Below are 56623 nucleotides of genomic sequence, written 5' to 3' on the forward strand. Positions count from 1 at the left end.
CTTGCATGTGTTAAGCCTGCCGCCAGCGTTCGTTCTGAGCCAGGATCAAACTCTCAAGTTGAAAATCTAGTCTGGCTTTAATGGTCACGTCTGAATCGACGAGAACTTCACATATTCTCACTCAAACAATCCGTCGCCATCCGGCGCCGAACTGCCCACACCACTAAAGATGCTAAAGCAAGAACGATGTAACTTCTCATAGAAACGTGACCGCCATTGTCGACTTAAAACCGGAACTTAATCCAGTTGCGAACATCCGCCGCCCACGTTTCTCTTTCTCTCTATGCAATTGTCAAAAAACAGACGAACCAAAATCCGTCGAAACCTTAACCCCGAGAGCCTCAGCGTTCCCGCCTGAAACCCACAATCCGCACCAAACTTTCGTAAGAAACTTCAGAGCGAGTTCGTCGGTCGCCAGCAGCGCCGCCGCCCTCGTTGGTGAGCGGTTTATAGTCCCAGGCGTCGTTCATAGTCAACAGGAATTTTGAAAAAAATGACAGTTTTTTGACAAAGGCTTGCGCCGTAAGGCTTTGCTGCATTGCGACAATCCGGATAACCCCTTGTATGGAACCGAAAACACAATGCCGCCCTCACTTCTTCACAATTGGCGCTCTAAACAGCGTCTCGCAACTGCGTTTTGATAGCTCTCCCTCTCTATAGGAGAGCCCCTTATAGAGTGATGGCCGTTCTGTTTGACTTGAAGGCATGAAAGATGCACATCTTCGCACAACATTACCCGGACCATAATAAGAAACGGCGCGTAACCAGGGACCCTGCTCGATTGGCATGATCACGGACAAGACCATGATACGGTCGCTCGGCAACGAGCCGCCGATCCTTGCGGATGGACGCAAGGCTCCCGACCGGCGCGAGATTTCCCTGCGCTGGCTTTCGGGTACGTTTCTGACCGGCATTACCTCCAGTCTGCTGATGGGCGTTGCTTTGTTTGCAGCGCTGGACGGGCGCCAGCAACTGGCCATTCCCGCCGAAGCCTATGCCGCGATGGACCCGTCCGTCCGCGGTTCGCAGCCGACAGCCGCTGCCAAGCGCGGCGACCGTATCTTAAGCCCCAGCATTGTCGCCAAGCCCTCCGACCGCACCATTATGGAAGTCTCGACCATGACCCATGATGGCGAGAAGGAGGTGGTTCGCCGCCAGCCTTTCGCGCATGTGAAGATGACGCTGGCCGCCAACCATCAGCCGGCGGAAAAATATCCCGCCTTCGATCCGCTGGCGATCTTTTCCAGCGATGAGGCGGATGCGGCCCCGCCGGTCAGCCGGACCGGGACGCTCTACGGCTCCGACGTCGAATCCGAAGTGGCGCTGAAGACGGTGGATTTCCCGCTGAAGGGCTCGACGCTCAAATTCGCACCCTCGATGTCGATGGACGAAGTCGAGGAGAATGTCCGTACCAATGGCTCGGTTCTGACCGACGGCAATACCCAGCTGGCCTCGCTGTTCTATATCGATCCGCGCCGCTTCGCCTCCGACGCCTCCGATCTCGACCTGATCCAGGGCCTGTCGGCCCGGGTGGTCGAGGAGAACATGACGGTCTCCGCCTTCGAGACGATCACCAACCAGACAACCGAATATGCCGACGACGTCATTCCGGTGCGCCGGGCAACGCCGATCGCCACCGTCCTGATCAATGCCGGTTATGGGAAAGCCCAGGCCGAGGATATCGCCGGCTATCTGCGGCCGGCCCTCGACGCCACCGATCTGCAGGAGGGCGACGTGCTGCGCATCGGCATCATCCAGAAGGGCGAAAACGAAGAGGCCAAGGTCGTACGGGCCACCGTCTATACGCGCGGTGCCCATGTCTTCACCATGGCGCTGGACGACAAGGGCAATTTCGTCAAGGCTTACGAGCCGCCGCAACTGGCAGCCGTTGCCAGCGCATTCGACGACAATGGAACCCCGGTGATCAATGCCGGGCGCGACCTGCCGCGCGTCTATGACGGCGTCTACCGCGCCGCCCTCTCCTACGGCATGAACTCGACGATGATCGCCCAGATCATCAAGCTGCTCGCCAGCAATGTCGATTTCCAGGCGCAATTGAAACCGACCGACCGTCTCGAGGCATTCTTCTCGGTCGCCGACAGCAGCGGCAAGGCAACCGACGATTCAGAACTGCTCTACGTCAATGCCAAGTTCGGCGATGCGGAGACGCGTTTCTACCGGTTCCAGGATCCCGACGACAATTCGATCGACTATTACAACGAGCAGGGCAAGAGCATCCGCCAGTTCCTGCTGCGCAATCCGGTTCCGAACGGCACGTTCCGCTCCGGCTTCGGCATGCGCCGCCATCCGATCCTCGGCTTTTCGCGCATGCATACCGGTGTCGATTGGGCCGCACCCCGCGGCACGCCGATCATCGCGGCGGGCAACGGCATCGTCGAAAAGGCCGGCTGGGATTCCGGCGGTTATGGCAATCAGACGCTGATCCGCCATGCCAATGGCTATGTCTCGTCCTACAATCACCAGAGCGCGATTGCCAAAAATGTCAGCGCCGGCTCGAAAGTCGTGCAGGGCCAGGTTATCGGCTGGGTCGGCACCACCGGCCTGTCGACCGGACCGCACCTGCATTACGAGCTGATCGTCAACGGCAACCGCGTCGATCCCTTGCGCATCCGCCTGCCCGGCGGCAAGTCGCTCGACGGCCAGGCTTTGGCCCAGTTCGACAAGGAACGCGGCCGCATCGACGAATTGCTGGCCAAGGACAATGGCAGCGCCGAAGTGGCTGCCGCACAGTAGAATCTAGGCATCCGCGTTTGGCATGTCGATCAGAACATCTATGCCATAGCGCAAGCCGACAACTCTACAAGCTTCTCGAATAATGCGTGTTTTCTCACGATTTGCGATGTTCAGTCCTACGAGCCATCCGGGTGCAATCTCAGATGCCCGCGCAAGGTCAGGCCTTGCAGGATAAATTTCTTCGGCAGAGCGTGCTATGTGATTTCTGCTTCGCCCGCGAGCGGCAATCGCGATTGCTTCCATTTGGTCGGGATATCGCTCTGCAATAGCCGACAGAACTTGAATCAGAGCTGTTGCCGCGTTGTGAGCGGTTCGCCGCGAGCCAAACAGCGTATATTCTAATGCTCTGCCACTAGAACTTACGGGAGTCGTGGGATGTGCGGGCGCTTCCTCCACAACAACGCTCGTTGGTACGCTGCCATTTAACGCCGGTTGCCTCGTGGCACGCTGAGCAATGGTAGAATCTGAGGATACTTTCAAAGATCGCAAGAAGTGAGTAACCTCCGCGCTCGAAGGTCGAAAACCTGAGATGGCTTCCGTCTGCTCGCTGAGCAATTCGACGAGAAGATCCTCTGGTTGCTCTGCTAGCTGTTTCCATGCTATTGGCAAGCTTCTTGCGGCTTCGCGGCGAGAAGCAATATCGCGATAGTCGCGCATTGCATCCTCAAATGCATCCCCTGACTTTACCCGCGCCCGTTCCATATAGCGTTTCAATACGCGTGCACATTCAGATGTTGGCCGCTCGTTGAGTTGCAACCGGTAAACACGGCGATCGTCATAAGTGCCTTGTCCTCCTGGTAGGTAAAAACTCCAATCGCGCCCATCGGTCAGCAGACATAAGGGAATACCTTCGTGGAAGGCATACTCAAAGAGTTGCCGATCGCCATCCAACGCACGCCCAACACCTTTTACTTCGATAAAAAGACTGGGCCGCTTTCCGGCTATGCAAAGAGCGAAATCGACGCGTCGCCCACCACTTGCGTACTCCGGCATTACCTGTTCAGGATCACTATCATCCCAACCGAGCAACCGAAGAATCGGCATGATCACACTAATTGAAACAGCAGCTTCGTTGGAATAGGCTCCATCTCGAAGCCGTCCCTGAATTTTTTCAATAAGATTTTCTAACACAAATACCGGTCCCCACGCGTCGTCGGCAAGAGCTTACCAGCACGGGGAACAAGTTGTCGACTTAAAGCCGATACTCGCGAAAATGGCCTAACCGCAAGCCATACTGCTCGTTGATACCCCCGTATTATCCAAACGACAAAGGCCGCCCCGAAGGACGGCCTTTTTCTTGAGGTCTTGGCTCAGGCGGCGGCCTTTTCGCCGCCCTCGCGAAGCTTGAAGTTCAGGCGATCCGAGCCGGCAAAAGCCTTGATCGTCGAACCATCCGGGAAATTGCCCTGGAGGATCTGCTCGGCGAGCGGGTCCTGGACGTATTTCTGGATGGCCCGCTTCAGCGGACGCGCACCATAGGCCGGATCGTAGCCCCGGTCGGCGAGGAAGGCGCGCGCCTCATCGTCGAGTTCGAGCGTGATCTTGCGATCGGTCAGCAGCTGGCGCAGGCGCGTCAGCTGGATATCGACGATCGCCCCCATCTCGCCGCGCTTCAGGCGGTGGAACAGGATGATCTCGTCGACCCGGTTGAGGAACTCCGGCCGGAAATGACCGCGCACGACGTCCATCACCTGATCGCGCACCATGTCGCTGTCATCGTTTTCGCCAAGCCCGACGAGGTATTCCGCCCCGAGATTGGAGGTCATGATGATCATCGTGTTGCGGAAATCGACGGTGCGGCCCTGACCATCGGTCAGGCGGCCGTCATCGAGAACCTGCAACAGCACGTTGAACACGTCCGGATGCGCCTTTTCGATCTCGTCGAACAGCACGACCTGGTAGGGCTTGCGCCGCACCGCTTCGGTCAAGGCGCCGCCTTCCTCGTAGCCGACATAGCCCGGAGGTGCACCGATCAGCCGGGAGACGGAGTGTTTCTCCATATATTCCGACATGTCCATGCGCACCAGCGCCGTATCGTCGTCAAACAGGAAGCGCGCCAAAGCCTTGGTCAGCTCCGTCTTGCCGACGCCTGTGGGCCCAAGAAAGATAAACGAACCGATCGGACGGTTTGGATCCTGCAGACCGGCACGCGAACGGCGAACCGCGCGCGACACGGCCTGAACCGCATCACCCTGGCCAACCACCCATTGCGACAGCTCGTCTTCCATGCGCAACAGCTTGTCGCGCTGGCCTTCGAGCATCTTTTCCACCGGGATACCGGTCCAGCGGGAGACGACATGGGCGATGTTGTCCGGCGTCACGACTTCCTGCACCATCGGGTCGAGCGCCGACGAATCCTGGCTTTCGGAAACCTCCAGCTCCTTTTCGAGCTTCGGGATCACTCCATAGGCCAGCTCGCCAGCGCGCTGGAATTCACCCTTGCGCTGTGCAGCCGCCAGCTCGTTGCGGGCCTCTTCCAACTGCTTCTTGAGGTCAGCAGCCAGACCAAGCTTCGATTTTTCCGCCTGCCAGCGCGCCGTCAGCGCATCGGCCTGCTCCTCGAGCCCGGTCAGGTCAAGTTCCAGCTTGTCCAGCCGGTCCTTCGAGGCGCGGTCGGTTTCCTTTTTCAACGCCTCGCGCTCGATCTTCAGCTGCATGATGCGGCGGTCGAGTTCGTCCAGCTCTTCCGGCTTTGAATCCACCTGCATGCGCAGCCGCGATGCGGCTTCGTCCATCAGGTCGATCGCCTTGTCGGGCAGGAACCGGTCGGTGATGTAGCGGTTCGACAGGGTCGCCGCCGCCACCAGCGCCGAATCCGAGATCCGCACCTTATGATGCTGTTCGTACTTTTCCTTCAGTCCGCGCAGGATCGAGATCGTGTCTTCGACATTCGGCTCGTTGACCATGACAGGCTGGAACCGGCGGGCAAGCGCTGCGTCCTTTTCCACATGCTTGCGGTATTCGTCGAGCGTGGTGGCGCCGACGCAATGCAGTTCGCCGCGCGCCAGCGCAGGCTTCAGGAGGTTGGACGCATCCATTGCCCCATCCGCCTTGCCGGCCCCGACCAGCGTGTGCATCTCGTCGATGAACAGGATGATGTCACCCGCTTCCGCCTGGACTTCGGAGAGAATGGCCTTCAGCCGCTCTTCGAATTCACCGCGGAACTTTGCGCCGGCGATCAGCGAGCCCATGTCGAGCGCCATCAGCTTCTTGTCTTTGAGGCTTTCCGGCACGTCGCCGTTGATGATGCGCAAGGCGAGGCCTTCGGCGATCGCCGTCTTGCCGACGCCGGGCTCGCCGATCAGCACCGGGTTGTTCTTGGTGCGGCGCGAGAGGACCTGGATCGTGCGGCGAATTTCATCGTCGCGGCCGATCACCGGGTCGAGCTTGCCGTCGCGGGCGTCCGCCGTAAGATCGCGGGCATATTTCTTCAGCGCGTCGAAACCCGCTTCGGCATTGGCGCCATCGGCGGTGCGGCCCTTGCGGATCTCGTTGATCACCTGATTGAGCTTGGACGCCGTCAGCCCTGCCTTCGACAGGATGCCGGACGTGGCAGCGGAGGTCTCGATGATCAGCGCCTGCAGCAGCCGTTCGACGGTGACGAAGCTGTCGCCTGCCTTCTTGGCAGCCTCTTCGGCCGTGGTGAAGACCTTGGCCAGCGGCTGCGACAGCGAGATCGAGCCATTGCCGCCCGAAACCTTCGGCAGCTTGGCAATCGCAATGTCATTGGCGAGCTTTGCGTCCTTGGCGCTGGCGCCGGCCCGCTCGATCAGCGATGCCGCCATGCCCTGATCGTCATCGAGCAGGACTTTCAGCACATGTTCGGGAACGAATTGCGGATGGCCCTCTGCCAGCGCATAGGTCTGAGCCGATTGCAGAAAACCGCGCACGCGCTCGGAGTATTTTTCGATATTCATACGTCAACCTCCGGTAATCGGTCAGCCCACACGTGGCACTGCCGACAGTTGGAATGGAGCTCCCTAAAAAGGCAAGCCCGTATTGACCGGACCCTGCATTGCACAGGACCGGCCGCTTGCAGTGAATATGGGGCCGGGATTTTCGAAATTAAAGAGCGCTTGACGCCTTGGCCGCCGATTTCGCCGGGAGGCTCACAAAGCCGTCGACCCCGCCCAGTTTTCGACGCTGTCGATCATGATGTCCACATGCTCGGGATTGTCCGTGAGCTCCGCCAGTTCGGACAGACGGTGAGCCGCAGTCAGAATATCCACCCGCTGCCGGTCGATCGCCCGGCCCGTCCGTGTTTCATAGGACGCGATGATCCGTTCGGTCAGATCGGCTGAAACGAAGCGCGCATAGATGAACTCCTGATGCACGGGCGCAAAGCCGGAATTGGCAAAATCGTACATGCCGGTCAATCTCTGGTTCGCGTGGTCGAACGCCATGTTCCAGCCGTGGCCATCGAAGAAGCCGTAGGTAGTGCCATAGGGATCCGGCGGCAATTGCTCGAAGGCGTCGATCGCGGCCTCGGCCTTCTGCCGGGTGTCCGCCGTCAACATGGGCAGTGCCCGTTCCCGCATCGCCGCCACCGGCTGCCACGGCGCAACCGGCCCCGCCCCGGCCGCCAGCATCTTTGCCTCGTCCAGCCCGTGAAGCTCGGCATAAAACCGCCCCAGCATCTCGCCCAGCCGCTGCCGCGCGGCCTCCGGCAGGCGATCATAATCGGCAGTGAGCAGATGCACGCCCTTCAGCTTCTCATGCACGGAAAACAGCGGCGGGCCACTGATGATGCGCAGATTGGGAACCGGCATCGAAATCTGCGGCCGGATCACGGTCAAAAGCTGCGCCTCGCGCTGCAGCGCCTTTTCGGCCACCGCGTGGCGGGGAAACTTGAAGATCAGCCGGTCGTCGACATCGACGGCCACCGAATCCCATCCCGCCGTCGCCAGCTCGAAGCGCGACGGGGCAAGCTCCGGAAATATGGTGGTAATGATGCTGCGAAAATGGTCTTCGTCACATGTTTTCATGGACTTGATTATAATGGTAACAGCGTTTCAGAAAACCCACCTGGTGAAGATGGCTTGCAGAATCATCGCCCCTGCCCGGCCAATCCGTCCTCCAGCCCCGCGGCCAGCACGGTCTCCGCCGGCACATTCACCCACATGGCGGCATCGATATCCCCGGCTGCGGCCAGCCAATGTCCGGCAATCTGGTATCCCAGCGTGTAACCGGCCCAGCGCGGACGCGCACCCGTGCCGAAGAACCAGCCAGCGTGGTCGTAGTGAAACGCTGCAAGCTCCTCCGCGCCGGGCAGATCGGCCTGCAGTACCTCCGGCGTCACGGCGCATTCCCATGGCTCCGGTTCGCTGCCCAGCAGATGGCGCACGAACTGGCCGGCCAGTCCCTCGCTGACCAGCGCTTCACCCAATGTATAGCCATATCCGGGTCCCGCCATGCGCATGCAATGATGCACCTCGTGCACGATCTGCCGGTGAAGGGCGCCGTCGCTGAGGCTGCGGAGGAAGTTCGGGTTTTCCATATCGACCGTCATCGAGAACATCGTGCTGCGATAGGCGCGCCCGACGAGGCCCATTTCGGGGATGGTTTCGCCGGCAAGCCGCTGGACGATTATATCGAGGCGCGGCGGCGGCATCATCGTCGAAACAGTCCGGTAAGCCTGTTCGAATGCGGCGGTTATCTCAGTGCGGTGGCCGGACAGATAGCCCGAGGCCTCCAGCCAGTGCAAAGTCCAGCCATCCATTCAAACATCCCCTTATCGATTCCGTAATGCCTGTGTCTACGTCAGATCGCTGAAACAAAAAACCCGGCCGCAAAAGGCGAACCGGGTCCTTCAACATGGGCAAAAACCGCCTTGCGGCAGCTGTTCGCGGCTTATTCCGTCGTAACGGGTTCCAGCGACGGCGCATCGCCGGCAGGCTCGGCACCGCCTTCGCCGGCTGCTGCAGCATCGTCACCACCGGCATCGCCGCGGCGCGGCTGGCGGCGTGGACGGGGAGCAGTGCGGCGGCGTGTCGGAGCGCGGCCTGTTGGTGCCTCCTCCTCCAGAGCGACCTCAACCGGCGTGCCTTCGATGATCGGCTGCGGGCCGGAGCCGTCGATGATCGGCTGCGGAGCAAGGTCCGGACGCGGCTGGGCCTGCTCCGATCGGGGCTGCTCGGTACGTTCGGGACGCGGCTGGCGCGGACGGTCCTGCTGGCGCTGGCGATCCTGGCGCGGACGCTCCTGGTCGGGCTGGCGATCCTGATCCGCCTGGCGCGGCTGATCGGCTTGACGCGGTTGGTCGGCTTGACGCGACTGGTCGGCTTGACGCGACTGGTCGGATTGGCGCGACTGGCGCTCCTGCTGATCGGGCTGGCGCTGCTGACGCTCACCTTCCGACTGGCGCCGCTGCTGGCGCTCGGCCTGCTGGTGATGACGCTCCTGCTCGAGCTGCTGGTCCTGGCCGACGGAATTCTCGTCGTTGTCGCTCTGGTCCATATCGTCGTCGCGGTCGTTGCCGTCGCGATCCTGGAACTCGTTGCGATCGTTGAATTCGCCGCGGTCATCACGCTGGAAGCGTTCCTGCATCTGCGCCTGTGCGGCTGCAATGATGCGGTTGTAATGCTCGGCGTGCTGCAGATAGTTTTCAGCCACGACACGGTCACCGGAGCTCTGCGCGTCGCGCGCGAGCGTCGAGTATTTCTCGGCGATGTGCTGGGCAGTACCGCGGATCTTCACGTCCGGGCCGGAGCTGTCATAGGTCCGGGTCAGCGGGTTGGAACCCTTCCGGTTATGATTGTTGTTATTGTTGTTACCGCCGCCACTGTTGTTGCTGCTGGTATTGTTGTTGTTACGCCCACGGCCGCGCTTGTTCTGCTGTCCTGGCCTCATCGTTCACTCACCTGGATTCTCTTTGATATTGATGATCTTGTGGCTTCGCGGCTTGCCAGGAATTCCGTCTCGACGGATTCCGTATCAAGCAGACACGCGCCGCGACCCAACCGCCTTTTGACGGTACCGTCGCTGGTTAAAGTCAAATTAACAGGTACCCGCACCAGGCACTGTCGAACCTTAGCAACTCTTTTTTGAGAGTAATCCCTGCGGCAAGGTTTGACCGGAACGAATCTCTGATCTTTGACCTTCTGCCCAGTGCGTGAGAGGAACCTAGCCCGCTTCCCGTGCGATTCCAAGCTTTTTCTTCGCGGTTTCGAAAAAGAACGTTGTGATATCCGCCGGTTTACAGGGGTTACCGCCCGAAAGCGAAAAGGATGGCGCGGTCGTTTCCGCCAAGGTCCTTCACCCGGTCGATCACCCGGAAGCCCTCGCCCTCGAAAAGCCCACCTACCACCTGTAGCTGGTCGTAGCCGATTTCGACACCGACAATGCCGTCCTCTGCCAGATGGCGCGCTGCATGGGCAGCGATGGTGCGATAGGCATCCAGACCATCAGCACCGCCATCAAGCGCAAGCGCCGGATCATGATCGCGCACTTCGGGCGCCAGCGATGCCACCACGTCCGTGCGAATATAGGGCGGATTTGACACGATGATGTCGAACTTGCCGACGATGCCGGAAAACCAGTCGCTTTCCACGCCGGCAAAACGCCCGCTCAAACCGTTGCGTTCGGCATTGGCCTTCGCCATTTCGACGGCACCGGCCGACAGGTCGGATCCAATCCCTGTTGCTTGCGGAACGGCGCTCAACAGCGCCAGGCAGATCGCCCCGGTTCCGGTACCAAGATCGATCAGGTGGCAGCTGCCCTTCTCAGTCACGAATTTCTGCGCGAAGGGAATGAGCCCCTCGACGATCATCTCCGAATCCGGCCGCGGCTCCAGCGTGTCCTCCGACATGCCAAGCGTCAGGCCATAGAATTCGCGGCTCCCGAGAATGCGGTGAACCGGCTCGTGCGCCGCGCGCCGCGCAATCGCATCGCGAATGCGCTGGGCGTCCTTGTCCGAAACGATCTCGGCGCCGCGCGTCATGAACGCCACTGCCGGCAGATCGAGCAGGCCGGATATCAACACCCGGGCATCGAGTGCCGCCTCGCCGATATGGGCCTGTAGAAAGCGGGCCCTGGCCTCGGCGAACAGGCTGTCGAGCGTATCGGTCATCCCTTGACCTCGCCCAGCTGTGCCAGCTGATCGGCCTGGTAGTCGGCAAGCAGCGCATCGACTACCTCGTCGATCTCGCCCATCATCATCCGGTCGATCTTGTAGAGCGTCAGGTTGATGCGGTGATCGGTGACGCGCCCCTGCGGAAAATTATAGGTGCGGATGCGTTCCGAGCGATCGCCCGAACCGACCTGGCTCTTGCGCGAAGCCGATCTCTCGCTGTCGGCCTTCTGCCGCTCCATGTCGTAGAGCCGCGAGCGCAGCACCTGCATCGCCTTGGCGCGGTTCTGGTGCTGCGATTTTTCTGATGAGGTGACGACGATGCCGGACGGCATATGGGTGATGCGAACAGCCGAGTCCGTCGTGTTGACGTGCTGGCCGCCGGCACCCGACGAGCGCATCGTGTCGATGCGGATGTCTTCCTGGCGGATTTCGATATCGATATCCTCGGCTTCCGGCAGAACCGCGACGGTCGCCGCCGACGTGTGGATGCGCCCCTGCGTTTCCGTGTCAGGCACACGCTGCACCCGGTGCACGCCGGATTCGAATTTGAGCTTGGAAAACACCCCGCGCCCGGTCACCGTGGCGATGATTTCCTTAAAACCGCCGGCATCGCCGTCGCTGGCCGAGAGCACCTCGACCTTCCAGCCCTTGCCCGCCGCATAGCGCTCGTACATCCGGAAGAGATCGCCGGCAAAAAGCGCTGCCTCCGAACCGCCGGTACCCGCGCGGATTTCAAGGATGGCGCTCTTTTCGTCGGCCGCATCCTTCGGCAGAAGCAGGATCTGCATTTCCTGCTCGATCTTTTCGATGCGCTCCTCGATCTCCGGCTTTTCCATATCGGCGAGATCGCGCATCTCGCGGTCGGTATCCTTGGCGGTCAAAAGCATGTTGACGTCGGCAAGCTCGGCCTGCGCCTTCTCATACAGCCTGATCTTCGTCACCACCGGCTGCAGCTCGGAATATTCCGACGCCAGCTTCACATAGACATCCGCCGCCGGCCCCTCGGCCATGCGCGCCTCGATCTCGGAAAACCGGCGCTCCAGCTCGCGCATCTTTTCAACAGGTAAGGTCGCCAATGTGTACTCCGTGGGAACAGCTGCGAAACGCGCGCCAGTCCTATTCAATTGAGTTGGAGGAGAGTTTACCCCCCTCTGTCACTGCGTGACATCTCCCCCACAAGGAGGGAGATCATTCTTTTCCCTATGACACCCAAGTAAGGAGGGCACAACGCCAGCGGCCAATCTCCCCCCTTGAGGGGGAGATGTCGGCGTCGCCGACAGAGGGGGGTGCAAGCCGCAACTTCGAACCCCGCCGCTACAACGGAACCCCAGTCTCCGCCGCGAACGCCACCAGCATTTCGCGCACCGGTATCTGGCTCCGCTTGTCGTCGAGTGCCGCGTGCAGCATTGTCGATAGCTTGTCGATATCGAGCGCCAAAAGCATCGCCTTGACCGGCCCGACCGCCGTCGGCGACATCGAGACCGAGCGATAGCCGATGCCGAGCAGCGCCATTGCCGACAGCGGCTTGCTCGCCATCTCGCCGCACAGCGTCACCGACGTCTCGTTGCGGTCGCCCGCCCGGACGATATCGCGCAGAATGCGCAGGAACGGACGGCCGAGCACGTCGAACCGGTCGGACACCCGCGCATTGCCGCGATCGACCGCCATGGCGAACTGGAACAGGTCGTTGGAGCCGACCGAGACGAAATCCACCTCGTCCATCAGTTCGTCCAGCTGCCAGAGCAGCGCCGGCACTTCCAGCATGGCGCCGAACTGCAGCTTGCGCGGCAATTGCTCGCCGATCTTCGATTGCCGCTGGATTTCCTTTTGCAACAACTCTCGCACCGTGCGCAGCTCGGAGACCTCGGTCACCATCGGCAGCATGATGCGCAGTTCCTGGCCGGCGGAAGCCCGCAGCATGGCGCGCAGCTGTGTTCTCAGCAAGCCCGGCCGGTCGAGCGACAGGCGGATCGCACGCCAGCCGAGCGCCGGGTTTTCCTCTTCCGCCGCGCGGAAATAGGGCACGACTTTGTCGCCGCCGATATCGAGCGTGCGGAACGTCACCGGCTTGCCGGCCGCCTGTTTCATGACGTTGCGGTAGAACAGCTCCTGCTCTTCCATCTTCGGCATGGTCGATGCGATCATGAACTGCAGCTCGGTGCGGAACAGGCCGATGCCCTCGGCGCCGGATTCCACCAGCTGCGGCAGATCGACCAGAAGGCCGGCATTCATCTGCAGCTTGATCCGCTTGCCGTCCAGGGTGACCGGCTCGACGCCGCGAAGCGCCTTGAACTGCTCCTGCTTGCGCGCCCGCAGCCGTACCTTTTCCTCATACGCCCGCTGCAGATCGGCCATCGGCCGCAAATGCACCTTGGCATCGTCGCCATCGACGATGATGGCATCGCCATTTTCGGCCAGCGCCACGACGCCCGCCGCCTGGCCGACCACCGAAATGCCCATGGCCCGCGCAACGATCACCACATGGCTGGTCACCGCACCGTCCTCGAGCACGAGGCCGCGCACGTTTTCACGCGGATAATCGAGCAGCTCGGCCGCCCCCATCGCACGGGCGACCACGATCGCGTCGGTGGGGAAATTCGTCGCCGACATCTTTGCGCCGTAGCCGGTCAGCTGCCTGAGCAGCCGGTTGGCCAGATCGTCGAAATCATGCATGCGCTCGCGCAGATACGGATCCGTCAGCCGGATCATCCGCGCCTTGGTTTCGCTCTGCACCCGCTCGACCGCCGCTTCCGCCGTCAAACCGTTGCGGATCGCCTCTTCGAGCTTGCGCACCCAGCCGCGGTCATGCGCAAACATCCGGTAGGCTTCGAGAACAGCCCGGTGTTCGCCTTCCATGGAAACGTCGCGGCGCGACAGCATGTCGTCGATCGAGATGCGCAAGGATCCCAGCGCTTCGGCCAGCCGGCCGAGCTCATGATCGGTATCGTCGTTCAGAAGGTTGGTCACGACGATGCGCGGCTCGTGCAGCACGACGTATCCCAGCCCGATGCCGTCGTTGAAGCTCGAGCCGTCGATCGTCACCGGCCGCGACAGGTCGAGTTCCAGCCCCGGGCGGGTCAGCTTCTTCAGCTCGCCGGTCGCCACCATTTCGGCCAGCACCATCGCCGTCGTTTCCATCGCCTCGACCTCGTCGTCGCGATAGGTGCGGCTGGCCTTGTTCTGCACGACGAGAACGCCGAGCGAGCGGCCGGTGCGCAGGATCGGCACGCCCAGGAAGGAATGATAGATTTCTTCGCCGGTCTCCGGCAGGTAGGTGAAGGCCGGATGCGCCTGCGCGTCGGAAAGATTGAGCGGCCTTGCCGAGGCCGCGATGGTGCCGACGAGGCCCTGCCCCATCTTCAATTGCGCCAGATGCACGGCGTCCTTGTTCAGGCCTTCGGTGGCGTAGAGTTCGAGCACCCCGTCAGAGCGCAGCACATAGACCGAGCACACTTCTGCGACCATGTTCTGCGCAATCTGGCGAACAATCTGGTCAAGGCGATCCTGCGGCTCGAGCGGTTCCGCCATCAGTTCGCGCAACCGCCTGAGGAGGACGCGTGGACCCGCAGAGAGGTCTCTCATCGCGCAACGTCTCCCGAATAAAAGTCAACAACTGCAAGCGGTAATTTGTTCCGGCTTATAGAAGCGAAAACGCCGTCACCACCGTCCGCTTTAACTCTTATCCAGACCGTAGACGGAATGCAAAGTGCGAACGGCCAATTCGGCATAAGCACCATCGATCAGGATGGAAATCTTGATTTCCGAGGTGGTGATTGCCTTGATGTTGATGCCTTTTTCGGCAAGTGCGCGGAAAGCGGACGCAGCCACGCCCGCATGGCTGCGCATGCCGATGCCGATGACAGAGACTTTGACCAGGCCTGATTCGTTCTGGATGACGTCGAAGCCGATCTTGTCCCTGGAATCGTTGAGCACCTTCAAGGCTTTGTCGACGTCGGTGGAGGGCACCGTGAACGTCATGTCGGTCTTGGAACCGTCCTCGGAAATGTTCTGGACGATCATGTCGACATTGATATGACTTTCGGCCAGGGGGCCGAAGATGGCGGCGGATACGCCGGGCCGGTCGGCCAGGCGCCGCAGCGAAATCTGCGCTTCATCCTTGGCATAGGCGATGCCGGTGACGACTTCCTGTTCCAAAATCTCATCCTCATCACAAATCAGCGTACCGGGCGGGTTCAGAAAATCGCCCATGCCCGGCGCATCGGGGTCTACGAAACTGGAGCGCACGAAGGTGCGAACCTTGAATACCATGGCAAGCTCGACCGAGCGAACCTGCAGGACCTTGGCGCCGAGCGACGCCATTTCCAGCATTTCCTCAAACGCGATCTTCTTCAGGCGCTTGGCCTTCGGCTCGATGCGCGGGTCGGTGGTGTAGACGCCGTCGACATCGGTATAGATATCGCAACGGTCGGCCTTGACCGCAGCGGCGATCGCGACTGCCGACGTGTCGGACCCACCGCGGCCGAGCGTGGCGATCCGGTTGTCGGGTCCAAGCCCCTGGAAGCCGGCAATGACCGCCACCTGGCCCTCGCCGAAACGGCGGATCAGTTCGGTGCCGTCGATTTCCATGATGCGCGCCGCGCCATGGGCGTTGTCGGTCCTGATCGGGATCTGCCAGCCCTGCCAGGAGCGGGCGTTGATGCCGATATTCTGCAGCGCCAGCGCCAGGAGACCCGAGGTCACCTGCTCGCCGGAGGCAACGACAGAATCGTATTCACGCGCATCGTGCATCGGCGAGGCATCGCGCGTCCAGGCAACCAGTTCGTTGGTCTTGCCGGACATCGCCGAAACCACCACGGCAACCTCGTGGCCGGCATCGACTTCACGTTTCACATGGCGGGCCACGTTCCTGATGCGATCCATATCCGCGACGGACGTGCCGCCGAATTTCATCACGATGCGTGCCATGTGCCTCTACCGGTATTGCCTGCTGCGCCAAGCGGTTCGCGCCTGCTTTGAGAAGTTGGCGGTCTCTTAGCGAAATTGGGGGCGCGGTGCAATGGTGGAGGGGGATAGGTTAGTCAACGGGATCATCGCGCTGTCCCTCAAGAAACCATAAGCAATAACTAGCGTAAGGATGTGGTTTGTATTGGTTAAGAATTCCATGAACATCTGCTAGATCGATATTCAACGTCATAATTGTTGAGAGCAGAGCAAGTGTCTCAATAGCGGATGTCGCAGCGACAATTTGGCGGAAATCCTTCTCGTTTTCATCCCCTCCACCATGCGCCGCACTGTTCCGGATGGTTTTTGCCAATTTGCAGTGGTCATCAAACTGCCTTGGCAATATGCCTTCTCCATAGGCAGCTCTAATATTTTTGATTGCACTATCAATCCGATCTACGAGCGGCGACCTAGTTAGCTCGTTCAGGACCTCTTTAAGACGTGCTGGGCTTATATCGAGGTCTACAAACGACTGTAATTTTCTGCATTCCTTCCTAAAATTCTTCAATTTACTTTCGGTTATCAGGCTAGCCATTTGATAATCAGGAATTGATTCAAACCACGCCATCGCCCGCAATAGATTACCTCGATCATAAATAGCGTTGCCGTGGGTGAAACTTGAAATCAACCAATACGTTACCTCCCACTCTCTTCTCCGGTTTATCCATTTCGTAAGCGCATAAATCGTTTTCTCCCGCATATCTTGAGAAAATATTGTAAAAATCGCATCGGTGTGCCGATGCGCGGAATGTTTATAATTGCCGAGAGAAGAATTTCGATAGAACTCAAAATCGTGCAGGTAAGAAAACTCTTCTAAGCCACTTGAATTACTTGCACGCAATGCCAACCCTTTCTGCTGTAGGGGGCGCCCCTCTGAAAGCTCGAAAAAAACTTCTATATGAAGAGGAATTTGCAAGGCGCTTTCTAGCTCAACCGGATTTTTGAAAATTGTTGTTATCCACATGGGGTCATCAAATTTGTCCTTAGTAGCTACTCGGATAGAAGGCCTCTTTGAGAGAACCACCTCGAAATCGTCTGCCTTTATCCGCGCCACTTCTAATTTATTGAAAATAAAACTTCTAATATCCTCTTCGGTCCCATTGGCATTTGAATGTTCGAATTTCACGTGATCCCTGTACGAAAGTGATGCCTTCGCGTCGGGCAAGCAAAATTCTATGGTTGCGACGCGATCATCAGATGTCCAGCTGCATGTTCCGAGAACTATATAATTTGCATCGATTTCAACGTGCCCAACCGACCGCGTCATTGTGCTAGACGTGCCAGATAGTTTCACAATCGGATTCATCAACGTCGCAATTTGTCCTGTAGAAAGAATGATTTCTCTTCGCTTTTGCGTGAAAGGAGCGTTTCCTCTTCTTTCAAAAGAAAATAGATCTACCTTTATTCTGTCTTCATGTACGATAAGCCGTCCTGACATTCTTGTTTCCGGCTCAAAGCAAATCTCGTCATATAAAATGGTCACAGGCAAACCCTCCAATATCCAGTAACCTTAATTTATATGTTCTGAAGCTGGATAGCTCGGTGTTGAACCTTAGTATCGTGAGATATTTCCATTCAAATGGGGAACTCCACCGTACCAAGTCAGAATTGCCGACAGCTAAAACAAGCAACTGGAAGTGCGGGTGGCAGAGAACAGCCTTGGCCGGATGTCCGCCGATGGCATATCAAGCCGGGTTGAGCGTGAACCTTTCATGACTCGTTGCAACAAGAATGCGCGACGGCATGAACCGCAGGGTTGTTTTCTCTGCAGTTTTTTGATTTTCGACCGGCATGCCCACCCCGCCGCTCCGACTGTCATAGACCTGTCATCAAACCCTGCTCCTGTGCCGGCGACCAACGGGGATGTGTGACCAATGATCGACCAACTCGACCGCATCAAGGCGGAAATCGCCGACAGCTTTGACGAAGAGCTGGAAATGCAGATGGAAGAAGACCGGCTCGACGAGCTGGTCGCCGAGGGCATGTCGGGGCCGGCCGAGCCGACGCTCGAGCGCAAGACCTATTTCCGCGAGCTGTTCCGCCTGCAGCATGAACTGGTGCGCCTGCAGGATTGGGTTCAGTACAAGAAGCTCAAGGTCGTCGTGCTGTTCGAAGGCCGCGACAGTGCCGGCAAGGGCGGCGCCATCAAGCGCGTCACCCAGCGGCTCAATCCGCGCGTCTGCCGGGTCGTCGCCCTGCCCGCACCGACCGAGCGCGAAAAGAACCAATGGTATTTCCAGCGCTACGTGTCGCAACTGCCGACGGCGGGCGAAATGGTGCTGTTCGACCGCTCCTGGTACAACCGTGCCGGCGTCGAGCGCGTCATGGGCTTTTGCACGCCGGAGGAACTCGATGAATTCTTCCGCACCGTTCCGGAATTCGAACGCATGCTGGTGCGCTCCGGCATCATCCTGATCAAATACTGGTTCTCGATCACCAACGAGGAACAGGAATTCCGCTTCCAGATGCGCATCCACGATCCGCTGAAACAGTGGAAACTGTCGCCGATGGACATGGAAAGCCGCATTCATTGGGAGGACTATACCAAGGCCAAGGAAGAGATGCTGGCGAAAACCCACATCGAGGAAGCGCCGTGGTGGGTCGTCCAGGCGGTCGACAAGAAGAAGGCCCGCCTCAACTGCATCGCCCATCTGCTCGCCCAGATCCCCTACGAGGACGTCCCCAAACCCGACCTCGTCCTGCCCGACCGCGTCCGCAACGACGACTACCAGCGCCACCCGGTTCCACCGGAACTGTATGTGCCGGAAGTGTATTGATTGGCAGAAGATCACCCGGTGGAATGGGCTGGGTGAAGCCTATTGGCTTACGGCTTGGAGACCCTGTCTTTGTTCGGGGGCATCGCCATTCACCTCCCGTCATCCTCGCCCTTGTGGCGGGGATCCAGTGACCCGACGTCCGTCGGGTCAAAAGACTCTTCACGCCAAAGGAGAAGCCGTTCTCTCGCCGCGCCGACGCGCGGCGGCTGGATCCCCGCCACGAGGGCGAGGATGACGGAGAGGAACAATCGCGAGAAACCAACCCAAAGCCCCGTGTCAGCCCACTTCTCTCAACCCCCAGCCCCCGCATTCCTCGCCACAACCGCCAGATACGCCGCCCGCAGCTCCGCAAACACCGATCGCGCCGGCGCCGGCGCATCCAGATGCAGCGCCCGCAATTCCTCCATGAAATCAGTCCACATCGCCGGCCCGCCCTGTTCCAGCAGTTCGGCGCGGATCGACAATTCCTCGGAGGCCGGCGTGTGCCGCCTGCCCCAGGCGCCCATCTGCGCCAAAAGCGGCACCAGCTGGATCGATGGTTCGGTCAGGCTGTAGATGCCCTTCTGTTTATGACTCGGATCGTCGCGGCGCGACAACAGCCCGCTTTCGGTCAGCCGCTTCAGCCGGTCGGCCAGGATGTTCGAGGCGATCCCCTCCTCCGACTGGGTCAAAAGCTCGCGAAAATGCCGCCGGTTGCCGAACATCAGGTCTCGGATGATGATCAGGCTCCAGCGGTCGCCGAGCATTTCCAGGGTAAGGTTGATCGGGCATCCCGATCGTTGTGCAGTATCCACGGTGCATCCTCGTTAAAACCGCTTGCAATATAAGATCGGTCACCGTACAAAACAACCAGTTGCATATTGCAATCAGTTATTGGAGGATATGATGAAACCGCAGCTTTTCGCCCACCCGTTCTCGTCCTACTGCCAGAAAGTGCTCGTGGCGATCTACGAGAATGGCACCGACTTCGACTATCGCATGCTCAGCCCCGAGGAGACCGGCACCGTCGAGGAGTGGCAGTCGATCTGGCCGATCAAGCGCTTTCCGGTGCTGAAGGACGGCGAAAACGCGGTGATGGAGGCGACCATCATCATCGAATATCTGATGTTGAACTATCCCGGCAGCGTCCGCCTGATCCCCGAAGACCCGAAAGCGGCGCTGCGCACCCGGATGATGGACCGCTTCTTCGACAATTACATCATGACGCCGATGCAGAAAGTGGTGTTCAACCAGATCCGTCCGGAGACTGAGCGCGACCCCTATGGGGTCACCGAGGCCAAGGCCATGCTGGACGATGCCTATGGCTGGCTCGACGGCGTCGTCGCCAAGACCGGATGGGCGGCCGGCGACACGTTCAGCCTTGCCGATTGCGCCGCCTGCCCGTCGCTGTTCTATGCCGACTGGGTACACCCGATCCCGGAGGCATTTGCGAACGTCCGCGCCTACCGCGCCCGCCTCCTCGCCCGCCCCTCCTTCGCCCGCGCCATCGACGAAGGCCGCCCCTACCGGTCATTCTTTCCGCTCGGCGCGCCGGACAGGGATTGAGAGGTACTGCTTTTTCTCTTCTCCCCCACGGGGAGAAGTGCCGAGCGGATGCGAGGCGATGAGGGGGGCTTTCCGCAAAACAGGAGCGTACCGCCCCCTCATCCGGCCCTTCGGGCCACCTTCTCCCCAGCGGGGAGAAGAGGAAAAGCGCGCCTCTGTCCGCCCACCGCATTAGGCAGCATCCCCGGAGTTAAACCGCAACACCACCTCGAACCCGTCCGCCCGGCCGCTGGCTGGCGAGAGCACCTCGAAGCCGGCATTCATCTGCTGCAGCAACCGCTCGGCGATCGACAGGCCGAGCCCCGAGCCGGGTGATAGACTGTTGCCGCGCCCGAAGCGTTTGCGGACTGCCGCTAGGTCGTCCGGCGACAGGGCGGCCGCGCCATTGACGATACGGACCACGCCGCCCGCCTCCAGCCGGATGTTCACCGGCTCTTCGCCATCGCCATGCACAAGGGCATTTTCGATCAGGTTGCGCAGCACGATGGCAAAGGCGTCCTCGCTGTAGCTTCCTTTCAGCGCCGCCCCCGGTTCGCGGTAAAGATACAACCGCCTCGCGCCGGGCTCGCTGCGCATAAAATCGGTCACCACCAGTTCCAGCACGCGCCCCAGATCGACGGCGACGGTACCGGCGCCGATACCGGCTTCGGCCCGTGCCAATTGCAGCAGTTTCTCGGTAGTATGGCCAAGATTGGCCAGCGACAGTTCGATCTGCTGGGCGCGCCGCTTGCGTGGCCCCTCCAGCTCGGCGATCAGCATCTGCGTCTGCGCCAATGCGCCGGCGATCGGCGTTCTCAGCTCATGCGCACTGTTGGCGGTAAATTCCCGCTCTGCATCGAAGGCCGCCTGCAGCCGGCTCAGCAGCCGGTTGACGGAGCTGGCGATCGGCCGCAGCTCGCGCGGCAATATGCTGGAGGGCACCGGCGCCAGATTGCCGCCGTCCTTTTTCTCGATGGCTTCGCGCAGATCATCGACCGGCGCCAGCGCCCGGCGCACGATCAGCCAGACCAGCAGAATGCTGACCGGGATCAGCACCAGAACCGGCAGGAACAGCGCCATGCTGCCCTCCATCACCGCTTCGGTGCGATTGTCCATGGCGTCGGCCACCTGCACGAAGGTCAGGCCGTCGGCAGCGGTTGCCGTGTAAAAATGATCGGTGTCGTTTTCCCAGAACCCGCGCTTCAGCGGCACGTCGAATGGCTCCATCGGCGCATCATGCGAGCGGATCAGAATTTTGCCGGTCGCATCGCGCACCTGATAGACCAGATATTCCTCTCCCAGATCATCGGCCTCGCTTTGAAAATGCCGGGGCGACGGCGGACCCTCGCGACGCTGCAGGTCGTCGAGCACCAAGGGCATCAGCCGTTCTGCCGTCTCCTGCAGCGAGCCGTTGAAGAATTCGTCGAATTCGTCCTTCATGACAGCAATGCCAAGGCCCGCCGCGATCAGCCAGAAAGCCACGGTCACGCCGGTGAGCCACAGGATCAACCGGCCGGTCATGCTGCGCGTGCGGGGTTTTTGCGGCGTCACGCCGGCACCCCGATCTTGTAGCCGACGCCGCGCACGGTGACGACGTAATCCCGGCCGAGTTTCTTGCGCAACCGGCTGACATAGACCTCCACCGTGTTGCTCTCGATCTCCGAGCCGAAGGCATAGAGCGCCTCTTCGATCTGCGCCTTGGATATGATCGCGCCGGGCCGCGACAAAAGCGTGTCGAGCACCGCCCACTCCCGCCCGGAAAGACCGACTTCCACGTCGCCGGCAAACACCCGCCGGTCGACGGGCGAGATCTTCAGGTCTCCGAAGCGGATCACCGGTGCAATATTGCCGCCGTAGCGGCGGATGACGGCAAGCATGCGGGCCGACAGTTCGCCGAGATCGAACGGCTTGACGAGATAGTCGTCGGCGCCGCTGTTCAGCCCTTCGATCCGGTCGGAAATCTGGTCATGCGCAGTCAGGATGATCACCGGAGTGGCGTTGCCGCTTGCCCGCAACTCCTTCAGCAGGGATATGCCGCTGCCGTCCGGCAGGCGAAGATCGAGCAGGATCAGACCGTAGGAAACGGTGCGCAGCGACATCCGCGCATCGTCCAGCGTCTTCATCCAGTCGATGGCATGATCGGCGGCGGCGATATGATCGCGAACGGCCTCTCCCAGTATCTCATTGTCCTCGACGAGCAGAACACGCAAGCCGCTGGTCCTCTTATCGGTCAGCTCCACCGGCATTCTTATTCCCGCTTTGAGCTGCGCCGTCAAATGGGCTGAAGCCACGGCGATGGCCGCTTCCCGTGCAGGAGCGCGCCCATCCGCAAACCGTCTTGCCCGCCGCTTAGGACGCCGCGCGGGTCCTGCACGTGGCCAAAGCGTCGAGCGCCGGTTCGTAAACCTTGGTCGAGACGTTCATCAGGCCAAGCACCGTGTGAAACAGGTTGTCATGCGAGCGCGGCTCGTCGAGCGTTGCCCGAAGGCAGGCCTGGTCGATCCCGGCCTTGGTTTCGCTGCCGGTCCAAAGCACAAACGGAATGTGGGTCTGCTGCGGCGGTGCGATGAAATACGGCGCGCCATGCAGATAGAGCCCGCGTTCGCCCAACGATTCGCCGTGGTCGGACATGTAGACCATCGCTCCCGCCATCCTGTCTCCGCGTGCCTTCAGCATGTCGATGACCGTCGAGAGAATGTAATCCGTATAGAGGATCGAATTGTCGTAGGTATCGACGATCTCCTGGCGTGAGCAATTGCCGAGTTCCGCTGTCCGGCATTCCGGCGTGAAGCGGCTGAAATTCTCCGGATAGCGCAGATGATAGGCCGGCCCGTGGCTGCCGAGCTGGTGGATCACCAGCACGCTGTCGCCCTTGACGCCGTCGAGCCAGGCGCCCAGCCGGTCGAGCGCAACCCCGTCCAGGCATTCGTTGTTCTTGCAGAACCGCGGGTCGTTGATGTCGGAAAACGACGTGTAGGCGATGCGGTCGGCAACGCCCTTGCTGCCGGTATTGTTCTCCCACCATTCCGCCTTCACCCCCGCACGGGTCAGCACGTCGAGCAGGTTTTCGGTCTCGAGCCCCTTTCGATGCGTATAGCTGGAACGGGGATAGACGGAAAACATGCAGGGCAGAGACACTGCCGTCGACGTGCCGCAGCTCGACGTATCGGTAAAATATTGCACGTCCTGCCGGGCAAGCAGCGGATTGGTCTGGCGGGCGTAGCCGCCCAGCGAGAAATTCTCCGCCCGTGCCGTTTCCCCGGCGACGATGATGGTGACGCGCGGTTTTCCCGACTGTGTCGGGGCGATCACCCGGGCATCGGTGCCGAGCGGCTGGACGGCGACATTCTTGTCCGCCCCGGTCGCCAAGCCAAAGCGCACGGCATTGAAGATCGGCGCGACAGGGTTCAGCGTGGCGACGAGATCGCGGTGCTGGCGGATCGTCGATGCAAACGTCCGCACATTGGCAATGCTGACGGACGTGAAGACGGCCAGCAGGCACAGGATCAGCACGATATTGTGTTTGAACTTCTGAGGGAAAGGCCGGTGCTTGATGCGCACCACGGCGATCAGCAGCGACGGCACGATCCCGAACAGGAACATATGGGCAAGGAAACCCGCAGTCAGCAGATGGCCCGCTTCCGAACCGGTCGTCTCCGCCGCATTGCGGATCATGTCGACGTCGATGATGGTGCCGAATGTATCCATGAAGCGCGAACAGGCTGCGGCGATCATGATCAGCAGGATGAAAAACGGCTTCGTCAGATATTTCACCGAAGCCGTGACACAGATCGCTGCAAACAGCGAAAAAAGCCCGATGCCGAGCAGAAAAACCGCAGTGCTCGGGGCAGCGAGATACTCCATGGCCTTCGACCAGAACGTCCTGTTGGTGACGGAGACGAGATAGAGCGCCACGATCAGGCTCAGCGTGACGCTGCCGATGACCGGGCGCAGCACGCGCGGCGTGGCGATTGATAGGCTTTCCACCGACAAGGAACTCTCCTGCAGGATATGAGACGGGTGGATCCGGCCGCGACACGTCCGTCGCTGTCCAAACCGTCAGCCACGGTCCGGTGGCCGGGCAGTGCCGCGGCCGTTTCCATTCCCGCACATCTGGTCCGGCTTTCTGACAGGAACCTGAACGGTCAACAGGACAGCGCGGCCAGTGTTGGACGACGCGGCGAAAGCCAGGCGCGCCTGCCTTGCCCACGTTCAGGCTGCTGTCAGCATTCGCGGGCACGGTCCCCGCCGACACTGGAGATTGCTGTTTGAAAGCGCGTCGAATTCCGTTTGGATTGCTCTATATCGCCCTCCTCATCCTGGTGATCGTCCTGATCCCGATGATCCAGTTTTCCGGATCGCAATCCTCCGCGCTGACGCACAGGCTGTCCTCGGCAACGGCGCTGCGCATGGATACGATGAGCCGTTGAAAAGGCTCATGACGGGGTGACGCGCGCCATCCGTGCAGCAACTGAAAAACGGCGTCGATCGTCGGGACCCGCCAAAAACGCCGGTTCGAAGCTCTTTTCAAAATGGAACCAAGCCCTAGTATTTCTGTTGAGATCCATCTCAAGCACCCCAAGGTCGAGGCATTTAAGCAGCACATCGACCTGAAATTGCTCAGGAAGATAAAAACAGATGATGCTGGAAGACCTTTATCGATTGTTGAAAAGCGGGCACGTGCAGGCACAGGGCGTCGTTGATACGATGACGCAGCCCATCGTGGTTCTCGATCAGAATTTCTGCGTGACCACCGCAAACAACGCCTTCATCAGATCCTTCAAGGTCAATCGGGACGATATCCTCGGGGAGAGCTTCTTTGGCCTCGGGGACGGCCAGTGGGACATCGCCGAGCTTAAAAATCTGCTGGCATCGGTCATCCCGAAAGCTGCGGCGGTGATCGGCTTCGAGGTGAAGCATGACTTTCCAAAGATCGGGCTGCGAACCTTTCTGATCGATGCCCGCCGCCTCATCCACCCGAATGATAACGGCACGAACATCCTTGTCCTTTTCGATGACGTCACGGACCGTCAGCATCACGATGCTGAAATGGAATTCATTGTCTCCGAAACGCGGCACCGGATGAACAACCTCTTTGCCGTGGTGCGTTCGATTGCCATGCAGACCAGCGTCGAAGACCGCACGGCGGTTGACTATCGCGAAACGCTGCTCGGGCGTTTGGAGACGACGTTCCGGGCGCAGGAGATTGCCGCGACGCGTGACGCCGCCGATTTTGAAGACGTCCTGAGACTGGCAGTCGGCGAATTGGGCGTCGGCCGCCTCTCCTGCAACGGTCCCGCTATCGAGCTTGAAAGCCCGAAGGTGCTTTCGGTCAGCTTGATTTTCCATGAACTGACAACCAATGCGGTGAAATACGGCGCTTTTGCCACCCCCGAGGGCAAAGTCCATGTCACATGGACGCTGGACGGCACCGCGCCGGAGCGGCCATACCTGACCTGCGAATGGCGCGAGGAAAACGGTCCTCGCGTCAAACTGCCGGAACGGAAAGGGTATGGCACGACATTGATGAAAGGCACCTCCGCTCAACTGGGCGGCGACATGGAACTGACCTATGCTCCGGGCGGTTTGACCGCCGTCCTCAAGATACCGGTGCAATGACGATGCGCAATCCAGTGGGAAATGTCGACCACAGGACCTGCATTCTCGTCGTCGAGGATGAACTGTTCCTGGCGATGGAACTGGAAACCGCCTTGACCGCTGGCGGCTTTCGGGTTCTGGGGCCGGCCGCCTCGGTCAAGGATGCGCTTGATCTGCTCGGCCGCGAATGTCCCGATGCGGCTGTTCTCGATTTCAATCTCGGCAGGGACAAGGTCACGCCTGTCGCCCTTCAGTTAAAATCGCTTGGCGTGCCGTTCGTCCTTGCCAGTGCCAGCAGCGCGGCAGAGTTGTCGCGCTATGCTGTCCTTGCGGATGTTGCCAATCTTGGCAAGCCGACGGATATGAAGCGCCTCGTCGCCGCTGTCCGTGCCCTCCATGCGTGAGCATTATCATCGCGGCATGCGCGTCGATGGCGCCGCCTCGATCGACCCGGCGTAAAGGATCATCCCCGCCCTTCGCAACCCGGCCGGCGGCGGGCAGCGTGATAGCGCGCAGGAAACGGGTGGCGGCATCCCGCCCGTGCTGCGATTGAACCTCCCGCAACCAGAGGAGTTTCCATCATGTCCACGCTTTCCAACAAGGTCGCCATCATCACCGGCGCCAGTTCCGGTATCGGCCGCGCAACGGCAAAACTGTTTGCCCGCGAAGGGGCAAGCCTGATCGTCTCGGGCCGCCGCCGGACCGCCCTCGACGAACTCGTCGCGGAGATCGAGGCCGAAGGCGGCAAGGCGTTCGCCATCGACGGCGATGTCCGCGACGAGGCCCACGCCCGCGCCCTGGTCGCCGCTGCCACGGAAATATTCGGCGGTCTCGATATCGCCTTCAACAATGCCCGCACGACCGGCGAAATGGCTGCGATCGCCGATCTTTCGACAGCCGGATGGCAGGAAACCATCGACACCAACCTGACAAGCGCCTATTTCGGCGCCAAATATCAGGTCCCCGCCATGGCATCGCGCGGCGCAGGCTCGCTGATCTTCACCTCCAGCTTTGTCGGGCATACTGCCGGCATGCCCAACACCAGCGCCTATGCCGCAGCAAAAGCCGGATTGATCGGCCTGACCCAGAGCCTTGCTGCGGAACTGGGGCAGAAGGGTATCCGCGTCAACGCGATCCTGCCCGGCGGCACCGATACGCCGATGAGCTTTACCAATGCGCCCGGCGCCGGGCCGGAAGTTCTTGCCTTCGTCGAAGGCCTGCATGCCCTGAAGCGCATGGCCAAACCGGAGGAGATCGCCCGCTCCGTCCTCTACCTCGCCTCGGATGCGTCCAGCTTCACAACCGGCACCGCCATGCTGGTCGACGGCGGCGTCTCGATCAACCGGACGTAAAAAAAATTATCCCCGCAAATCCCCGCCCCCAAAAACCGTGGCACAATCATCTCGTCCTGCCATCGGATACACCGGAAAGCGTTGCCGGCGAGGTGGGGCCGGTGCCTTCGGTCTGTGTTTGAAACGCAGGCGCGGCTGTTGGGGCCTGCAGAAAGTGATTTCCCTCCCGTCTGAAAAATGGCGGGGCGTGCCTGTGAGGCACACATGAGGACCGGCGACGGGTGTGTCGAGAGACAGGCCTTTCGTGGCGAGACGGCGAACAGCCGTAAGCGCCGCCCCGTATCAAAAGGGTGCCGTCATCCCCGCAGAGAAATCGAAGTTGCAGGTAAAAACCACCGAGACGGGGCACATCGCGTGTCATTTACTACCAAACACTTCGGCACACGATGTGCCCCGGCGGATCCTGCCGGCGCCCCGGCGCAAAAAGATCACCGCAACGGCATGCCACGGGCGAAACACGCCGCGTGAATGCGAACGCCTGTCTTGTCTGATCCCGTAGCCAAAGGAACATCCCATGCCAAAACCGGATCTTTCCGAATATGAAAAACGCGTGTCCGCCGATCACGAACGCCAATGCCGCACCACCTTGACCATTCACAGCGCATGGCGCGTCTGCCCAATCCGCAAATGCCGCCGCGATAACGCCTGCAGCGGGGAAATGCTTGCCTCCGCGCACCAGGAGCGCAAAATCCGCGCCCAGCGCGAAACCGGCCTGTCCGGCAACGCCTGCGCAAAACTGCCACGCTGCATGGCAACAGCCAGTGCCGCAGCTTTCGAGACATTTGCGGAATGCCTCGATGATCTTCAAAGAGACATGATTGCCTATCCGGATGAAGACCTGCCGAAATTCGATCGTTGCCTGAAAGGCCGCCAGACGAGGCGCGACACTGCCAACCCTTGACTTTCACGACCGATCATCCGACTTCACAAGGGTATGATCCAAGGAGTTCCGACCATGACCGAACAGGCCCGCAGCACCATCGACCAGACCGAAGTCGACCGGTTTTCCGCCATGGCCGCCGAGTGGTGGGATCCGAAGGGCAAATTCCGGCCGCTGCACAAGTTCAATCCGGTTCGCCTCACCTATATCCGCGACCGCGTTTCGGACAATTTCGGCCGCGAGGCCAAGGCGCTGCAACCGCTGAAGGGCCTGCGGGTCCTCGATATCGGCTGCGGCGGCGGCCTCCTGTCAGAGCCGATGGCCCGCATGGGTGCCGACGTGGTCGGCGCCGACGCCTCGGAAAAGAACATCATGATCGCCAAAACCCACGCGGCCGGCAGCGGCGTCGCCGTCGATTACCGGGCGGTGACGGCGGAATCGCTTGCCGAAGCCGGCGAGACCTTCGATGTCGTGCTCAACATGGAAGTGGTCGAGCATGTCGCCGATGTCGAATTCTTCATCAGCACCTGCGCCTCGATGGTGCGCCCCGGCGGCCTGATGTTCGTCGCCACCATCAACCGCACGGTGAAGGCGGCGGCACTTGCCATCTTCGCCGCCGAAAACGTCCTGCGCTGGCTGCCGCGCGGCACCCACCAATATGAAAAGCTGGTGCGCCCCGAAGAACTCGAAAAGCCGATCACGGCAAGCGGCATGCAGATCACCGATCGCACCGGCGTCTTTTTCAATCCGCTGTCCAACCAGTGGAACCTGTCGAAGGACATGGACGTCAACTACATGATCGTCGCCAGGCGCCCGGCGTAACCACGGGCTCCCTGCCCTGCCGCGATCTGCTTCGCGGCAGAACTTTTTCGGCGCTGGCGGGTCTTTAGCCCTTTTGCCGCGCCATCCATTCGTCCTTGAGCAGCGCATAGATGAATTCGTCGCCCCAGATGTCGTTGAACTGGTCGTTCTGGATCAGATGGGCCTCGCGCCGCATGCCCAGCCGTTCGACAACCCCGACCGAGCCGGCATTCGCGGCATCGAGCCGGGCAAAGGCGCGGTGGAAATTCAACCGCGAAAACGCGAAGTCCAGAACGGCCCGCATCGCCTCGGTAGCATAGCCCTTGCCTGCAAAGACCGGATTGAAGATGTAACCGACCTCCACCTGCCGTGCGATCGCACTTGCAAGCTTCAGCACCACTTCGCCAATGACGGCACCGTCCTCACGGCGCTCGACGGCAAACACGGCGGCATCATCGTCCTCGCGCAGCCGAGGCGCGCTCGCCCTCTGGAATTTTTCGGCGGCCGCAGCATCGTCTAGCGGCTCGGCATAGAGATAACGGTAGACCTCAGGCTGGCTGTGATAGGCATGAAAAGCCGCAAAATCGCCGGGCACGAACCGCCGTATTTCGAGGCGTTCAGTGGAAAAGCGAAGGTCGGAAAAATCCATCAGTCTCGAAACTCCATTCTGCATACCGCCCGCAGATGGGTATCAAGCCGTTGAATTGAAAGAGTGCTGCAACCTTTCCCGCGCGCCGGAAAACCCGACGCCTGCCCGGGCCACCTCAAAAAGCCAATGCACCATCATCCCCACCCCTTGCCGCTGTGCTAGACTGCAATAGATCGAGCCAGACGGAGGAAATTATGTCCTGGGTCGTTCCGTTCTTTGACATGTAAAAGCTTGCAGACAGCCGAACTCCATTCCGCGTGTCGGCTGTAAGCCCGTTCATGTGATGAGATTTTTTAGGTCACGTCGGCCGTCGATGACGCGTACGATTTCCACCACTTTCACAAGGCCTTCGTCGTTATTGGGTATCGTCTCGTAGAGGATCACAAACGGCGCCTCCACAAGCATTCGAGCAGCCGGGCTGATCTCCGGATGTCGCATACCGAGGCGCGGCTGGTCGATCAGAAGGCCGGCTTTGTGCTGAAACCGCTCGTAGAAGCGCTCGGCGGCCTGTGGTTGCTCACGGCCGATTTCCACATAGATTCGGCGAATATCCGCCTGTGCCAAGGGTGACCAGACGAGATCAGCCGACATTTTTCTGCGCGGCGCGGAGTTCCTGGCGGACTTCCTCTCGCAACTGGTCAAAGTCGATGGCGACGGGTTTGCCGCTCGCCTTGCCCTCATTCCACAACTCGCTCAGCCTGCGTGTATCGGCTTGCCGGATCTCCCATTTCGCAGACCAGTCACGCACTGCTTCGCGGACAATTTCACTCGTTGTGGCGTAGGCCCCGGTTCCAACGGCATCGCGAAGCATCGCCGCCTGCTGCGTTGTCAGCGCAACGCTGATTTTCTCTACGTTGGACATCAGAGGTCTCCAAGCTTGAGTGGTAGTAAATATTACTACCGTTTGACCTCGCTGCCAAGCAGATCGGGCAACTGCGTTCCCGCCCCTTGCCCCGCCCTAGACTTTCAGCGTCAGCACATGCGCCAACAGATCGGCCTGCCCTTTGGCATTCTCCTCCGCGATCCGCCGGACTTTTTCAGGGTCGGTCGCATGGACTTTGCCATCGGCGGTGAAGGGTTCTTTGAAAGTGAATGCTCTGGCTGATGCGGCCGTCCTCTCAGTTCACATCGTCGGGCAGAACCGGCAGGGCGGCGATCTCGATGCCTTCCTCGAGCAGGGCCTTGGCTTCATCGATCGTCGCCTGGCCTATCAACCCGCGCTGCTCGGCCTCGCCATAATGGATCTTGCGCGCTTCCTCGGGAAACTTTGCGCCCACATCCTCGGCATTTTCGCGAATGGACGTGACCAGTTCGCGGATCTTGGCGACCGCCTCCTTGCGGGCCTGATCCATCATCAGCACCTTGGTCTCGTCCTTCTTGCGGGCTGTCGAAACCGAGGGCGCCATCAGTTCCTTGCCGACGGTGGCCGAACCGCAAACGGGACAGGACACCAGCCCGAGTTCAGCCTGACGGTCGAAGTCGGCGCTCGAGGAAAACCATCCTTCGAACGAATGGCCGTTATCACAGGCAAGCGTGTACTTGATCAAGCGGCCACGTCCTTGGAAGCGCTGGGCACTTCCTCCAGCGTGAACGCCCGGCCGTTCTTCAGGTTGGGAATTTTCGCCCGCGCAGCGGCAACCGCGCCGATGTCGATATCGGCGACAACGATGCCTTCGCCGGTGCCGCCGGCGGACGCGAGAACACGTCCCCACGGATCGATGATCATCGAATGGCCAAACGTCTCGCGGCCGTCCTCATGCACGCCGGCTTGGGCAGCGGCGATGACGAACATGCCGTTTTCGATGGCCCGGGCGCGCAGCAGGATTTCCCAATGCGCCTCGCCGGTCTGGCGGGTAAAGGCGGCTGGTACCGACATGATCTGCGCTCCGGCCGCAGCCTGCGCCCGGAAGAGTTCGGGGAAACGCACATCGTAGCAGATGGCGCAGCCGAGCTTGCCGAACGGCAGGCTGACCAGCCGCGCCGTGCCGCCCGGCGTATAGGCGGAGCTTTCCCGCCAGCTCTCGCCATTGTCGAGATCGACGTCGAACATGTGGATCTTGTCGTAATGGGTGATTTTCTGGCCGTCCGGGGCGAACAGAAAGCCGCGATTGGCCATCTTGCCATCGGCAAGCCCGATCGCCGTCGAGCCGACATGCAGATGGATGCCGAGTTCGCCGGCAAGCTTCGACGCTGCGGCAACGATCAGATCATTGCTCTCGTCGCGCAGCGCCGCCTTCATCGCGGCCCGGTCCCGCTGCAGCGCGCCGGTCATTTCCGGCGTCTGCACATAGGTTGCGCCCTGTGCGGCGGCCTCGCGGACGAGCCGTACCATCGTCTCGGCATTGCGAGCCGGATCGACACCGGAACACATCTGGATCGCTGCGGCCTTGAGCGTCATCGAAGCGTCTCCTTACGCGGCGAGCATCGCGTCCAGCTTGCCGGCGCGTTCCAGCGCATGCAGGTCGTCGCAGCCGCCGATATGGGCATTGTTGATGAAGATCTGCGGGAAGGTCGTGCCGCCGTTCGAGCGCTCGATCATCTTCTGGCGAACCTCCGGCGCATAGGTCGCGTCATGTTCCTCGAACGTCACGCCCTTGGTTTCCAGAAGTTTCTTCGCAGCGGAACAATAGCCGCAGAATTGACGGGTATAAATGACGACCGAAGCCATGAGTTGATCTGCTCCTTCGCCGGCCCTGCGCCAGCATCACATACCGTGTCATATAAGACCGGACACGGCTCTTGCAAAGGTCAAAACGGTGACATCCGCCGCCCCCGCCTTCTTCAACGCCCTTGTGGCGGCCGATACCGTCGCCCCTGTCGTATAGACATCGTCGACCAGAACGACCCGCTTGCCGAACAGCGCCGCCCTGCCGGTCCCGGTCACCGAGAAGGCGCCGCGCACATTCTCCTGCCGCTGGCTGACGCCCAGCCCCACCTGCTGGGCGGTGCGTCTGTTGCGGATCAGCGCCGCGGCCAGAAAAGGTTTACCCGAGCTATGGGCAATCGCCCGGGCAAGCTCGGCGGACTGGTTGAACTTGCGGCTCCAGAGGCGAAAAGCATGCAGCGGCACCGGAACGACCACATCGCAGGCCGCAACTGTGCCGTCGCTGGCCCTTATCATCCATTCCGCCATCATCACGGCCAGATCGGTGCGGTCGCGGTATTTCAGGCCATGGACAAGCGACTTGGCAATGCCGTCATGGATGGCGACGGAGCGCAGCCGCTCGAATACCGGCGGATTGGCAATGGCATCGGCCGACAGGATGCCAGCCCCCAGATCATGCGAAAACGGCAGGCCCAGAACCTCGCAATAGGGCCGCTCGATCAGCCGTAGCGTCGCCCAGCACGAGGCACAGACACCGCGATGCCGCCCGGTCATCCGGCCGCAACCGGCACAGACCGGCGGATAGACCGCATCGACCGCAGCAGCCCACAGGCCGCGCAAACCTCCGCGCAAGCTATTGGCCAGCCGCCACCCCGGATTTTCAGCCTCTTCGTCCCCCATGAGGTTGACATTACGGCGAGCCGGGTTTCATTGCGATCAGATTTTCGAGCGATCAGGAAAGCAAAGCCATGGATATCGTTTTCGACCAGACGCTCATCGAGGCCCGCCGCAAGCGCGCCTTTCGCAACGGCGATCCAAAGGCGCAATTCCTGCTGGAGATTGCCGCCCAAGAGTTGTCCGAACGCCTGAGTGTCGTCGAACGGCATTTCGACAAGGCCGTCGAACTGCACGGTTATACCGGCCTGACCGCCCGCTACATCGCCAATACCGGCAAGGTCACCGAAATCGAGCGGGTCGAAACAGATGCCGCTTTTGCCGCCGCAAATGAAAAAGTCTCCGCCGCGTCACTGGAAACGGTGCCGCTCGCACCAGAATCGGCAAACCTGATCGTCTCGCCGCTGTCGCTGCACCTGACCAACGATACGCCCGGCGTGTTCATCCAGGTGCGCCGTGCGCTGAAACCCGATGGCCTGTTCCTCGCCGCCATTCCCGGCTCCGGCACCTTGCAGGAATTGCGCGAGGTTCTTCTTGCCGCAGAAAGCGAATTGACCGGCGGCGCCAGCCCGCGCGTCATCCCCTTTGCCGACGTCCGCGATATCGGTGCACTCCTGCAACGTGCCGGCTTCAGCCTGCCGGTTGCCGATACCGAAAGCTATACGGTGCGTTACGCGTCGCTGTTTTCGCTGTTGAAAGACCTGCGGTCGATGGGCATGACCAATCCGCTCGCAGCCCGCAGCCGCAAACCGCTGACCCGCCGCTTTTTCGTGCGTGCCGCCGAAATCTACGCCGAGCGTTTTGGCGACCCGGACGGCCGCATCCGGGCGACGTTTTCAATTATCTATATTTCCGGCTGGGCACCGCACGAAAGCCAGCAGAAACCGCTGAAACCGGGCTCGGCGAAACAACGGCTGTCCGATGCGCTGAGCACGCGGGAACTGCCGTTGAAGGATGGACAATAAGAATGCGTGCCGGCTTTAGACGGCGCCGGCGCCGGCGCCGATAATGGCTTTGGTAATCGTCTGAAAGACAGCCAGCAGTGAATCCGAGAATGCCCCTAGCCCGACGATCATGCCGATCGAAATCAAGGTGGCCAGCAGACCGTATTCGACGGCCGTCGCTGCGGATTGGTCCTTCAGAAACCGGATCAGTGTCGTCATGGGCTCCCCAGCCTGTCCTGCGCATGCCCCAACAGGCGATCTCACCCGAAAAGCACCGATATGTACCATCGTCATCGGTCGGTTCCGACCACGACTGGCAACGAACAGGAATGCCGGGACAGTCCCGGCCCCGAGGGCGTCAGCAGCCGCTTTTGCTTCCATCGCCGTCAATAATGCAGACGGCGCCCGGCATTTCCTGCAGCACGCTGCGGCGCACGGTATAGCGCTTGGCCGGCGGGCTGCTCGGGATCGAGCCGGTCTGAATATTATCGTAGTCGATCGGCGCGTCGGCCAGCACCTTGTTGTCCGTCTTCGACGTCAACATCGGCGTCAAAATCAGTGTCAGCGCGATGACGGCCGTACCGAACAGCAGCGACAGATTAAGCGCACCGGTCCGGCGGCTCTGGGTCGTCACCAGATCCTTGTCCTGAACCGTTCTCCAAAAATCGTCATCGACCATCGTCTGCCTCTTCGAATACGTGCGTTTCCCTGAAGCCGGCTCACGGACCACTTCACCATGTCGACGCCTATAAAAACCGGTATCGGCTACGGGAATCATCCCCAAACCAATAGACACCGGCACTTACTCGAGGCTGATTTTGCGGGAGGGTGATAAATGTTCGATTAATAAAACAGAAATTTTGAGGATTAGATCAGAGCAAATCCATTAAGTAGGGGATAAGCGGCTCGTCTGCGGGCGGCATCGGATAATCACGCAGGGCCTTGGGGCGAACCCATTTCACCGCTTGGCCTTCGCGGCCATAGGCGACGCCCTCGTAGCGCCGGCAGACATAGAGCGGCATCAGCAGGTGAAAATCCTCATAGGTGTGGCTGGCAAATGTCAAAGGCGCCAGGCACGCGACCTTGGTGCGAACTCCCAGCTCCTCGTCCAGTTCGCGGATCAACGTTTCTTCCGGCGTCTCCCCGGGCTCGACCTTGCCGCCGGGAAATTCCCATAGCCCCGCCAGCGACTTTCCCTCCGGCCGCTGGGCGAGAAGGATCCGGCCGTCGCTATCGACCAGAGCGCAGGCCGCGACCAGAAGAATCTTTCGGCCGGCAACGTCCATGGTCATACCCCTTCGCGTCGGTAGGCATACCGGTAGACATCCCTGAATCCGAACTTGCGATAGAGCGTGATCGCGGCGTCATTGTCGCTCTCGACCGAAAGCCAGGCCGTGCGGGCGCCACGCAGACGGGCCCAGCGCAGCGACGCATTCACGATGGCGCTGCCGACGCCCTGCCGCCGAACGCTCTCGGAGACCGCCACCTGCAAAATCCCTGCAAGATCATTGTCATGAACGGCAAGCGACACTGCGATCGGTCCCTCGTCCTGCGCCTCGAACAGAAACAGCCCGCATTCCGGCTTGATCGCGTTGATGACTTCGGTGAGACCCGCCTTGTCCTGGCTGCTTTCGCCACAAATCTGCAGCCGGGCGTCGACGAAACGGCCGACATCGCGCAACGGCAGATGCTCGATGGCTTCTTTCGTATCGTTCGGCGGAATATCCGCCATCATCACGATGGTCTCGGAAAATACCGGCCAGCGATGCTCATCCATGAAGGCAATCAGCTGCGGTGGCGTCAGCGGCGTCTGGCGAACGGTCAGCGGCCTTCCATAGTCGGAAAAGCGCTTGGCGGCCTTCTGCAGCCGGATCTCGATATCGCGGCTGTCGGACGGATCAAGCGGATTGACCGAATTCAGCCGCTTGGAATCATGGCCGGCCGTCAAGCGGATCAGCCAGCTGCCGTCATACTGCACCGACGCCGCAGGCCAGGCGCGAAAACCGACGGCTTCCAGGCGGCGCACGTTCGGCAAATCGGCTTTCGAAATCGTATCCTGCACTGCCATCAGCTCCGGTAGTCGCCATTGATCTCGATATATTCCTTGGTCAGATCGCAGGTATAGACGGTCGCCTTGCCGGACCCGAGACCGATCTCGACACGAATGGCGATGTCTTCTTCCTTCATGACGGCCGTTGCAGCGGCCTCCGAATAGGTCGGATCACGCTCGCCATCGAGGGCAACGCGCACATCACCGAACCAGATCGCCAGCCGGTCGCGGTCTGCCAGTTCGCCGGCCTTGCCGACAGCCATGACCACGCGGCCCCAATTGGCGTCCTCGCCGGCAACCGCCGTCTTCACCAACGGTGAATTGGCAATCGACAGGCCGATACGCTTGGCAGCAGCGTCGCTTTCGGCGCCTTCGACGGTGACGGCAACCATCTTGCGGGCGCCTTCGCCGTCGCGGACCACCTGCAATGCCAGATCGCGCAGAAGATCGTTCAACGCTGCACGGAAACCATCGAGCGCCGGATCGGTCGGGCTGACGATCTTCGTCTGGCCGTCCTTGCCGGCAGCACCGGTGGCAAACAGCATCAGCGTGTCGGAGGTCGAGGTATCGCTATCGACGGTGACGGAGTTGAAGGTCGGCCCCGTGCCTTCCGACAACAGAACCTGCAGGGCTTCCGGCGCGATATCCGCATCGGTCACGACAAAGGACAGCATCGTCGCCATATCCGGCGCGATCATGCCGGCGCCCTTGGCGATGCCGTTGATGGTGATGGCGACGCCGCCGATCTTAGCGGTGCGGGTTGACACTTTCGGATAGGTGTCGGTGGTCATGATCGCCTTGGCGGCCTCGAACCAGAAATCGCCGGTTGCCTGCGTGGTCATGTCGCTGAGAACACCGGCAAACTTTGTTGCGTCCAGCGGCTCGCCGATGACGCCGGTCGAAGCAAGAAACACTTCCCCGGTCAAGCACCCAACCGCTTCTGAAGCCGACTTCGCCGTCAGCTCGGTCGCAGCCCTGCCCTTCTTGCCGGTAAAGGCATTGGCATTGCCGGAATTGACGACCACGGCACGGGCTATGCCGCCAGACAGGTTCTGACGGCAGAAATCGACGGGAGCCGACGGGCAACGCGATTTGGTAAAGACGCCGGCGACAGCAGCCGGTTCATCGAAGACCATCAGCAGCACATCGGTACGGTTCTTGTACTTGATGCCGGCAGCGGCGGTTGCCATGCGCACGCCGCGCACGGGCGGCATGTCGGCGAAGGATTTCGGAGCAAGCGGGGAAACGGAACCGGACATGATCAACCCTGTTTAGCGATGATGGCCCGGCCTGCGGGCCCACAAACGAAATCCCGAAGAGCCTGACGCCTCCGGGACCTGTGTCGTTCACTGTATATCAGAAAGGCGTGACCGGCCGAAGACGAACGGTCACGCTCGATCTCATCAGTTGGCGGTCGCGGCTTCCGCCTTGTTCGCCTCGTCATAAGCCTTCTTCAGGGCCGGGTCGGTGATATCGACGCCGGCATCCTTCTTGGCCGCAGCCAGAAGCTCGATGTACTTGTCGCGCATGACCAGCTGCTTGACCTGCGGCTCGACCTGCTCAAACGGCGGCGGCGGCTGCATGCGCTTGTCTTCGAGCAGAATGACGTGGAAGCCGAACTGGGTCTTCACCGGCACTTCCGTGTACTTGCCCTTTTCGAGCTTGAAAGCGGCTTCCGAGAATTCCGGAACCATGCGATCCTTGGTGAAGTAGCCGAGATCGCCGCCGTCAGCCTTGTTCGGGTCGGTTGACTTTTCCTTGGCGATGGTCGCGAAGTCCTTACCCGCATCCAGATCCTTGATGATCGCCTTGGCTTCTTCCTCGGTCTTCACCAGGATATGGCGGGCCTTGGCTTCTTCCTGCGCAGGGATCTTGGCGATTTCCACGTCGTAGCGGGCCTTGACCTCTTCCGGCTTGACCGCATCGACAACGTGCTTCTTGAAGAAGGCATTGTGCAATTCGCGGTCGGTCAGGTAGGCGAGACGCTTCTTGAAATCCGCATCATTCTGCAGGCCTTCCTTGTCGGCATCCTTGGCCAGAAGCTTGACGTCGATCAGACCGGAAAGGGCTGCGGCGCGCTTCTGATCTTCCGGCAGCTGGGCCAGCTGCGGGTCAAGACCGGTCAGGGCGTAATCAAGCTCCGACTGGTGGATTTCCGCGCCGCCGACCTTGGCGATGACCGGATCGGCGGCATCCTGTGCCGCTACCGGGCCTTGGGCGGCCATGACAGCGATCAGGGCAACAGCCGCAAGCATTTTGTATTTCAACATCCTCATACCTTCCACGATGGTATCCGAAACCGCGGTCACGGCCGGCCTGAAACGTTCCACATCATCAGATTGTGGCCGTTCTGTAGCCTTGGCGTACCTCAACTCCGTTGACATAATTCGACCCCCCTCTTATCTGTCACGCAACCTCGCGTCCAGAACAGTTCCGGGCGTTTCATAGTATTTCGCGGAAATTGACCGCGTTGGCGACATAGAAGAAAGGACCATTCTTATGGTCAGTCTCGGCGGCCTCGCCCGCAAAATCTTCGGCTCATCGAATGACCGCCGTGTGCGTGGCTACAAAGCCAAGGTCGATGCCATCAATGCGCTCGAAGCTGAAACCAAAGCGCTTTCCGATGAAGCGCTGGCCGCCAAGACCGTCGAGTTCCGCCAGCAGTTCGCCGACGGAAAGACGCTCGATGATCTCCTGGTGCCTGCTTTCGCCGTTGCCCGCGAAGCCGCGCGCCGCACACTTGGCCTGCGGCCTTTTGACGTCCAGCTGATCGGCGGGATCATCCTGCACGAAAAATCGATCGCCGAAATGAAGACCGGCGAAGGCAAGACGCTGGTGGCAACCCTGCCGGTCTACCTCAACGCGATTGCCGGCAAGGGCGTTCACGTCGTCACGGTGAACGATTACCTCGCCACCCGCGACTCGGCGACGATGAACCGGATCTATTCTTTCCTCGGACTGACGACGGGCGTTATCGTCCACGGCCTGACCGACGACCAGCGCCGCGCCGCCTATGCCTGCGACGTTACCTACGCGACCAACAACGAACTCGGCTTCGATTATCTCCGCGACAACATGAAGTACGAGCGCAACCAGATGGTCCAGCGCGGCCACTTCTTCGCGATCGTCGACGAAGTCGATTCGATCCTCGTCGATGAAGCGCGCACGCCGCTGATCATTTCCGGTCCGCTCGACGACCGCTCAGATCTCTACAACACGATCGACAAGTTCATTCCGCTTCTGTCGCCGGAGGACTACGAGATCGACGAAAAGCAGCGCTCGGCCAATTTCTCCGAAGACGGCACCGAAAAGCTGGAAAACCTGCTGCGCGAAGCCAACCTTTTGAAGGGCGAAACGCTCTACGACGTCGAGAACGTCGCGATCGTCCATCACGTCAACAACGCATTGAAGGCCCACAAGCTTTTCCAGAAGGACAAGGACTACATCGTCCGCAACGACGAGATCGTCATCATCGACGAATTCACTGGCCGCATGATGCCGGGCCGCCGTTATTCGGAAGGCCAGCACCAGGCGCTTGAAGCCAAGGAAAAGGTCACCATCCAGCCGGAAAACCAGACGCTGGCCTCGGTCACCTTCCAGAACTATTTCCGCATGTACTCGAAGCTCGGCGGCATGACCGGTACGGCTTCGACGGAGGCCGAGGAATTCGGCAACATCTACGGTCTTGAAGTCGTGGAAGTGCCGACCAACCTGCCGATCAAGCGTATCGACGAGGACGACGAAGTCTACCGGACGGTCGAAGAGAAATACAAGGCGATCATCGCCGAAATCAAGGAATCACAGGATCGCCAGCAGCCGGTTCTGGTCGGCACGACCTCGATCGAAAAATCCGAACTTCTGGCCGAAATGCTGAAGAAGGCCGGCTTTACCAATTTCCAGGTTCTGAACGCCCGTTATCACGAGCAGGAAGCCTACATCGTTTCGCAGGCAGGCGTGCCGGGTGCCGTGACGATCGCCACCAACATGGCCGGCCGCGGTACCGACATCCAGCTCGGCGGCAACCTTGAAATGCGCGTCGAGCGCGAACTCGGCGAAATGGAACACGGCCCCGAGCGCGACGAGAAGGAAGCCGCGATCAAGGTTGAAGTTCAGCGCCTGAAGGACATCGCGCTGGGTGCGGGTGGCCTCTACGTTCTGGCGACAGAACGTCACGAAAGCCGCCGCATCGACAATCAGCTGCGCGGCCGCTCCGGCCGTCAGGGCGACCCCGGCCGCTCGAAATTCTTCCTGTCGCTGCAGGACGACCTGATGCGCATCTTCGGTTCCGACCGCATGGATTCGATGCTGCAGAAGCTCGGTCTGAAGGAAGGCGAGGCCATCGTCCATCCATGGATCAACAAGGCGCTGGAACGCGCCCAGAAGAAGGTCGAAGCCCGCAACTTCGATACGCGTAAAAACCTCCTGAAATACGACGACGTTCTGAACGATCAGCGCAAGGTCATCTTCGAGCAGCGCATCGAGATGATGGATGCGACGGACATTTCCGAAACCGTCGCCGATATGCGCCATGAGGTCATCGAGGATATCGTTACCAAGCGTATTCCGGAAAAAGCCTATGCCGAACAGTGGGATGCCGTTGGCCTGAAGACCGACGTGCAGAATTCGCTCAACCTCGACCTGCCGATCATCGAATGGGCGGCCGAGGAAGGCATCGACGAAAACGATATTCGCGAGCGCATTACGGCGGAAGCCGACAAAGCCGCAGCCGATCGTGCCGAACGCTTTGGCCCGGATATCATGCTCTATGTCGAGCGCTCCGTGGTTCTGCAGACACTCGACCATCTCTGGCGCGAGCATATCGTCAACCTCGATCACCTGCGTTCCGTCATCGGCTTCCGCGGCTACGCCCAGCGCGATCCGCTGCAGGAATACAAGTCGGAAGCCTTCGAGCTGTTCCAGGCCCTGCTGGCAAACCTTCGCCAGGCCGTGACCGCACAACTGATGCGCGTCGAACTGGTGCGGGAAGCTGCTGAAGCGCCGCAGCCCGTGCCGCCGGAAATGGTCGGTCATCATATCGACCCCGACACCGGCATCGATGACTTCGCCGAAAGCGTCAACCTGAACTTCGTCGAGCCGGAAAACCGCAATCCGCAGGATCCATCGAGCTGGGGCAAGGTTTCACGCAACGAGGCCTGCCCCTGCGGATCGGGCAAGAAATACAAGCACTGCCACGGTACGTTTGAGGCCTGAGCGCCGAAAACTTGATTTTGTAAGCGATATCGCTTATTTCTCAAGTGGCAGGCGAGATTGCACTCCCGCCTGCCGATTTGCTTATTTTGCGAAATTGACCCGGACTGCTATTGACCAGCCAGTCCGGGTTTTTCGCATCATAAGCGTGATGCTAAATGGTTTCTGCCACATAGATCACCTCCAGATTCGACAGCAAGGCCGTTGCCACAGCCGGGGAGCCCGTCTTCCCGGTATCGCAAGCTGGTTTTACGTGCGCTGCTTCTGCCACCGAATGCAACCGATAATAGCATAAGATTTCATGATGTCAGCCGCCTGAGGCTAGGCGAAACCGCAGGTCCGTGGCCCCTTGCTGCACCCTTTGTTAACGCTGTTCTGTCAAGACTGGCAGCCTGTTTTGCGTAGTTTTGGGTATTTCAGTGTTCATCGCAGCCTGTCAAACCGCTGGTCGAATTTTGCCGCCCGCAGTAAGGGACCGGCTGTCGACGCTGCTTGAAAAGCTCATTCCCGTACTGACGAGCAACGATCCCAAACACCTTGCCCAGCGCATGGCGCTTGTTGCCTTTGCCATACGTGTCGCCAGCGCCGCCATAGCCTTCGTGTCGCAAATCATCCTTGCACGCGCCATGGGCGAGTTCGAATACGGTATCTTCGTTTTTGTCTGGGTGCTGGTGGTCCTGTTCGGCAACCTCTCCTGCCTCGGCTTTCACACCGCCATCATCCGCTTTCTGCCGCAATATCGCGCCCGCGAGGCGTTTGCCGAAATCCGCGGGATGACAACCACGGTGCGCATCTTCGCGCTCATGTCGGCGACCGGTTTTGCAATCCTCGGGATCGGCGGCCTCTGGCTGTTCGGCGAACATATCGAAAGCTACTATCTCGTACCCCTGTATCTCGGCGCCTTCTCACTGCCGATGATCGCGCTCGGCGACGTGATGGAAGGCACGTCACGGGCCCATAGCTGGGCCGTTTCGGCAATGAGCCCGACCTATATCGTCCGGCCCTTGCTGATCCTCGGTTTCATGATGCTGGCGGTGACGAGCGGCGAACCGCATACCGCCCGCACCGCGATGATCGCGGCGATGGCCGCCACCTATCTGACCAGCGTCAGCCAGTTCTTCATCCTGACCTGGCGCCTGCGCCGGCGCTACGTCAAAGGCCCAAGCCGCATCGAATTCGGCACATGGTTGCGGGTCGCGCTGCCGATCTTCCTGATCGAGGGTTTTGGCTTCATGCTGACCAATTCCGACGTCGTCATCGTCGGCCTCTATCTCGATCCGGCCAGCGTTGCGATCTATTTCGCCGCCGCCAAGACCATGGCTCTGGTGCATTTCGTGATGTTCTCGGTCAAAGCCGCCGCATCGCCCCGCTTTTCCGCTGCCATGGCCAACCCAGACCGCCAGCAACTGGCCATTATAGCCATTGAAAGCGCCAAATGGTCGTTCTGGCCGTCGCTGGCCGTCGGCCTGATGCTCCTTGCCTGTGGCTCGTTCCTGCTCTCGCTGTTCGGCCCGGCCTTCGTTTCCGGCTATCCGCTGATGGCCATCCTGTTTGCCGGCATCATGGCAAAGGCCCTGGTCGGCCCGGCGGAAGCCTTTCTCACCATGGCCGGCCAGCAAAAACTCTGCGTCGCGCTCTATGCCGTGGCCCTTGTCTGCAATCTGGCGCTCAACGTCACGATGATTCCGATGTTTGGGTTGACCGGTGCGGCGATCGCCACGGCCGGCGCCATGTTCGTGGAGGCCATTCTCCTTCACGTCGCTGTCCGCCGCACCTTCGGCATCGTTCTCTTCGCTTTTGCCGACCCGCATGCCCGAACCATCAAAGCAGAGGCGCCCCGCTCATGACCGGCAATCCCCATTTTCCAGACGACGCCAACAGCCGGTCGGCACGCATTCTCGGCGGCCTCGTGCAGCCGGTGCCCGATCAGCCCATTGCTGACAACACCATCGCCATCGGCCGTCCCGGCCGTCAGCTGTGCTTTTATCCGGCACGCCAGGGCTATGAGTTGCAGACCGAGCTGGACTTCCTCTCCAACCGGGCGATGGAGCCGAACGTTTTCTTCACCGGCCGTTTTCTGGCACCGGCCATGCCGCGTCTGGAAGACCGCATCATCCGCCTGGCACTGATCCGCGACACGGACGCACGCCGCAGCCGCATCCGCTTTCTGATGCCGTTTTCGATCGAGAAGCCCGGATTTTCGATCGGTGCGCCGATCATCCGCGCCTGGTCCAATCCATTCGGCCCACTCGGCGTGCCCTTGCTTGATGCCGAGGACGCCGCCGAAACCATCGACAATCTCTACGAGGCGCTCACCGCCCCGACAGCGAACCTGCCCGGCGTTCTCGTGCTTCCCGATATTCGCCTCAAAGGCAAGTTTGCCCAGCTGGCTCGCGCCGTCGCCATTGGCCGCAACCTGCCGCTGACGGTCACCGACACGTTCAGCCGGCCGATGCTGGAAAGCCTTGAAGACGGCCAGACCTATCTGCGCCACGCCATCAGCGCGGGGCACCTGCGCGAACTGCGCCGGCAGTGGAAGCTGCTGGAGGGGGTTGGCCGTGTCTCCTACAACGTCGCCCGTCAACCGGCCGACATCCGCGTTCGGATGGAGGAGTTTTTGGCGCTGGAAGCGAGCGGCTGGAAAGGCCGGGCCTCCACGGCGATGGTGCTCGACCGTTATCGCGCCGCCTTTGCCCGCGAAGCCATCACCAATCTCGCCGAAGCCGACAGCGTGCGCATCCACACGCTCGATCTCGACGGCACGGCGATCGCGTCGATGATCGTCTTCATGATGGCGGGCGAGGCCTATACCTGGAAAACGGCCTATGACGAGCAATATGCCAAATATTCGCCGGGCAAGTTGCTGCTGGCCGAATTGACCGAATGGCATCTCGACGACGCCAACATCGTGCGTTCCGACAGTTGCGCGGTTCCCGATCATCCGGTGATGAGCCGGTTCTGGGAGGAGCGCGAGGAGATGGGCACGCTGGTGATTGGTCTCAAGCAGAACCGCGACCGCGACGTGCGGCAGGTGGCGGCCCAGCTCCACCTCTACCGCAACACCCGCAACATGGCGCGGCTGCTGCGTGAAAAAATCCGGTCGCTGGCACCCCGCGTCCTGCGATAGGCCGGAGGCGATCCCTGTAAGAGATCACCCCTCTGCCACCGCCCTATCGCGCAGGATGCGGCGGATGACCTTGCCGGAGGTGGTGAGCGGCAGGCTGTCGAGAAATTCGATCTCGCGCGGATATTCGTGCATCGACAGCCGCGTCTTGACCCAATCGCGTATATCGGCGGCAAGCGCGGCGCTTGCCGCATGGCCCGGCCTCAGTACCACATAGGCCTTGACGATCTCGGTGCGCACCGGGTCCGGCTTGCCGATGGCAGCAGCAAGCTGCACCGCCGGATGGCCTGCCAGACAGTCCTCGATCTCGCCCGGACCGATCCGGTAGCCGGACGAGGTGATGACGTCGTCGTCGCGGCCGAAGAAGGTGATGTAACCCTCTTCATCCTGAACGCCCTGATCTCCCGTCGTCATCCAGTCGCCGATGAATTTTGCCGCTGTTGCTGCATCATTGTTCCAGTAGCCGAGAAACATCACCGGGTCGGGCCGGCGCACGGCGACCTGTCCGACGGCGCCAACCGGAAGCACCCTCCCCTCGCCATCGATGATCGCAACGTCATGACCGGGCGCCGGCTTGCCCATCGAGCCCGGCTTCAGCACCCCGAGATTGGCGGCGGACGACAGGACGATGTTGCACTCGGTCTGGCCGTAGAACTCGTTGACCGGAACGCCGAAGGCCGCACTGGCCTGTTCCCAGGTTTCGCGCCCAAGCGATTCGCCGGCCGAGCCGATGGTGCGCAGGTTGAGCCTGTAGTGCGCACGTGGATTGTCGACCGATTTCATCAGCCGCAGCGCCGTCGGCGGGATGAAGGCGTTGCGCACGTCCATCTCCTCCAGAATGCGGAAAGCCATATGCGGATCGAATTTTTGACCGGGCGAGGACACCACCGGAACACCGAGCAGCAGCGACGGTAAAAGTGCATTCAAAAGCCCACCAGCCCAGGCCCAGTCGGCCGGCGTCCACATCCGGTCGCCCGGCTGCGGCAGGAAAGCGTGATGGAACTGGAAGCCGGGGATATGGCCGAGCAGAACCCGATGCCCATGCAGCGCGCCCTTCGGCGGACCCGTCGTGCCCGACGTGTAGATCATCATCGCCGGATCATCCGGCGTCGTATCGGCAGCGGTAAAATTCGGCGCGGGTGTTTGCGCAAGAGCTGCAAAACCGATCGTATCCGGCCCGTCCCCATCGACCAGAACGATGGCCTTCAAATCCGGCAGCTGCTGACGGATCGCTGCAATCTTCTCATGGCCGAAACGGTTGGTGACAATGGCCACGGCCCCCGCATCGCGCAGCCGGTATTCAAGCGCCTCGACACCAAACAACAGCGCCAGCGGCAAGGCGATGGCGCCAAGCTTGTAGATTGCAGCATGAGCGATGGCCGTCTCGAAACTCTGCGGCAGAAGGATCGCCACGCGGTCTCCAGGCCTGACGCCCTGCTGCAGAAGCCCCTTTGCAAAGGAGGAGGATTGCGCCGAAAAAGCCCCGTAGGTCAGCGATAGATGCGCACCATCGGGGCTGAAATGCTGCAGGCAGATCCGATCCGGCTCGCGCGCCGCCCAGTCATCGCTGACGGCGGTGCCGATATTGAATTTTTCCGGAATCTGCCAGCGGAAGTCGCGGCGGAGATTGTCATAGGTATCGCTGATCGGAAGCATGTGCCCGCCGCAAGAAATTTCGCTGCAGTGCACCTAACACTTCCGGATCATGAAATTCAACTGAAGCCCGCGCGCAGTATCATCTCGGTTAGAACTCGGCTTATGCGTTACTGCGGTCTTGCGGCAGATTCTTGGTCAATTCGGCTGCGGGAGCGAAATCCGTCGCGACCGTTCCGGTAAACCAATATCCCGAGGCTTCGTATAATGGCCTGGCCCGCTCGCCTGCAACAACATGTACCGATCGTGCCCCGAGCTCTGCGGCACGACGCTCAGCCTGCGCGAGTAGCTGTCTGCCGATCCCCTTTCGCCACACTTCCGGTGCAACAAACAGATCCTCCAGTTCGGCCTGCATGGCGCTCTCGTTAAAAACAACAGTTACGAAGCCGACGATCTCCCCATCGACCTCAGCAATAATGGCATGTGGCATGTGCTCGGCACGCACTTCCTTTGCTTCTGGAAGCGCTTGCAACTCTTCAATATGATCTCCCCAAGCCAGCGAAGACCGCAGCTTAAGTGCTCCGAGGGTAATCCTGTCCCCGTCATGTGCCGTTCGAATGAAAACTGCCACTGCAACTCCTATGCGCAGAGCAGTCATTACACCAAAATCCGCCTTTCCCCGATAGTGTTGAAAGCCCCTCGGCGGCTTGCATCGATAAAATCGCGACAATGAAATGCGCAGCAAACCCCTCGACGCCTGCTATATCCACTATATTCCGTTTGCAGCTCTGCCTCGGATACGCATTTTTGGCGGGAAACGGCTCACTTGCAGCCTGCCGAGGTTTTCACCACCACTCCTGTTGCCGCATTCAATTCGAAACACTACGCCGCATCAGGACGCGAAGACGACTTCGCGGCTGTGGCGTTCGTTCAACGCGCCAAGCAGTTCGTCCTGCGTTCGATATCCCGCAAAGAACAGGTCGATGACGGCACCGGCGGCACTGACGCCCTCCTGGCTGCGCAGGCGGACACCACGTTCAGCGCACCACGAAAACAGGGCGCCGGACAACGCATCGACATCATCGAAAATGGCGCAGGACGTAGCAGACTGGGACATGCTCGACTCCATGGTTGCAGGCAAAGTGTGCCGATGGGGGATTAATTTGTTCCAGACTGGGCATCGCCACAGAATTTTGCAATCGCCATGCAATGGGGCGGTTAATCGTCTTTTCGACCTGTTCTAATTTGGAGCAGACCGACTGCGATATCCACGATGTGCACGCCGGATAGTTGTGTTTCGATTAAGCAAGTTGCGTATCGCGCGCAAACCGCCGACCCGCTCAGCGGGGCGATTCGGAACCTATGCAATTCTGATGGGAAAATTGAAGTGGTGCCCCGTGCAGGCACAACAAAAGAAAATTGAAGCAACGACACAAACAATGTGGGCGCACCCCGAGACACCACGCCGCCCGTATGGTCGCCGGCCGTTGAACGTCGTTCCAGGTTTCACGACAGGAATGCTCTTCGAACGCATGCGCCAGCCACTCCCGCTTACCTTTCTTTCAAGAATACATCCTAAGTTGCATCCGTAAGAGGCGGTTGCGAGTTTGGCGCCGAGCGTGTGGAGAGTGTGGTGAAGAGCTTCGGGACAATGCTGGCGAGCTACGGGGGCGTTGGGCCAGGCTTTAATTTTCTGCGTATTGCATTGGCATTTTCCATCGTTTTCTATCACGTTCTTACCAATTCCGGCCATTATGCGCTGGCGCAAGGCCCGTTGCTGTGGTTCCTCGAATACAGCCTGGTGCCAATGTTTTTCGCCCTCAGCGGTTTTCTGATCACTGGCAGCGCCCAGCGCCTCAGCCTGGAAAATTTCCTGATCAATCGCGCCCTGCGCATCGTTCCGGCGCTCGCCGTCGATATTCTGGTATGCGCCTTCATCATCGGTCCGGCCGTAACCACGCTGCCGCTGGGCGATTACTTCACCGATCCGGGCTTTTTCGCCTATATGCTGAACATTATCGGTTGGACGCATTTTCAATTGCCGGGCGTCTTCGCGAGCCACCCCGTTCCGCAGGTCAACGGCGCGCTTTGGACCATCCCCTGGGAGATCTACTGCTACACCATCATGTCAGTCATGATGGTCACAGGTGCGGTGCGGCGGCCAAAGGCGACCGTACTGCTGCTAGCGGTCTTTCTCGCCGCAGGCCTTGCAGTCACGCGTTTTACCTCCGCTAACGCCGGGGACGGTCTACATACGCTCTTCGTCGGCCGCGGCGCCCAGCTTATCACGTCTTTTCTGTGCGGCATTCTTGCCTATCAATTGCGCGACAGGATCCCGATGAGCAGACTGCTGTTTGCCGCCTGCGTTGCAGTTGCGTTCGCAGCCATGGTTCTGCTCGACATTAGCGCAACGCAAAGCGTCGCATACCGCTTGGTACTGATGCCTGTCCTTACCTACATCACCATCTATGCCGGCCTATCGCGCCTGAGGCTGCCGAAGTTTCTGGAGCGTGGCGATTATTCTTATGACGTTTATCTCTACCATGTGCCGTTCATCCAGCTTGCCATACTGCTCGGGCCGCCAATCCTTGTCGGCACCGCAATCGGCATTGTCCTGTTGAGCTTGACGGTTGGCGTCGTTGTTCTTTGTATTGCAGCCGCCTCCTGGCACCTTGTCGAGAAACCCATCCTGTCACTGAGAAAACGCTATTCATTGGCTGGCAAGATGATTGCGGAAGGCGATGCCCGAGCAAGTATGCGGGGTGCCACAGCCTAGCTCGCCAGTCACCATGGCCATGTTGGACAACATGTCCGCTCAGGAAAGCGTTAGGTCTTATTTGCAACAGTTCCGCCGGGTAAGGCGGGGTCAAGGGCTACCGACGCTGCCGTCGTTGGGATTCCATCGTCCTGCCGGTAAAATGGTGCCCCGTGCCGGAATCGAACCAGCACTCCTCTCGGAACCTGATTTTGAGTCAGGCGCGTCTACCAATTCCGCCAACGGGGCACGGATACCTTTCGGGGTAGCAAAAAGCGTTTACACGAACCGTTTCGGAACGGTCAACCGGGATTTTGAAGATCGGCGGGCAGGAATCACAAAACTGTGCAATTCGCAACCGCAGCAAATCATTTACAGCATCGCCAATCCTGCCTAAAAGGCGGGAACCGAAACTGGAAATGCTTGATGCTTCGACGCCTTTACGACTGGACAATGTCGCTCGCCGCCCGGAAATCCGCCGAAGCGTGGCTCGCCATCATCGCTTTCGTCGAAAGTTCCGTTTTCCTTGTTCCTGCCGACGTTCTTTTCCTGCCGATGGCGCTGGCCCGGCCGGAGCGTGCCTATCGCTATGCGCTGGTGGCGACGATCGCTTCCGTGCTCGGCGGCATTGCCGGCTGGTATATCGGCCACTACGCCTTTGAGGCACTGGCCAAGCCGATCCTGCATTTCTACGGCAAGCTCGACGCCTTCGAGGCGATGAAGGCTTCGGTCGGTTACGAGACGCTGGTGCTTCTTCTGGTGACATCCGGCCTGGCGCATCTGCCGCCGATCAAAGTGGTGACCATTCTGTCCGGTGCCGCCAACATCAATCTCGGCCTGTTCATCGTCTCGGCAATCGTCGCCCGTGGTGCCCGTTTCTTCCTGTTGGCTTGGCTTTTGCAGCGCTACGGCGAGGAAATCCGCGATTTCATCGAAAAGCGCCTCGGTCTTTTGGCCGCAGCGGCCGCCGGCGTGCTGATCGCCATGTTCGCTGCCTACCGTTTCCTTGCCTGACATTCCGCCTGACATCCCCGCCTGACACCCCTATGGAGCCCGCCGTGAGCGACAGCCAGACCCAGTCCCCCCGCGGCCTTCTGCCGTCCGCGCTCGCCACACTCGGCATGACAGCCACCGTCGGCGGCGCGCTCGCCTTCGAGCATATCGGCGGTTACATTCCCTGCGCGCTCTGCCTTTTGCAGCGCACGCCTTATTACTGGGGCATTCCGATCGGCCTGGTCGCGATTGCCACTTCGGTTCTCAAGTTACCCGTCTGGACGACCCGCGCGCTGCTCGTGGTCATCGGTATCCTGATGCTGGTGGGTGCAGGAACCGGCGTCTATCACGCTGGCGTCGAATGGCATTTCTGGGAGGGCCCGGCGACCTGCGCAACATCGGCATCCGGCGTGTCCGGCAATGTCGGCGACCTGTTGGGCGACCTCGACAGCAAACACGGCCCATCCTGCACGGATGCGTCCCTGCGCGTGCTCGGTCTTTCCTTTGCCGGATGGAACGTCATCGCCAGCCTGATCCTGGCGGCCATTGCGCTGCGCGGTGCTGCCAAGGCATAAACATCGACGCGGCGGCAAGCGCAGCCGCCGTCTTCACACATATCCGGCCGAAGCCATCAAGGCTGCAGTTCGACATCCCAGTAGAGATAGTCCATCCAGCTGTCGTGCAGATGGTTGGGCGGGAACAGCCGGCCATTGTTGTGCAGGTCCTGCACCGTTGGGTGGAACGGCTTCTGGTGCGGGAACATCCCCGCCAGGCGCGGCATCTTGCCGCCCTTGCGCAGATTGCAGGGCGAACAGGCGGCGACGACATTTTCCCAAGTTGTCTGGCCGCCGCAGCAGCGTGGGATCACGTGGTCGAAGGTCAGATCATCCGGCGATCCGCAATACTGGCATTCGAACCGGTCACGCAGGAACACGTTGAACCGGGTGAAGGCCGGATGGCGGGACGGCTGCACATAGCTTTTCAGGCAGACGACACTCGGCAGGCGCATGGAAAAGCTGGGAGAAGAGACCTGATGATCGTATTCGGCCAGGATATGCACACGGTCTAGGAAAACCGCCTTGATCGCGTCCTGCCAGGACCACAGCGACAAGGGGTAATAACTCAGCGGCCTATAGTCAGCGTTCAGCACGAGCGCTGGGAGGCCGTGTGGTGAGACTGCAATCGTCAAGCCAGTATACTCCTGCTCGATTCGGCACCTGCACCTTCTATATTAGGCCCGTTGCGTCAGGATTGTGAAGCCAAAAGGAAAAAGGAAACAAAAGATTCGCTTTTTGTCTTACGGAGTGGCCGGCGTGCCATCCCGGCGCATTTCGGTGGCATAATAGGCCCAGAACAGACGCGCCGCGACACTGCGCCATGGCGCCCAGAGTTCGGTCAGCATATCAAGCTCGCGCACCGAGGGGCGCATCTCCAGCATCAGCGCATGGCCGACGGCATTTTGCAGCGCCACGTCACCGACCGGGAACACATCGGGATGACCGGCGCAGAACAGCAGATAGACCTCCGCCGTCCAGCGGCCGACCCCCTTGATCGCCGTCATTTCGCGGATCGCAGCACTGCCCTCGATCGAACAGATCGCCTCCAGATCGAGCTCGCCCGCCAGCACCGCAGCGGCGACCCGGCGCAAAGTGTCGGCCTTGGCACGCGACAGGCCGACCAGCCGGCAATCCTCATCGGACATGGCCGTGACGGTGGCCGCATCGATAGCGCCGAGCGCCGTTTCCATGCGGCTCCAGATCGCGGCGGCGCTGGCTTTGGAAACCATTTGCGAGACGATGATATTGGCGATGCCGCGATAGCCGGGATCCGTGCGGCGCAGCGGCACCGGGCCGGCCTTCGACACGACATGCTCCAGCCGCGCATCGAGCATGACCAGCCCGCTGAGGCCGGCATTGATATCCTCATGCGTGCGGATGATCCGCATTTCTAATCCTCCAGCCCCCGTCGGCATCTGCTTGCGGATGGACAAAACGCATGGCCGGATGCGTGCTTCCGTGCCAAGACGTAAGTATGAACAAAACAGCTTCAAAACAACCGGTCTTCCGCTTTGCGCCAAGCCCCAACGGCCAGCTTCATCTTGGTCACGCGCTGTCGGCCATTCTCAACCACGACATGGCAAAAGCCGAGCGCGGACGTTTCCTGCTGCGGATCGAGGATATCGACATTGCCCGCTCGACGCCGGAGTTCGAGGCCGGAATTGTCGCCGATCTCGAATGGCTGGGGCTCGACTGGGAAAAGCCGGTGCGGCGGCAATCGGAGCATCTGGACCTCTACCGCCAGGCGCTCGGCACGCTGGTCGACCGCGACCTGGTCTACCCGGCATTTTTGACGCGGGGGGCGATCAAGACCACCGTTGGCGAGTTCGAGGCGAAGGGCAAAAGCTGGCCGCGCGATCCCGACGGAGCACCGCTCTACCCCGGCGAGGAACGCAAGCTTTCCGCCGATGCCCGGCAGCGTTTGCTCGCCGGTGGCAAGCCGCATGCCTGGCGGCTTGACATGGCCAAGGCGCTGGTCGAGCTGAAGGAGCCGCTGACATGGCAGGAGACCGGCAGCGGCCCGGATGGTGCCACCGGCGTGATCACGGCCGACCCGGCTGCCTGGGGCGATGTCGTGCTGTCACGCTCCGATGCGCCGTCCAGCTATCATCTGGCGGTGACGGTCGATGATGCGCTTCAGGGTGTCAGCCATGTGGTGCGGGGCAACGATCTCTTCCATGCCACATCGGTGCACCGGCTGCTGCAAAGCCTGCTTGACCTTCCTCAACCGGCCTACCATCATCACCGGCTGATGCTTGGCCCCGACGGCCGCAAGCTGTCGAAGAGCAATCGCGACACCGGCATTTCCGCGTTCCGCGAAGCCGGCAAGACCCCCAGCGATGTCCGGGCGATGGTGCTATAGGACTTTTTCCTGGGGGACCTCGGTCTCCCGGGCTGCCAGCTCTGCCTTAACCTCGTCTTCCCGCGGTCCCATGATGTGGCGGATCACCATGCGCTTGACCTTGTATTTCATGATAGCCGCGTTGATCTCGGCACCGATGATGAAGATGACGCCGACGATATAGAGAAAGACCAGTGCGATCATGATCGAGGCGAGACCAGCATAAGTCGAAACGTAATTGGCGAAGGTGGCGAGGTAGGAGGCGAAAACATAGGCGCCGATCGACCAGGCGATGAGCGTCAGAATGATGCCCGGCAGGACATCCATGATCTTGCGGCGCCCGTCCGGCAGCCAGAGATGGCTGACGATGAGGCCGGTGGTCAGCATGACGAAGACGCCGGCAAGGCTCCAGCTGTCGATCATGGTCAGGAGGCCGTTGAACCAGGGCAGATAAGTTCCGGCATAGCGGATGGCGAGCGGCACTGCGACGAGAAGCAGGCTGACGATAGCCAGGACCAGCACCCCGGCAAGGACGAAGGCGAGGCTGGCGACACGCGTCTTGTACCAGGGCCGGCTTTCGGCCACCCGGTAGGCGCGGTTAAGCGATACCCGCAACGCTTCGACGCCGTTGGAGGCGAAATAGGCTGCCGCCAGAACCGACACGGTGAGCAATCCCCCTCGCGGGATGGTCAACACGCGCACGACTTCATCGGAAATCGGCTTGGCGATCGATTCGGGCCAGGTATCGAAAATGAAATGCACCGCCGTCGTGGCGAATTGATCGGCGCCGAGAAAACTGCCGAGCGCCGTGCCGAAGATCAGGAACGGAAAAATCGCCAGGAGGGTGGAGAGCGCCACATGGCTTGCCATGGCCCAGCCGTCGTCTTCGCTGAAATGCCAAACGGCATCGAAGACGACCTTCCAGGCTATGCGAATGAAGGCCGGCATTCTCTCTCCAATTGTCTCATCATGCTCCCCCGATTGTAACCCGTTCATGAATATGGGAAACCGGGCGACAATTTCTACAGGAAACAACCCATTATGACCGACCGTCCCTCGATAATCGTCACCGGCTGCTCCACGGGTATCGGTGCCTGGTGCGCGCGCGCCCTCTTGAAAGATGGCTGGCGGGTGTTCGCCACCGTCCGGAAAGTGGAAGATCTGGCCGCGCTCGAAAACGACGGCATAGAAGCCTTCCTGATGGACTATACCAAACCGGACACCATATCCAAACTTGTCGACGACGTATTTGCCCGCACCGGCGGCAGGCTGGACGCGCTGTTCAACAACGGTGCCTACGGCCAGGCGGGTGCCGTCGAAGACCTGCCGGTGGAAGCGCTGCGGCTACAGATGGAGACCAATGTCATTGGCTGGCACGACCTGACCCGGCGGGTCATCCCGGCGATGCGGGCACAGGGCCACGGACGGATCGTGCAATGCTCATCCATCCTGGGCATTGTTCCCTATAAATGGCGGGGCGCGTATAATGCATCGAAATTCGCCCTGGAAGGGCTGACGCTCACCATGCGCATGGAGCTTGAAGGCAGCGGCATCGAAGTGAGCCTGATCGAGCCCGGGCCAATCACCTCGCGCTTTACCGCCAATGCGCTCATCAATATCGAACGTTTCATCGACCTCAAGGGCTCGGTGCACGCTGTGGAATACGAACGGCAGCTAAAGCGGCTAAAGGGCGAGAGCGGCCCGGCAAGAGGCAAGCTTGAGCCCGATGCGGTGTATACTGTGCTGAAACGCGCATTGACCGCGAAGAAGCCGAAGCCGCATTACATCGTGACGCAGCCGGCCAAACACGGTGCGCTTTTGAAGAAATTGCTTCCGGCCGGGCTGTTTTATCGTTTCATCGGCCGCCTCGGCTGAGCTGAAAGGCAAGGGTTAAGTCACATGCATAGTTTTCTCACCGGTTTGACACTGCTCGTCATGGGCCTTGTCGCCATCGTTCTCGTCCGCGGCCTGTTGCACATGGCAAAAGGCGGTGACGGCAATACATCCAACAAGCTGATGCAGGCCCGCGTGTTTCTGCAGGCGGTAGCGATCGTTTTGATCATGCTGACGCTGTGGATCACCGGCGGCGGACGCTGACATATGGTGAAGCTCAACAAGATCTACACCAAAACCGGCGACGACGGCACGACGGGGCTGGCCACCGGCCCGCGCCGCCTGAAGAGCGACCTGCGCGTCGAGGCCTATGGCACGATCGACGAGGCGAACTCCTGCATCGGGCTGGCACGCCAGCATACGCGGGAACTCGCAGCTCTCGATGCGATGCTGATGCGCATCCAGAACGACCTGTTCGACCTCGGCGCCGACCTTTCGACGCCCGATACCGGCGAGACGCCCGCCTATGAGCCGCTGCGGATCATTGCCGCGCAGGTAGCACGGCTGGAGGTCGAGATCGACGCGTTGAACGCCGATCTCGAGCCGCTGCGTTCGTTCGTGCTGCCCGGTGGCAGCGGTGCTGCAGCCACCTTGCACGTTGCCCGCACCGTGGCGCGGCGGGCGGAGCGGCTGATGGTGGAGCTTGCCCGGACGGATGGCGAGATCGTCAGCAACGAGGCGCTGGCCTATATCAACCGTCTCTCCGATTTCCTCTTCGTCGCCGCCCGCTGGAGCAACGGCAAAGGACAATCCGATGTGCTTTGGGTTCCCGGAAAAAACAGATAAGCTTGACGCTGATCACCGCTTCGAGGGACTGACGCGCCTATGTTCATACCGCTGCACGACGCGAACTCCCTCAAATATATCAAGGTCCAGTATGTCACGATCAGCCTGATCGTCATCAACATACTCGTCTGGCTGGTCACCGGGCCGCTGCTGGTCCCGGAAGACTTCACCAATGCCGCGACGATGGGGCTGGGTTATATTCCGGCCATCGCTTTCGATTATGCGCATCTGGCGCCGAACCTGGTGCTGGTTCCCGATGATGCAACCTACCTCACCTATTCCTTCCTGCATGGCGACTTCTGGCATCTGGCCGGCAACATGCTGTTTCTTTGGGTGTTCGGCGACAATGTCGAGGATGCGCTGGGGCATTTCCGCTTCCTGATCTTCTATCTTCTCTGCGCGGCCGCCGGCGCTTTGACGCATGGGCTGATCAACACGGAATCGCAAGCGCCGCTGATCGGCGCATCGGGTGCGATTTCCGGCGTCATTGCTGCCTATTTCCTGCTGCATCCGAAGGTGCGTGTCTGGGTGCTGGTGCTGTTCCGCATTCCGCTGCCTCTGCCCGCCTTCATTCCGCTGGCCTTCTGGATCGGCCAGCAGTTTTTCATGGTGCTCATCGACCCCGAGGGCGACGTGTCGTGGGGTGCCCATGTCGGCGGCATCATTGCCGGATTGATCCTGGTGGTCATTTTGCGACGCCGCGACGTCCCCTTGTTCGACCGCACGATCGTGACACCGCGTGCCGTGCGGCATGTTGAAGCAGCAACGGTAGAGGCACGGCCTGCTGCTGCGGAGACGATCAAGAAACCGACGCCTTGGGGCCGGCCCACCTGACTTTGGCCCAGCACTGGCATAACTTCTGTGATAGCCGATTGATATCAGTGCATTAATGGCTCGACCATAATGGCTGGACACCAAGGCTTGGCCTAAGACGATTGCGTTCATCCGATTTAGCATTGACGCGCACGTAAACGTCAGTATTTTTCCGATGGCAATCTTGCGAGGGAGTAATGGGCAAAGATTGTAATTGGAGAAAAAACGCGTATCGATGTCGCCAACCGACAATCAGGCCGCTGCGTTAAAGCGCATTTTCTCGCAAACGTTTCGTAAGGAAGGACATCATGAAAGTTCTGGTCACCGTCAAGCGTGTCGTCGATTACAACGTGAAGATCCGGGTCAAGCCGGATGGATCGGGCGTCGAGCTTGCCAATGTGAAGATGTCGATGAACCCGTTCGACGAGATTTCGGTCGAGGAAGCTTTGCGGCTGAAGGAAGCCGGCAAGGTCGAGGAAGTGGTTGTCGTGTCCGTTGGTCCGGCCAAGGCCGAAGAGACCTTGCGCACGGCGCTTGCCATGGGTGCCGACCGGGCGATCCTGGTCGAGACCGACGATGCGGTCGAGCCTTTGGCCGTTGCCAAGATCATCAAGGGTGTGGCAGACGCCGAACAGCCCGGCCTGATCATAGTCGGCAAACAGGCGATCGACGATGATTCGAACCAGACCGGCCAGATGT

Annotated in this window: 56 protein-coding genes and 1 tRNA gene (1 of these 57 cut by a window edge); 22 read left to right on the forward strand and 35 right to left on the reverse strand. The window is 60.4% G+C overall.

Going from position 1 to position 56623, the window contains the following annotated elements; genetic code table 11:
* Nucleotides 1-341: 341 nt before the first annotated feature.
* Nucleotides 342-539, reverse strand: coding sequence for a hypothetical protein (locus tag ACP7E6_RS09305; protein ID WP_426229464.1), 198 nt, complete (start codon nt 537-539; stop codon nt 342-344).
* Between the two features lie 247 nt (nt 540-786).
* On the opposite strand from ACP7E6_RS09305, the gene ACP7E6_RS09310 reads away from it, so the two are divergent.
* A complete protein-coding gene (locus ACP7E6_RS09310) occupies nt 787-2754 on the forward strand; it encodes a M23 family metallopeptidase (protein ID WP_426229465.1) in 1968 nt (655 codons plus the stop codon).
* Between the two features lie 3 nt (nt 2755-2757).
* Here ACP7E6_RS09310 and ACP7E6_RS09315 read toward each other — a convergent pair whose 3' ends face one another.
* The 10 genes from ACP7E6_RS09315 to ACP7E6_RS09360 all read right to left on the reverse strand — a co-directional run bounded on the left by ACP7E6_RS09315 (nt 2758) and on the right by ACP7E6_RS09360 (nt 17270).
* The gene (locus ACP7E6_RS09315) at nt 2758-3885 is read right to left on the reverse strand and encodes a hypothetical protein (RefSeq protein ID WP_426229466.1); all 1128 of its coding nucleotides are present in this window, start codon (nt 3883-3885) and stop codon (nt 2758-2760) included.
* A 179-nt stretch (nt 3886-4064) separates the two neighbouring features.
* Entirely contained in the window at nt 4065-6671 is a 2607-nt protein-coding gene (gene clpB, locus ACP7E6_RS09320; protein ID WP_426229467.1) for an ATP-dependent chaperone ClpB, read from the reverse strand.
* Nucleotides 6672-6863: 192 nt separating this feature from the next.
* Complete coding sequence (locus ACP7E6_RS09325) at nt 6864-7739, reverse strand: phosphotransferase family protein (RefSeq protein ID WP_426229469.1); 876 nt, start codon at nt 7737-7739, stop codon at nt 6864-6866.
* Between the two features lie 62 nt (nt 7740-7801).
* Nucleotides 7802-8473 carry a DUF2268 domain-containing putative Zn-dependent protease gene (locus tag ACP7E6_RS09330; RefSeq protein WP_426229470.1) on the reverse strand — a complete coding sequence of 224 codons (672 nt, stop codon included), beginning with the start codon at nt 8471-8473 and terminating at the stop codon, nt 7802-7804.
* 131 nt (nt 8474-8604) lie between these two features.
* Nucleotides 8605-9603, reverse strand: coding sequence for a DUF4167 domain-containing protein (locus tag ACP7E6_RS09335; protein WP_426229471.1), 999 nt, complete (start codon nt 9601-9603; stop codon nt 8605-8607).
* A 355-nt stretch (nt 9604-9958) separates the two neighbouring features.
* Nucleotides 9959-10822 (reverse strand): peptide chain release factor N(5)-glutamine methyltransferase, encoded by an 864-nt coding sequence (gene prmC / locus ACP7E6_RS09340; protein WP_426229472.1) that lies wholly within the window; start codon nt 10820-10822, stop codon nt 9959-9961.
* On the reverse strand, nt 10819-11901 hold the full coding sequence (prfA, locus tag ACP7E6_RS09345; RefSeq protein WP_426229473.1) for a peptide chain release factor 1: 1083 nt from the start codon (nt 11899-11901) through the stop codon (nt 10819-10821). Before prfA ends, prmC begins: the two co-directional genes overlap by 4 nt.
* 238 nt (nt 11902-12139) lie before the next feature.
* The gene (gene ptsP / locus ACP7E6_RS09350; protein WP_426229475.1) at nt 12140-14407 is read right to left on the reverse strand and encodes a phosphoenolpyruvate--protein phosphotransferase; all 2268 of its coding nucleotides are present in this window, start codon (nt 14405-14407) and stop codon (nt 12140-12142) included.
* Nucleotides 14408-14497: 90 nt separating this feature from the next.
* Nucleotides 14498-15751 (reverse strand): aspartate kinase, encoded by a 1254-nt coding sequence (locus ACP7E6_RS09355; RefSeq protein ID WP_426229476.1) that lies wholly within the window; start codon nt 15749-15751, stop codon nt 14498-14500.
* A 109-nt stretch (nt 15752-15860) separates the two neighbouring features.
* On the reverse strand, nt 15861-17270 hold the full coding sequence (locus ACP7E6_RS09360; RefSeq protein WP_426229477.1) for a hypothetical protein: 1410 nt from the start codon (nt 17268-17270) through the stop codon (nt 15861-15863).
* A gap of 391 nt (nt 17271-17661) precedes the next feature.
* Here ACP7E6_RS09360 and ppk2 point away from each other — a divergent pair, with 391 nt between their 5' ends.
* On the forward strand, nt 17662-18564 hold the full coding sequence (gene ppk2 / locus ACP7E6_RS09365; RefSeq protein WP_426229478.1) for a polyphosphate kinase 2: 903 nt from the start codon (nt 17662-17664) through the stop codon (nt 18562-18564).
* Between the two features lie 290 nt (nt 18565-18854).
* Here ppk2 and ACP7E6_RS09370 read toward each other — a convergent pair whose 3' ends face one another.
* Entirely contained in the window at nt 18855-19358 is a 504-nt protein-coding gene (locus ACP7E6_RS09370) for a winged helix-turn-helix transcriptional regulator (protein WP_426229479.1), read from the reverse strand.
* Between the two features lie 91 nt (nt 19359-19449).
* Between ACP7E6_RS09370 and ACP7E6_RS09375 the strand changes: the two genes are divergently transcribed.
* A complete protein-coding gene (locus tag ACP7E6_RS09375) occupies nt 19450-20109 on the forward strand; it encodes a glutathione S-transferase family protein (protein WP_426229480.1) in 660 nt (219 codons plus the stop codon).
* Between the two features lie 171 nt (nt 20110-20280).
* Here the strand turns inward: ACP7E6_RS09375 and ACP7E6_RS09380 are convergent, their stop codons facing one another.
* The 3 genes from ACP7E6_RS09380 to ACP7E6_RS09390 all read right to left on the reverse strand — a co-directional run bounded on the left by ACP7E6_RS09380 (nt 20281) and on the right by ACP7E6_RS09390 (nt 24075).
* On the reverse strand, nt 20281-21609 hold the full coding sequence (locus ACP7E6_RS09380) for a sensor histidine kinase (RefSeq protein WP_426229924.1): 1329 nt from the start codon (nt 21607-21609) through the stop codon (nt 20281-20283).
* Between the two features lie 26 nt (nt 21610-21635).
* On the reverse strand, nt 21636-22298 hold the full coding sequence (locus tag ACP7E6_RS09385; protein WP_426229481.1) for a response regulator transcription factor: 663 nt from the start codon (nt 22296-22298) through the stop codon (nt 21636-21638).
* Between the two features lie 139 nt (nt 22299-22437).
* Nucleotides 22438-24075, reverse strand: a complete 1638-nt coding sequence (locus ACP7E6_RS09390; RefSeq protein WP_426229925.1) for a phosphoethanolamine transferase — start codon at nt 24073-24075, stop codon at nt 22438-22440.
* 281 nt (nt 24076-24356) lie between these two features.
* Here ACP7E6_RS09390 and ACP7E6_RS09395 point away from each other — a divergent pair, with 281 nt between their 5' ends.
* From ACP7E6_RS09395 to ubiG, 6 genes are all read left to right on the forward strand, one after another.
* The gene (locus ACP7E6_RS09395) at nt 24357-24518 is read left to right on the forward strand and encodes a hypothetical protein (protein ID WP_426229483.1); all 162 of its coding nucleotides are present in this window, start codon (nt 24357-24359) and stop codon (nt 24516-24518) included.
* A 208-nt stretch (nt 24519-24726) separates the two neighbouring features.
* Entirely contained in the window at nt 24727-25707 is a 981-nt protein-coding gene (locus ACP7E6_RS09400; protein ID WP_426229484.1) for a sensor histidine kinase, read from the forward strand.
* Complete coding sequence (locus tag ACP7E6_RS09405; protein ID WP_426229485.1) at nt 25704-26090, forward strand: response regulator; 387 nt, start codon at nt 25704-25706, stop codon at nt 26088-26090. Before ACP7E6_RS09400 ends, ACP7E6_RS09405 begins: the two co-directional genes overlap by 4 nt.
* Before the next feature lie 177 nt (nt 26091-26267).
* Nucleotides 26268-27038 carry an SDR family oxidoreductase gene (locus tag ACP7E6_RS09410; protein ID WP_426229486.1) on the forward strand — a complete coding sequence of 257 codons (771 nt, stop codon included), beginning with the start codon at nt 26268-26270 and terminating at the stop codon, nt 27036-27038.
* 514 nt (nt 27039-27552) lie between these two features.
* Nucleotides 27553-27939 carry a hypothetical protein gene (locus tag ACP7E6_RS09415; protein WP_426229487.1) on the forward strand — a complete coding sequence of 129 codons (387 nt, stop codon included), beginning with the start codon at nt 27553-27555 and terminating at the stop codon, nt 27937-27939.
* 54 nt (nt 27940-27993) lie between these two features.
* Nucleotides 27994-28740 (forward strand): bifunctional 2-polyprenyl-6-hydroxyphenol methylase/3-demethylubiquinol 3-O-methyltransferase UbiG, encoded by a 747-nt coding sequence (gene ubiG, locus ACP7E6_RS09420; protein WP_426229488.1) that lies wholly within the window; start codon nt 27994-27996, stop codon nt 28738-28740.
* A 64-nt stretch (nt 28741-28804) separates the two neighbouring features.
* On the opposite strand, the gene ACP7E6_RS09425 is transcribed toward ubiG, so the two are convergent.
* From ACP7E6_RS09425 to ACP7E6_RS09455, 7 genes are all read right to left on the reverse strand, one after another.
* A complete protein-coding gene (locus ACP7E6_RS09425; RefSeq protein ID WP_426229489.1) occupies nt 28805-29368 on the reverse strand; it encodes a GNAT family N-acetyltransferase in 564 nt (187 codons plus the stop codon).
* 276 nt (nt 29369-29644) lie between these two features.
* Entirely contained in the window at nt 29645-29959 is a 315-nt protein-coding gene (locus ACP7E6_RS09430; protein WP_426229490.1) for a type II toxin-antitoxin system RelE/ParE family toxin, read from the reverse strand.
* Nucleotides 29949-30230, reverse strand: coding sequence for a ribbon-helix-helix domain-containing protein (locus ACP7E6_RS09435; protein ID WP_426229491.1), 282 nt, complete (start codon nt 30228-30230; stop codon nt 29949-29951). The genes ACP7E6_RS09430 and ACP7E6_RS09435 overlap by 11 nt, the downstream gene beginning before the upstream one ends.
* A 256-nt stretch (nt 30231-30486) precedes the next feature.
* Nucleotides 30487-30915 (reverse strand): DUF1178 family protein, encoded by a 429-nt coding sequence (locus tag ACP7E6_RS09440; protein ID WP_426229492.1) that lies wholly within the window; start codon nt 30913-30915, stop codon nt 30487-30489.
* Entirely contained in the window at nt 30912-31766 is an 855-nt protein-coding gene (locus ACP7E6_RS09445) for a carbon-nitrogen hydrolase family protein (RefSeq protein ID WP_426229494.1), read from the reverse strand. The genes ACP7E6_RS09440 and ACP7E6_RS09445 overlap by 4 nt, the downstream gene beginning before the upstream one ends.
* 12 nt (nt 31767-31778) lie before the next feature.
* On the reverse strand, nt 31779-32036 hold the full coding sequence (grxC, locus tag ACP7E6_RS09450) for a glutaredoxin 3 (protein WP_426131566.1): 258 nt from the start codon (nt 32034-32036) through the stop codon (nt 31779-31781).
* 48 nt (nt 32037-32084) lie between these two features.
* On the reverse strand, nt 32085-32873 hold the full coding sequence (locus ACP7E6_RS09455; RefSeq protein ID WP_426229495.1) for a ComF family protein: 789 nt from the start codon (nt 32871-32873) through the stop codon (nt 32085-32087).
* Between the two features lie 68 nt (nt 32874-32941).
* On the opposite strand from ACP7E6_RS09455, the gene ACP7E6_RS09460 reads away from it, so the two are divergent.
* Nucleotides 32942-33832 (forward strand): methyltransferase domain-containing protein, encoded by an 891-nt coding sequence (locus tag ACP7E6_RS09460; RefSeq protein ID WP_426229497.1) that lies wholly within the window; start codon nt 32942-32944, stop codon nt 33830-33832.
* A gap of 15 nt (nt 33833-33847) precedes the next feature.
* Here ACP7E6_RS09460 and ACP7E6_RS09465 read toward each other — a convergent pair whose 3' ends face one another.
* From ACP7E6_RS09465 to ACP7E6_RS09490, 6 genes are all read right to left on the reverse strand, one after another.
* Nucleotides 33848-34030 (reverse strand): Flp family type IVb pilin, encoded by a 183-nt coding sequence (locus ACP7E6_RS09465; RefSeq protein ID WP_426229498.1) that lies wholly within the window; start codon nt 34028-34030, stop codon nt 33848-33850.
* Nucleotides 34031-34169: 139 nt separating this feature from the next.
* A complete protein-coding gene (locus ACP7E6_RS09470; protein WP_426229500.1) occupies nt 34170-34490 on the reverse strand; it encodes a hypothetical protein in 321 nt (106 codons plus the stop codon).
* 193 nt (nt 34491-34683) lie between these two features.
* Complete coding sequence (gene mutT / locus ACP7E6_RS09475; RefSeq protein WP_426229501.1) at nt 34684-35097, reverse strand: 8-oxo-dGTP diphosphatase MutT; 414 nt, start codon at nt 35095-35097, stop codon at nt 34684-34686.
* 2 nt (nt 35098-35099) lie between these two features.
* The gene (locus ACP7E6_RS09480) at nt 35100-35879 is read right to left on the reverse strand and encodes a GNAT family N-acetyltransferase (RefSeq protein ID WP_426229502.1); all 780 of its coding nucleotides are present in this window, start codon (nt 35877-35879) and stop codon (nt 35100-35102) included.
* Nucleotides 35879-37120, reverse strand: a complete 1242-nt coding sequence (gene argJ / locus ACP7E6_RS09485; protein WP_426229503.1) for a bifunctional glutamate N-acetyltransferase/amino-acid acetyltransferase ArgJ — start codon at nt 37118-37120, stop codon at nt 35879-35881. Before argJ ends, ACP7E6_RS09480 begins: the two co-directional genes overlap by 1 nt.
* Nucleotides 37121-37264: 144 nt before the next feature.
* Nucleotides 37265-38131: a peptidylprolyl isomerase gene (locus ACP7E6_RS09490; RefSeq protein ID WP_426229504.1), complete on the reverse strand. Its 867-nt coding sequence runs from the start codon at nt 38129-38131 to the stop codon at nt 37265-37267.
* 229 nt (nt 38132-38360) lie between these two features.
* On the opposite strand from ACP7E6_RS09490, the gene secA reads away from it, so the two are divergent.
* The 3 genes from secA (at nt 38361) to ACP7E6_RS09505 (ending at nt 44196) form a co-directional block, all read left to right on the forward strand.
* On the forward strand, nt 38361-41072 hold the full coding sequence (gene secA / locus ACP7E6_RS09495) for a preprotein translocase subunit SecA (RefSeq protein WP_426229506.1): 2712 nt from the start codon (nt 38361-38363) through the stop codon (nt 41070-41072).
* Between the two features lie 449 nt (nt 41073-41521).
* A complete protein-coding gene (locus ACP7E6_RS09500; protein ID WP_426229926.1) occupies nt 41522-42916 on the forward strand; it encodes a lipopolysaccharide biosynthesis protein in 1395 nt (464 codons plus the stop codon).
* Complete coding sequence (locus tag ACP7E6_RS09505) at nt 42913-44196, forward strand: GNAT family N-acetyltransferase (RefSeq protein ID WP_426229508.1); 1284 nt, start codon at nt 42913-42915, stop codon at nt 44194-44196. Before ACP7E6_RS09500 ends, ACP7E6_RS09505 begins: the two co-directional genes overlap by 4 nt.
* Nucleotides 44197-44220: 24 nt before the next feature.
* On the opposite strand, the gene ACP7E6_RS09510 is transcribed toward ACP7E6_RS09505, so the two are convergent.
* The 3 genes from ACP7E6_RS09510 to ACP7E6_RS09520 form a co-directional block, all read right to left on the reverse strand.
* Nucleotides 44221-45849 carry an AMP-binding protein gene (locus ACP7E6_RS09510; RefSeq protein ID WP_426229510.1) on the reverse strand — a complete coding sequence of 543 codons (1629 nt, stop codon included), beginning with the start codon at nt 45847-45849 and terminating at the stop codon, nt 44221-44223.
* 100 nt (nt 45850-45949) lie between these two features.
* Nucleotides 45950-46417, reverse strand: coding sequence for a GNAT family N-acetyltransferase (locus ACP7E6_RS09515; protein WP_426229511.1), 468 nt, complete (start codon nt 46415-46417; stop codon nt 45950-45952).
* Nucleotides 46418-46678: 261 nt separating this feature from the next.
* Complete coding sequence (locus ACP7E6_RS09520; RefSeq protein WP_426229512.1) at nt 46679-46903, reverse strand: hypothetical protein; 225 nt, start codon at nt 46901-46903, stop codon at nt 46679-46681.
* Nucleotides 46904-47419: 516 nt separating this feature from the next.
* Here ACP7E6_RS09520 and ACP7E6_RS09525 point away from each other — a divergent pair.
* Nucleotides 47420-48562 carry an acyltransferase family protein gene (locus tag ACP7E6_RS09525; protein WP_426229514.1) on the forward strand — a complete coding sequence of 381 codons (1143 nt, stop codon included), beginning with the start codon at nt 47420-47422 and terminating at the stop codon, nt 48560-48562.
* A gap of 143 nt (nt 48563-48705) precedes the next feature.
* Here ACP7E6_RS09525 and ACP7E6_RS09530 read toward each other — a convergent pair.
* Nucleotides 48706-48790 (reverse strand) — tRNA-Leu (locus ACP7E6_RS09530).
* A gap of 177 nt (nt 48791-48967) precedes the next feature.
* Here ACP7E6_RS09530 and ACP7E6_RS09535 point away from each other — a divergent pair.
* Together ACP7E6_RS09535 and ACP7E6_RS09540 are read left to right on the forward strand one after the other, a co-directional pair.
* The gene (locus ACP7E6_RS09535) at nt 48968-49555 is read left to right on the forward strand and encodes a YqaA family protein (protein ID WP_426229516.1); all 588 of its coding nucleotides are present in this window, start codon (nt 48968-48970) and stop codon (nt 49553-49555) included.
* A 44-nt stretch (nt 49556-49599) separates the two neighbouring features.
* Entirely contained in the window at nt 49600-50109 is a 510-nt protein-coding gene (locus ACP7E6_RS09540; protein ID WP_426229518.1) for a disulfide bond formation protein B, read from the forward strand.
* A 56-nt stretch (nt 50110-50165) separates the two neighbouring features.
* Here the strand turns inward: ACP7E6_RS09540 and ACP7E6_RS09545 are convergent, their stop codons facing one another.
* Together ACP7E6_RS09545 and ACP7E6_RS09550 are read right to left on the reverse strand one after the other, a co-directional pair.
* On the reverse strand, nt 50166-50723 hold the full coding sequence (locus tag ACP7E6_RS09545; RefSeq protein WP_426131542.1) for an HNH endonuclease: 558 nt from the start codon (nt 50721-50723) through the stop codon (nt 50166-50168).
* 108 nt (nt 50724-50831) lie between these two features.
* Nucleotides 50832-51479: a DNA-3-methyladenine glycosylase family protein gene (locus tag ACP7E6_RS09550; protein ID WP_426229519.1), complete on the reverse strand. Its 648-nt coding sequence runs from the start codon at nt 51477-51479 to the stop codon at nt 50832-50834.
* An 86-nt stretch (nt 51480-51565) separates the two neighbouring features.
* On the opposite strand from ACP7E6_RS09550, the gene gluQRS reads away from it, so the two are divergent.
* Nucleotides 51566-52453, forward strand: coding sequence for a tRNA glutamyl-Q(34) synthetase GluQRS (gluQRS, locus tag ACP7E6_RS09555; RefSeq protein ID WP_426229520.1), 888 nt, complete (start codon nt 51566-51568; stop codon nt 52451-52453).
* Here the strand turns inward: gluQRS and ACP7E6_RS09560 are convergent.
* A complete protein-coding gene (locus tag ACP7E6_RS09560; RefSeq protein WP_426229521.1) occupies nt 52448-53380 on the reverse strand; it encodes a YihY/virulence factor BrkB family protein in 933 nt (310 codons plus the stop codon). The two genes, gluQRS and ACP7E6_RS09560, sit on opposite strands and share 6 nt — an antisense overlap.
* A gap of 93 nt (nt 53381-53473) precedes the next feature.
* On the opposite strand from ACP7E6_RS09560, the gene ACP7E6_RS09565 reads away from it, so the two are divergent.
* The 5 genes from ACP7E6_RS09565 to ACP7E6_RS09585 all read left to right on the forward strand — a co-directional run.
* A complete protein-coding gene (locus ACP7E6_RS09565; protein WP_426229523.1) occupies nt 53474-54307 on the forward strand; it encodes an SDR family oxidoreductase in 834 nt (277 codons plus the stop codon).
* Between the two features lie 24 nt (nt 54308-54331).
* The gene (locus tag ACP7E6_RS09570; protein ID WP_113246998.1) at nt 54332-54529 is read left to right on the forward strand and encodes a twin transmembrane helix small protein; all 198 of its coding nucleotides are present in this window, start codon (nt 54332-54334) and stop codon (nt 54527-54529) included.
* Nucleotides 54530-54532: 3 nt separating this feature from the next.
* Complete coding sequence (locus ACP7E6_RS09575; RefSeq protein WP_426229524.1) at nt 54533-55111, forward strand: cob(I)yrinic acid a,c-diamide adenosyltransferase; 579 nt, start codon at nt 54533-54535, stop codon at nt 55109-55111.
* Nucleotides 55112-55150: 39 nt separating this feature from the next.
* Nucleotides 55151-55945 (forward strand): rhomboid family intramembrane serine protease, encoded by a 795-nt coding sequence (locus tag ACP7E6_RS09580; protein WP_426229525.1) that lies wholly within the window; start codon nt 55151-55153, stop codon nt 55943-55945.
* Between the two features lie 287 nt (nt 55946-56232).
* On the forward strand, nt 56233-56623 hold the 5' portion of the coding sequence (locus tag ACP7E6_RS09585; protein WP_426229526.1) for an electron transfer flavoprotein subunit beta/FixA family protein. It continues 359 nt past the right edge of the window; the window shows 391 of its 750 coding nt (coding positions 1-391); it begins with the start codon at nt 56233-56235; its stop codon lies off the right edge, out of view.

The organism is Pararhizobium sp. DWP3-4 (assembly GCF_049898205.1).
Taxonomy (GTDB): domain Bacteria; phylum Pseudomonadota; class Alphaproteobacteria; order Rhizobiales; family Rhizobiaceae; genus Pararhizobium.

Coding starts and splice junctions, on each gene's coding strand:
- ACP7E6_RS09305 (WP_426229464.1), bottom strand. CDS start 539: ATGCAGCAAAGCCTTACGGCGCAAGCCTTTGTCAAAAAACTGTCATTT.
- ACP7E6_RS09310 (WP_426229465.1), top strand. CDS start 787: ATGATCACGGACAAGACCATGATACGGTCGCTCGGCAACGAGCCGCCG.
- clpB (WP_426229467.1), bottom strand. CDS start 6,671: ATGAATATCGAAAAATACTCCGAGCGCGTGCGCGGTTTTCTGCAATCG.
- ACP7E6_RS09325 (WP_426229469.1), bottom strand. CDS start 7,739: ATGAAAACATGTGACGAAGACCATTTTCGCAGCATCATTACCACCATA.
- ACP7E6_RS09330 (WP_426229470.1), bottom strand. CDS start 8,473: ATGGATGGCTGGACTTTGCACTGGCTGGAGGCCTCGGGCTATCTGTCC.
- ACP7E6_RS09335 (WP_426229471.1), bottom strand. CDS start 9,603: ATGAGGCCAGGACAGCAGAACAAGCGCGGCCGTGGGCGTAACAACAAC.
- prmC (WP_426229472.1), bottom strand. CDS start 10,822: ATGACCGATACGCTCGACAGCCTGTTCGCCGAGGCCAGGGCCCGCTTT.
- ptsP (WP_426229475.1), bottom strand. CDS start 14,407: ATGAGAGACCTCTCTGCGGGTCCACGCGTCCTCCTCAGGCGGTTGCGC.
- ACP7E6_RS09355 (WP_426229476.1), bottom strand. CDS start 15,751: ATGGCACGCATCGTGATGAAATTCGGCGGCACGTCCGTCGCGGATATG.
- ppk2 (WP_426229478.1), top strand. CDS start 17,662: ATGATCGACCAACTCGACCGCATCAAGGCGGAAATCGCCGACAGCTTT.
- ACP7E6_RS09375 (WP_426229480.1), top strand. CDS start 19,450: ATGAAACCGCAGCTTTTCGCCCACCCGTTCTCGTCCTACTGCCAGAAA.
- ACP7E6_RS09380 (WP_426229924.1), bottom strand. CDS start 21,609: ATGACCGGCCGGTTGATCCTGTGGCTCACCGGCGTGACCGTGGCTTTC.
- ACP7E6_RS09400 (WP_426229484.1), top strand. CDS start 24,727: ATGATGCTGGAAGACCTTTATCGATTGTTGAAAAGCGGGCACGTGCAG.
- ACP7E6_RS09405 (WP_426229485.1), top strand. CDS start 25,704: ATGACGATGCGCAATCCAGTGGGAAATGTCGACCACAGGACCTGCATT.
- ACP7E6_RS09410 (WP_426229486.1), top strand. CDS start 26,268: ATGTCCACGCTTTCCAACAAGGTCGCCATCATCACCGGCGCCAGTTCC.
- ACP7E6_RS09415 (WP_426229487.1), top strand. CDS start 27,553: ATGCCAAAACCGGATCTTTCCGAATATGAAAAACGCGTGTCCGCCGAT.
- ubiG (WP_426229488.1), top strand. CDS start 27,994: ATGACCGAACAGGCCCGCAGCACCATCGACCAGACCGAAGTCGACCGG.
- ACP7E6_RS09425 (WP_426229489.1), bottom strand. CDS start 29,368: ATGGATTTTTCCGACCTTCGCTTTTCCACTGAACGCCTCGAAATACGG.
- ACP7E6_RS09430 (WP_426229490.1), bottom strand. CDS start 29,959: ATGTCGGCTGATCTCGTCTGGTCACCCTTGGCACAGGCGGATATTCGC.
- ACP7E6_RS09435 (WP_426229491.1), bottom strand. CDS start 30,230: ATGTCCAACGTAGAGAAAATCAGCGTTGCGCTGACAACGCAGCAGGCG.
- ACP7E6_RS09445 (WP_426229494.1), bottom strand. CDS start 31,766: ATGACGCTCAAGGCCGCAGCGATCCAGATGTGTTCCGGTGTCGATCCG.
- grxC (WP_426131566.1), bottom strand. CDS start 32,036: ATGGCTTCGGTCGTCATTTATACCCGTCAATTCTGCGGCTATTGTTCC.
- ACP7E6_RS09455 (WP_426229495.1), bottom strand. CDS start 32,873: ATGGGGGACGAAGAGGCTGAAAATCCGGGGTGGCGGCTGGCCAATAGC.
- ACP7E6_RS09460 (WP_426229497.1), top strand. CDS start 32,942: ATGGATATCGTTTTCGACCAGACGCTCATCGAGGCCCGCCGCAAGCGC.
- ACP7E6_RS09465 (WP_426229498.1), bottom strand. CDS start 34,030: ATGACGACACTGATCCGGTTTCTGAAGGACCAATCCGCAGCGACGGCC.
- ACP7E6_RS09470 (WP_426229500.1), bottom strand. CDS start 34,490: ATGGTCGATGACGATTTTTGGAGAACGGTTCAGGACAAGGATCTGGTG.
- mutT (WP_426229501.1), bottom strand. CDS start 35,097: ATGGACGTTGCCGGCCGAAAGATTCTTCTGGTCGCGGCCTGCGCTCTG.
- ACP7E6_RS09480 (WP_426229502.1), bottom strand. CDS start 35,879: ATGGCAGTGCAGGATACGATTTCGAAAGCCGATTTGCCGAACGTGCGC.
- argJ (WP_426229503.1), bottom strand. CDS start 37,120: ATGTCCGGTTCCGTTTCCCCGCTTGCTCCGAAATCCTTCGCCGACATG.
- ACP7E6_RS09490 (WP_426229504.1), bottom strand. CDS start 38,131: ATGTTGAAATACAAAATGCTTGCGGCTGTTGCCCTGATCGCTGTCATG.
- secA (WP_426229506.1), top strand. CDS start 38,361: ATGGTCAGTCTCGGCGGCCTCGCCCGCAAAATCTTCGGCTCATCGAAT.
- ACP7E6_RS09505 (WP_426229508.1), top strand. CDS start 42,913: ATGACCGGCAATCCCCATTTTCCAGACGACGCCAACAGCCGGTCGGCA.
- ACP7E6_RS09510 (WP_426229510.1), bottom strand. CDS start 45,849: ATGCTTCCGATCAGCGATACCTATGACAATCTCCGCCGCGACTTCCGC.
- ACP7E6_RS09520 (WP_426229512.1), bottom strand. CDS start 46,903: ATGTCCCAGTCTGCTACGTCCTGCGCCATTTTCGATGATGTCGATGCG.
- ACP7E6_RS09535 (WP_426229516.1), top strand. CDS start 48,968: ATGCTTCGACGCCTTTACGACTGGACAATGTCGCTCGCCGCCCGGAAA.
- ACP7E6_RS09550 (WP_426229519.1), bottom strand. CDS start 51,479: ATGCGGATCATCCGCACGCATGAGGATATCAATGCCGGCCTCAGCGGG.
- gluQRS (WP_426229520.1), top strand. CDS start 51,566: ATGAACAAAACAGCTTCAAAACAACCGGTCTTCCGCTTTGCGCCAAGC.
- ACP7E6_RS09560 (WP_426229521.1), bottom strand. CDS start 53,380: ATGCCGGCCTTCATTCGCATAGCCTGGAAGGTCGTCTTCGATGCCGTT.
- ACP7E6_RS09565 (WP_426229523.1), top strand. CDS start 53,474: ATGACCGACCGTCCCTCGATAATCGTCACCGGCTGCTCCACGGGTATC.
- ACP7E6_RS09570 (WP_113246998.1), top strand. CDS start 54,332: ATGCATAGTTTTCTCACCGGTTTGACACTGCTCGTCATGGGCCTTGTC.
- ACP7E6_RS09575 (WP_426229524.1), top strand. CDS start 54,533: ATGGTGAAGCTCAACAAGATCTACACCAAAACCGGCGACGACGGCACG.
- ACP7E6_RS09580 (WP_426229525.1), top strand. CDS start 55,151: ATGTTCATACCGCTGCACGACGCGAACTCCCTCAAATATATCAAGGTC.